This window comes from Thermostichus sp. MS-CIW-25 (assembly GCF_054060015.1).
Window position 1 is genome coordinate 1 of sequence record NZ_JBSSCS010000015.1, and the last position, 57,671, is coordinate 57,671.

Below are 57,671 nucleotides of genomic sequence, written 5' to 3' on the forward strand. Positions count from 1 at the left end.
TGATAGATGGTGTACCATTTGCCATATCCTTCTGGGAGGTAGCGCCAAGGAGCACCGGAACGGGCTATCCAAAGAACTGCTTCAATAAACTGTTTGCAGTTTGCTTCTTTCCCAATGTTAACTCTCTCTTCTGTCTGTAAAAAAGCCAATATCTTCTGCCATTTGTTTTCATCTAAAAAAAACCAACTTCATCCTCTTTCCTCTATAAATTATTCTCTCTATCCTAACATAAGATCAACACGACCTAGCCATTTTCGAACTATTGAATGACTTGTCTCATGTAATTTCCCCAAGTTTGAGCGGCTATGCTGCTGCTTCCTCGTGTTGGGCTAGAGTCATCATTGCCCAGCCAAATGCCGGTCACCAGGGGAGGGTTGGGCGTGTAGCCGATAAAGAGCAGATCCTTGTTGGCGGTGGTGGTGCCGGTTTTACCGGCTTCTCCAATGCCGAGCCGGGCAGTAGTACCGGTGCCGGAGCTGATCACCCCTTGCAGTACGGTTGTCATCTGTTGAGCGACGGTTTCTGGTAAGACAAGTCGCTGAGAACGGGGATCCTCCCGACCAGGGTAAATCTCACGGCAGGTGCGAAAGTCGTTGGGGTTGGCGCAATCGCTGCTATCCAAGATGCGGCGGATGGTGTGGGGCCTTGACCAAAGGCCACGATTGGCAAAAGGAGTGAAGGCTGCTGTCAACTCCAGCAAGTTCACCTCCATTGTGCCAATCACCATAGAAGGATAGGGTTGCAATGGCGATTGGATGCCCATTTGCCGCGCCATCGCCACCACTTGCTCTAGACCGACTTGTTGGGCCAACCGCAGGGCAATCACGTTTTCGGAGAGGATCAGGCCGCGGGCCAAATCCATAGAGGCCGCTCCCGAGCGACAGCCGCGAAAGGTGAGGTTGCCCCAGGTGAGGGGCTCGCAAGACAACACTTGGGAGAGAGGGATCCCCTGGGTGAGGGCAGCCGCATACGTGAACACTTTGAAGGTGGAGCCCGGCTGCCTTTGAGCTTGGGTAGCCCGGTTGAAGGGGCTGGCGTTGTAGTCGATCCCGCCCACCAAAGCCAGCACTTCACCGTTGCGGCTGTCGAGACTGACCAAAGCGCCTTGGCTGAAGCCCAAGCGGGATCCGGACTCGCGCACCGTTTGGGCCAGGACTTGCTCTGCCAAACGCTGGTAGGGCAAATGCACCGTGGTTTCGATGATGAAGTTGCCCTCTGCCGAGAGGTCTTGGCCCAAGAGCTGCCGCAGCTCCTGGAAGACGGCACTGTAAAAGTAGGGAGCAACTGTCGAGGTTTGGGAGCGCAAATGGGGGTTGAGGGTGAGGCGACTGCGCCGGGCCCGCCGAATCTCCTCTTCGGGGAAGACTTTCAGCTCGCTCAGGCGATCCAACACCCGATCCCGGCCCCGAACGGCGGCATCATAGTTGGCGACAGGGTTAAAGGCATTGGGCGCGGGCAAAATGGCCGCCAGAGTCGCAGCTTCGGAAAGGCTGAGCTGGCGGCTTGGGATCCCGAAATAGAACTGGGCGGCAGTCTCAAAGCCGTAGATGCCGTTGCCCAGGTAAACATTGTTGAGGTAGAGAGCGAGGATTTCGTCTTTGCTGTAGCGCTGTTCCAGCTTCAGGGCGGCGACGGCCTCCCGCAGCTTGCGCCCGAAGGTGTTGCCGGAGCCGGTGTAGTCCCGCAGCACGGTGCGGGCCAGTTGTTGGCTGATGGAGCTGCCCCCCTGCTGCACTTCCCCCGAGCGCAGGTTCACCCAAAAGGCGCGGGCAATGCCCAGCAGATCCACCCCAAAGTGGGAGTAAAAGCGGTGATCTTCGGCGGCGACCACCACCTTGGGCAGAATTGGGCCAAAAGCTTCTAGGTTGGGCAGCTCCCGGTAGGTGTCCCCCTGATGGCGGCGCAGCTCCGTCTGCTGATCCCCGGCCAGGACGATCAGGGGGTTGCGATCCGCGGAGAGGGGTGGCTCCACTGAGAACTTGCTCCACTCATGGCCGATCCAAATCCTTGCCCCCAGCCCCAAGACTACCATCAGGATGAGGCAGCCACGCACCCCATACACCTGTGGTGGGGGTGGATCCAGCACTTGAATCCAGACGCTCTCCGGATCCCGAGGCGGGCCAAGGCTCAGTTGCTGGCCATGCCGCAAGATCACCCGGCGCACCCGCTCGACACCACCGAAGGGTTTGAGGCGGAAAACGCCGTTGGTCGAGTCTTGATCTTCTAGCTGGTAGCGACCGGCATTCCACCCCAGCCAGTAGAGAATAGGGGGCAACGGGATCCGCCAACCCAGACCGGGCAGGCGCCAATCCGGGCGGGGACGGATGTGGGCGTGGAGATGGCTCACCGCGGGGGCAGGGATGCGAATGGTGGCCACTGTCTGGCTGCGACCGAGAATGTCGGATCCCTTCAGGGCAACCACCTGGGGGGGCTCTCCTGGGCAGGTAATCCGCAGGCGCACCGGGCGCTTGGGGGGAGGAGGTTCGGGGGGTTTGAGGAGAGCTGTAGGCCCGACAGGGAAAGGCCTCGCCAGAGTTTTGAAGAGGCGAGCGACGGTGCTCAACAGCGGCTTTTTGTCTTCAGAAGCAGACATGGCTCAGTTCCCCCGCAATTCGCGCGCACGGCGCAGCAGCTCCTGCATGGTCTGGCCGGGACGAGGGCCGCCTGCTGCTGAATTGAGGTTACGGGCCTTGGGAGGCCGGGCAACGGGGGCAGCCGGGGGTAGGGTGGGAGAGGAGGGGGAAGGTGGTGGAGCACCGCTGGGCAGCGTGGGATCCCAGAGGGCCATGTAAAGATGGCCTTGGGCGTTGCGTTCGATCCTGCCGGCCCAGGGGCCAACGCGGAATTGCACTCGCCCGGAACGTCCCTCGCGCACAGCCTGCAGTTCTCGCTGCAGTTGAGCAGGCAAGGGGGCTTGCAGCATATCCTCCAAGAGGCCTTCCACTTGCGGGGTGGGTACGCCATCGGTGACGGTGGCTTCGGTTTGCCGCAGGGCCAGACTGGATTCGTCGTAGGTGAGGCCCAAGTCCACCCCGCCAAGGCGATACAGGTCATACACGGTGTTGGGCCAAGCACCATGCCCCTGCTGGTTGGGGGATCCCAGGCTGGCTCGTACCGTCTCGCGGGAAGTCTCCAGGGGAAAGGCGCGAAACACCGGCTCGCTCCTGTTGTAGGGTTCCAGCTCCGGCGCGGGATCCCGCCGTCCGTTCTGCTCTGAAGCCAAAACAAGGGGCTCAGGGACAAGCTCCCCAGGCATAGGATGGGCATTCTCTGGGGCAATGGGATCTTCCAGTGCCGGACGAGATCCTGGCCCGGAAACACGGGGGGCCGAGGGGCGCTGCAGCAACTGTCCCCATTGCCAACTCACCAAAACCCAGCCCAGCAGCCCGCCCATCAGAAAGGGAATCAGGCGCACCCAAAGCAGGGATCCCCCGTTCTCGACCTCCGTGGCCGCCGTCAAGGGCCTGAGCCGCAGAGTACCTGATGCGGCCAAGGGCGGCGCAACAGCAGTGGGGTCTCCAGAAAGTGGGCCAGAGGCAACACTTCCAGAGGAGATCAGCGGAGATTGAAGGGCAACGGTCTCTGGAGATCCTTTTTGGGATCCCTGTGCTCTGGCTTGAATGTGCTCCAGCTCCGCCAACACATTGGCCACCGACTGCGGGCGGGCGGCAGGATCTTTGGCCAGGCAACCGAGGATCAAGTCAGACAAACCGGCGGGCAGCGGAAACTTCAGTCCCCAGTCTTCTAGAGGGATGGGCCGGTGCTTGTGGTGGGCCTGGTACCAGCCCGGGAAAGATTCGGTGGTGGGCTTGAGGGGCATCTGGCCAGACACCATCTGGTACAGCATGATCCCGAAGCTGTAGATGTCGGAACGGGCGTCCAGCGGCAACCCTTCCAGCTGTTCCGGGGAAGAATAGGCCAGCGTTCCCAGGTAGGCATGGGTAAAGCTCAAAGATTCATGGCTGTTGAGCAGCTTGGCAATGCCGAAATCCACCAGCTTCGCCAGTTCCCCAAAACTGCTATCAGGCACTACAATCACGTTGGCCGGCTTCAAATCGCGGTGGATCACCTGCACCCGTTGCCCTTCCATGAGGATCCCCTCGTGGGCTGCTTTCAACCCCAAGCCGATTTGACGGGCCAGCCGGAAGAAGCGCTCCAAAGGCAAAGCCCCTGCGGCCAGAATATCCTTGAGGGTTTGGCCGTTCAGGTATTCCATCACATAGAAAGGCACCTCATCGGGGGTAAGGCCATAGTCATTGACTTTGACAATGTGCAGGCTTTTTTGGCCCAAAGCCGCGCAGGCTTTCGCTTCCCGTTCAAAGCGCAGGCGGGTGCGCTGATCCATTGCCGGCTGGGAGAGCAGCTTGACAGCCACTTCCACCCCACCAAAGAGCAAATCTTGAGCCAAATAGACTCGCCCCATGCCCCCCTGTCCCAGCAGATGTACGAGTCGATAACGCTGAGCCAAGAGGCGACCCAAAAAGGGATCCGACGCAGTAAACATAGGGAATCGCGGCGGTACAGAGAACAGGTTTGCAAGCCTCGCGAAGGGATCCGGCAGGAGCGGGCTACCTCTACCATAAGCACTGGAGCCGTTATAGGCCATGCTCACCGCCGTCAATTCGATTGCCCTTGATGTCTTTGCCAATTGTTTACCACCCCGACTACAGTGCCCCCCTGCCGCCGGGCCATCGCTTTCCCATGCCGAAATTTCGCCTCTTGCAAGAGCTGCTGCTGCGGGAAGGGGTGATCCGCCCCCAGCAAGTGCACCACCCTGAGCTGCCCCCTCTCGCCTGGATTGAGTCGGTACATACCCCTGAGTACGTCAGGGCCTACTGTGAGGGATCCCTGGAAGCCAAATTGCAGCGGCGTATCGGCCTGCCCTGGAGCCCAGAGCTGGTGCAGCGCACCTGTCGAGCGGTGGGGGGTACCGTCTTGACCGCCCAATTGGCCCTGCGCCATGGCTTGGCCTGCAACACCGCCGGTGGCACCCACCATGCCTTTCCCGGCTACGGCTCTGGGTTTTGCATCTTCAACGACCTGGCCATTGCCGCCCAAGTCTTGCTGCAGCAAGGGCTAGTGCAAAGGCTCTTGATCGTGGATTTGGATGTCCACCAGGGAGACGGCACTGCTTGGATCTTCCGCTCCGAGCCGCGGGTGTTCACCTTTTCCGTGCACTGCGAGGCCAATTTCCCCGCCACCAAGCAGCAGAGCGACCTGGACGTGGCCCTGCCGGTAGGCATGGAAGATGAAGCCTATCTCCAGACCTTGGCCGACCACTTGCCCGATCTGTTGGCTCAGGTGCGCCCCGATCTGGTGTTCTACGATGCCGGTGTGGATCCCCACGAGGAAGATCTCCTGGGCAAGCTGGCCCTTAGCGACCAGGGCCTGTTTCGGCGAGACATGCAAGTGCTGAACACTTGTCTAAAGCAGGGCTATCCTGTCGCCTGCGTCATCGGCGGCGGCTACGGCAAAGACCTCAACCGCCTCGTGTATCGCCACTCCCTGCTGCACCGGGCTGCCAGCGAAGTGTACCGCCAATACCGTCTTTAGCCGGGGGCAAACTAGGCGTATTCGGCAATCACCACCGTGATGTTGTCTCGCCCGCCCCGCTCTTTGGCCGCCTCGATGAGCTTTAGGGGAAGTTGCTCCAAATCTTCCACCTGCAGGCAGTACTCGATGATCACTTCGTCGTCCAGCTCCTCAGTTAGGCCGTCGCTACACAACAACAGGCGATCCCCTGGGTAAACTGTAATCGGCTGCACAGAAGGTGGACCCGCATCGGGTCGGCCCAGGCAGCGCTCGAGAATATGTCGCCAAGGGTGAATCCGGGCCTGCTCATAGGTCAGCTCCCCCAGTCGAATGGAGCGAGCCACTAAGGTGTGATCCTCGGTCATTTGCTGCATTTCGGATCCCCGTAGGCGATAGAGGCGAGAATCGCCAATGTGAGCACTCCAGCAGTTGCCCTTGGGATCCACCATGGCCACCACCACCGTAGTGCCCATGTCTGCCCGCTCTGGATTTTCCCGCTGATCCTTGAGGATGGCACTGTTGGCCGCTTCTACGGCTTCGCTGAGCAACCGGGGCGCCGGCACGTTTTTCCAGCCTCGATCCAGATATTCCCGGATGGTCTCGACGGCCAACAGGCTGGCTGTAGCCCCAGCAGCATGTCCTCCCATACCATCGGCAACAATAAAGTAGCGTCCCTCCGGATCGCAGTAGTAGGCATCCTGATTGCTGCTGCGGAGCTTGCCGGGATCCGTAGCGCAGGCATATCGTCGCATCACATCAATCGCTCTGACCGATTCAACCTTAAGAGTACTCTGAGTAAAGCAAGAGCAGCGAGGGCAGCCAAAACCAAAGCGATAACCGTTAAGGTAGCATGTCCGGCCAAAAAGAGCTGAGTTGCGCTCAAAAAAAAGGCCGCAAACAACACCCCGTAAATGACTCCCAGCCCGGTGTTGTTCAGCTTGCGCAGCAAGCGCTCCGTCTCGCTCGAACGCACCCGCAGGCGCAGCTCCCCTTGTTCCAACTTGCTCAAGGTCAATTCGATCCGGCGGGGCAAACTGAGACTGCTGCTGGTGAACTCAGCCGCTTGACGGCCAACCTGGGCCAAGAGGGTCTCGGTCTCGCTTCCGTTCAAACTCATCAGCTCCTCCGCAAAGGGTTTGGCCACTTCCATAAAGTCGAACTCCGGATCCAGCCCCTTCCCCAGCCCCTCCAACGTGGTCAGGGCCCGCATCACAAAGGTGAAGGTAGCCGGAAAGCGAAACGGCTGATCGTAGGCCAGCTCGTAGAGGTCTTCGCTGATGGCCGCCACCGAGATTTCTCCTGAGTTGCCGGAAAAGGGTTTGTCCATAAAGTGATCCAGCATGTACTGCACCGAGCGGCGCACGGGAGCCAGATCGGCGGTGGGCACCAGCACCCCCAGTTCCACCAGCGAGGCCACCACCTGATCGGCATTTTTGGAGACCACACCTGCCAGCGTGCCCATCAGCTTTTCTTTCACATCGGAGGGCAGGCGGCCCATCATGCCGAAGTCGTAGAAGATCAGCGTGCCATCGGGCTTCACGGCAATGTTGCCAGGGTGGGGATCGGCGTGAAAAAAGCCATCCTTGAGCAGTTGCCGCAGATAAGCCTCTGCCCCCAGACGAGCCAAAACCTTGCGATCCAGCCCCGCCGCGCTCAGGGCTTCGTAATCGCTGATTTTGATCCCCGGCAGGTATTCCAACGTCAACAGGCGAGGAGAGGTGTAACGCCAATACACTTTGGGGACGGCAATTTGCGGCATATCCCGAAAGTTGCGGCGGAAGGTATCGGCATTGCGGCCCTCATTGAGGTAATTCACCTCTTCCCAGAGGGTGCGCCGACACTCTTCATAGATGCCGATCCAGTCCCGGCTTGGCCCACCCCAAGGGGTGCGATACTGAAAGAACTCGGCGATCCCGCGGCAGATCTCCAGATCGATGGTGAACAAGCGGGTCAGCCCCGGACGCTGCACCTTCACCACCACCTCTTCCCCGGTTTTCAGCTTGGCGCGATGCACCTGCCCTAAGCTGGCAGCGGCCAAAGGGGTGGGATCAAAATAGCTGTAGATTTGGGTGATCGGCCTGCCCAGTTCCTGCTGCACGATTGCCGCCACCTGTTCGTAGCTGAAAGCAGGCACCCGATCCTGCAGCTTGGAGAGCTCCTCGACATATTCCGGGGGGAAGAGATCGGCGCGGGTGGAGAAAAACTGCCCCACTTTAATAAAAGTAGGGCCCAAGTTGAGCAGCGTCTCGCGGATCCAAACGGCTCTGGCACGGCGGCGCTTGGCCTTTCGCTCAGGCGTGGGTTGCCCCCCATAGCTCCAAGCCTGCTGATCCAGCCAAAGGTAAAACAGCCAGGTGAGCACAAATCGCCAAATGTCCAACAGGCGGCCTCGGCGAGTGTAGTTCTCCCGGGCCCAACGGTAGGCGGTATAGGGCTTGACGGGTTGTGATCCCAAAGAAGTCCGGGATCCCAAAAGGCTCGCGTTCAAGCGTTTCGACTCCGGTACTTCTGCAACTCGGAGCGCAGCTGCGCCACTTCCGCCCGCAAGTCGTCCAGAGTTGCCTGCAAATCTTCTGTCTGGAAAGGAGGCGGCACCCTTTCCTGGGCGGCCACGGATGCTTCTGCCTCAGCTCGGGTCATGACATCCTGGGCAAAGGTTTGCCAGCCCTCCTGCAGCTCGGCCCACACCTTGCCCACTTCTCCGGCAATATCGGTGAGGGCGCTTTCCAAACGCTCCCGTAGGACATCCGCCACAGCCTTGCCGACAAAAAAAGCCCGCACAACCGGATTCTTCATGCGACCCAAGTGTTAAGAAGCATCACCAGGATTATAACGAATCTTGCCCCAGGCACAGCGGCAGGCCGACCCATCCGAACAGCCTCGGATCGATCGGCCCGGCAGAGCCCGCAAAGGGTTGTCCCCGGAAGCTTGCCCAGTCCTAGCGGCGGCTGGTGGTCATGTCCGGGATCTTCAGATCGAAGACGCTGATGTTTTGCCGTGCAGCCGGCTTGGGATTGAGCATGCGGGCCATGTTGAGGAAGTTTTCTGGATCCCCGGCTTTGGGAGGACGGGTGAGACGATAGGTGCGCACCACTTCCCGCGTCGAGCGCTTCACGCCGGAGACATCGCGCCAACGAGCTCCATAGCGGGGGGTTACCAGGTTGGCGGGCTTTTCCGACAGGCGACGGCGCTGGTAGGGCACCACATCGTCCCCAAAGGCGGCATTGTACTCTTCGCTATCCACCACAGCGTCGATGAAGCCATCTAGCCCCTTGGTGGCAACGATGATGGAGTACTTGATGCGCTCCTGTTGGCTGTAGGTGGGCCGACCCAAAAAGCGCTGGAAGGTGACCTCGATGAAGCGGTAGTTGTCGTTGGGAACCATGACCAGATCCCGGTACACCTCCGACTTGCCCAGGCCGCGCACAAACTCTTTGACCGAGATTGCCCCGTTGCGCAATTGGGACTCCAGAGCTTTTTGCCGATAACTCTCCAGCATCAGATGCTCGCTGAAGATCTGGCGATAGGCGGCGCGAATGATGTTGTCAATTCCTGTCGGGTCGTCAGGACGGTAGACCGGCGGGGTTTCGTCGCTGGGCACAAAGTAGCGAGGCACCCGCTCATTTTGGGTGGTGGGGCGATCGGCAAGCAACGGAAGAGACATAGGTGGTGCTCCTGAAAAAACGAGAAAAACCGAGAAAGACACACTAGAGCAGAGAAGCTAAGGCTCGGCAGCCAACTCCTGCCGGCTCATCTGGACGCGGAGAGGGATCAGAGGATCCGCATCTTCCAAGGCCATCTGGAGCGCAGCCTCGGCTGAGGGTCGCAGGGACTGTTCACCCTGGCGAGCCAAGTCCGTCAGGGATCCAACGGCGGCGTAGCGGACTCCCCAATCGGCATCGGCAAGACATTGCCGCAACAGTTGCAAGGCTCGCTCTTGATCGAGCAAGGGCCGCTTGGCCGCCACTCGTCCTAGCCCACGGGTCGCCGCCCGCCGTACACTGGGGGCAAAGTCTGCCACAATGGCTTCTGCCAAAAGGGGGTAGGCATCCCCATGGCCAATGCGAGCCAAAGCCCGCACCGAATAGGCCCGCGCCCCGTAATCGAAACCGTCAATATGGCTCAGCAAGGGCTGCACCGCCGCCTCCCCAAAGCGCAGCACCTCCTCCAGAGCAGCCTCCCCAACTGCAGGGCGATTAAACCCAAAGGCGCGAATTAAGATGGGGATCCCTTCCACTTGGCCCAGAGCCCCCAGCGCCCTCACCACCCGCAGCAAGTCCTCAGGCGACGTGGCCTGCTCCAACTCTGCCGCCAGTTGAGCCACAGCAGTGGGAAGCGCTTGAGCAGCCGAGGTGGAGGACATAAGCAACGAGTAGTCAAAGGTACAGTTGAAGCATCTGAAATGATCTAAATCAAAGGCACTGAGCGCCCCAAAATCCTAAAAGAGCCTCTCCAGTTGCGGAAGGATCGCTGCCGCCACCTGAGCCGGCGGTACCCGCCCCAACTGAAGCGCCACATCGAACAGCCGCTTCAGAGCATTGATGCGCAGGTTGAGCGCTACGTCGGCTGTTGCCAACAGCGGTGCCCCCGCCACCCATCCCGATTCGGCCAGGTCGAACAAAGCGGCCTGTCGCAAGCTGGAGTTGGAGTGGGCCAGGAGCGCCACTAGGATTTGGGTCAGCTCCTCGGCTTGCGTAAAGCGGTAGAGCACCCAAGCCGCTGCCGAACGCACCCGTTCGGAGGGATGGCTCAAAAAGGGTCGGATTGCTGCCTCAGCCTCGGTGGCCTGAAGCTGGCCCAGTGCCTCGATAAGGGCTTCCCAGGGCTGATCCTGTTCGCGAGACTGCAACAGTGCCAGCAAGGGATCCACTGCTCGCTTGTCCCCCAATTGAGCCAAGGCATAGGCAGCCTCTTCCCGCACGTGGAAGTCAGTACAGGTGAGGGCCTCGATCAAACCGGGCACGGCCCGCACGTCCCCGATTTGCCCCAGGGCCTTGGCAGCATTGCGGCGCAGAGGATAGCCCCCCAAGGCGGTGCGATCCCGTTCATCCTGCAACGCCAAAAGCAGTGGCTCTACCCCACGTGGATCCCGAACTGTGCCCAAGTACCAGGCGGCATAGTAGCGATCTTGCAAGTCATCCCCTTGCAGCCGGGCTATCGCCTGCTCCCAGCTAAGCTGCTGTGGCAGCACCGCCGTGTTGGATGCCATACGAACCGTTGCAGAGCTGTTCATGACACCTGGGCAACCTTGCCGGTAACTTCAGTTAGCCGTCGAGCATCCCTTACTCAGCAGCACCGTTGTCCTGAGCAGGAGAGGCATTGGCTCCCGACAAGGCAGTGACCTGCACGATTTTGCCACCCATCCGCAGAATGCGCTGCATCTCGGCAGACAACCGACTGTAGGGGACGGTGGCGCTCAGGGTGCTGCGGCGAACTTTGGCAGAGGTGGCCAGAGCATCGGGAGGGTTGAGCAGGCCGGTGTACTCAACTCGGTAAACCCGGCTGCCGGCTTCTGTCAGAGCTTCAGGGCTGGTGGTGCTTTGACCGAACATCGCTTTCCCCAATTATTATCAGATTTCGTTTAGAGGACTGTCAGGGGCAACCAAGCGCCGGACAAGCTGTACCGGCTACTTTCGCGGGCCAGCCGCGTTGCCACCAGGCAATGTCTAGAACCCAGAGGTTAACTCCCCCAGACTAGAGAGCAGGCGACTAACCCAACTGGCTCAAAGGGAGCCGAGGCGCTAAGCCAACCTAGAAACAGGTGGAATAGACCTCTCTGGAGCCGCCGCCTGCTCTGGAGAGATACACACTTGGAAGACGAAGAAAGAGATCGTCCCCTCCCAACAAGCGGGGATCTTTGCCCTGGGATCCCTTAGCTGAGGGCGTTGATGGCGTAATCGAAGTAGATGGCAGCTTCGTTGGCCGCTTGGCCGCTCAGCATGCCCAGAGCGCGGCTCTTCATGTACTGCAGAGCCACGATGTACCAGCTCGGAGAGAGGTTAAAGGAGCGGTTCACTTCCCGCAGCCCGGCTACCAAGTATTCATCGAGGGGGCCGGTGCCACCCGCAACCAGGGAATAGGTGATGAAGCGGAGGTAGTAGCCGATGTCGCGGGCACACTTGGCCTGAAACACATCGCCGTGGCCCATTTCACCCGGCTGGGTCAAGTAAGGGAACCTCTTGAACACTTCCTGCACCGCTTCCCGCACCAGGGTTTGCTGATTGTTGGTTAGGACACGGGCCGCTTCCAGAGAAGCAGCAGCACGCTGGTAACGACCATTCACGGCCTGCAGCTCGCTGGCATTCAGAAAACGCCCTTGATTGTCAGCGGCAGCAATCGCTTCAGTGATGACGGTTTTCACCTTGCAACTCCTAAATTCATCAATTGTGTTGTTAACGAACATTCTGTAGGAAAGGCGGACTGGATCTCCACCTGCCTATCAGAAATGAAGGGATCTAACCGATCTAAAAAGGGACGACTAAGCCAGCTTCGACCCAAAGCTCAAACGATGGCGGCAGCAGCCTTATCGAAGTAGCTGGCCACTTCGCTTTGCAGCGCAGAGCAGTCGCCAGGGGTGATGCCTTTCGGATCCATGATTTTGGCCAGGGCTTCTTTCTTCATGGCAGCAATGCCGTTGGCCACAGAAGTGGTGGGCACCCCCAGAGCAATGTAGGTTTCCCGCAGGCCGTTTAGGCAGCGATCTTCCAGCACAGAGCTATCCCCGGCCAAAGTGGCATAGGTGATGTAGCGCAAGATGATCTCCATGTCCCGTAGGCAGGCGGCCATGCGACGGTTGGTGTAGGCATTGCCACCGGGAGCGATCAGATCCGGCTCTTGAGCAAACAAAGACCGAGCTGCGTTGGTTACGATTTGGGCGGCGTTGCTGGTCATGCGGTTGACGGCATCCAGGCGCTTGTTGCCCTCTGCCACCAAAGCCGCCAGACGGTCAAAGTCTTGGTCACTTAAAAAGGCACCGCGTGCATCTGCCTGAGCGATCACCCGGGTAAAGGCGTCTTGCATGATGGATCTCCTTCTGGTCTTTCCAAAAAGCGATGAGCGACTGGCTGAACCTCCCAAAAGCCAAATCCCAAGCTTTTTTGCGGGATCCTCTTTGACCTCCAAAAACTGGGGATTCCGTGGCAGCAGGCTGCTCAAAACTACCCCCACCGAACCCCCCAATTTTTAGATAGGTCAAGAACCTCTGCGACTTTCAGACAGCCGAGCATCCAGCCTAATTTTATATCGCGGGAGGGATGAGTGTTTTGTGAAGATTTACAAACCCATCGATACCAAAATGTCTGCTTAGCCTGGGATCCCCCGACTGTGGGGCGCAGCAGGGGGGAAATGGGTCTACAGGCTGGCTTACGGAATGTAAACATTTGTTTTGAGATGGAAGCAACCTGAGTTGGCGCCCTCCTGAACAGAACTGACGTTCTCCCCACGGCTAAAGCCGGGGGATTTTTCCGCCGCTCCACGCTCCTCGCGCTTCGGTCAGCGCTCTGGAGTGGTCACCTCTTGCAGAGCCGCTTTGAGAGCTCGACAAAAGTGAGCTATTTGTTGCAGTCCTTCTTCAGGCGTGGGGGCTTTGGCCAGCCGTTGCACAAATGCGCTGCCCACAATCGCCGCATCTGCTCCCCAGAGAGCGATCTGGCGGGCCTGGTCGGGAGTGGAGATGCCGAAGCCCACCCCAATCGGCAGGGGGGTTTGTTGGCGCAGTTGCTGCAGCAAAGCCGGGATCCGCTTTTCCAGGGTGGCCCGTTCGCCGGTAACGCCGGTGGTGCTGACCAAGTAGACAAAGCCACTGGACTGCTGGGCAATGCGGCGCATGCGCTCCGGGGGGCTGGTGGGGGCCACCAGCAGGATGAGGTCGATCTCTTCGGCCTGGGCTGCTTGTCGCAGGGATCCCGCCTCTTCCAGAGGCAGATCGGGGACGACCAAGCCGGCACAGCCGGCCTGCCGCAGTTGATGCAGAAAGTTGGGGATGCCGAGCTGGTGGATGGGGTTGTAGTAGGTGAACAGGATCAGGGGGGCCTGCAGCGAGAGACAGCGCAAGCCTTGTAGAATGGCGCCCAAAGTGACTCCCCGACTGAGGGCGCGGGTGGCTGCTGCTTGGATCACCGGCCCATCCGCCAAGGGATCCGAGTAGGGTACCCCCAGCTCGATAAGATCGGCGCCGCTCTGATCCAGAACCTGCAAAGCCTCAAAGGTGGTTTCCAAGTTGGGATCCCCAGCGGTGAGGTAGGGGATGAGGGCTTTTTCACCACGGCTGCGCAGCGCCTGAAAGCAGGCTGTGATCCGAGTGGGCATGGGATCCATTCGATTCTGAGGAGATTGAGAGCATCCCCCACTGTAGCGTCTGCCGGGATCCCTAGGGGAGAGGCACAAAATCGTAGCCGGTACCGGAGCGGTTGCCGGGCTCAACCCGCACCAGCACATGGGGAGCATTGCGGTCGCCGGAGGGCAAGAAGCGCACTTCTCCGGAAGCGCCGTCCGGCAAGCGGAAGTTCGGGTCGCCCAGGGCGGCGAGAACAGCGCTGCGGCTGGGGGATCCCTGCTGGATGGCTCGCAAAAAAGCCCGGGTGGCGTCGTAGGCCAGAGCGGTGCGCCAGCTCACCTGCCCTCCCCAGAGCTGGGCTGCCTTCTGGGCAAACTCGCGGTTGCGCGGCACCTGGGGATGCCAGGGTACCGCCACCACCAAGCCCTCTACCGCTGCTCCCCCTTCTTGCAATGTGGTGAGGCTGAAGAGCACATCGCCGCCCAGAAGAGCAAGGGGCTTACCAGCTACAGCGTTCTCGCGGGCTACGGCCAGCGCTTTTTCGGCTACGGAAGCCGTGGGAGCTAAAAAAGCTACCTGGGCTCCTTGGCCGACGGCCCTTTGCAGGCTGGCCTGGGGGTTGAAGTCCGACGCCGATAAGTCGAACTCCGCCAGCACGATGCCCCCTTCGCTGGTCAGGGTGGAGGCAAAGGCGTCCCGCAGGCTGGTACTGTAAGCGCTGTTGGGGTTGTAGAAGATGGCCACCCTTTGCAGCCGCAACGTGCTGAGAGCATAACGGGCCAGTTGTGTGCCGGCCACTTGATCCGAGGGCACGGTGCGAAAAATGGCATCCCCCAGCATGCTGATGCGAGTGCTGGTGGAGGTGGAGGAGATCATCGCCAAGCCGGCAGGCTGATAAACCTCGGCTGCAGCCAGGGTGGCATCGCTGGTGTTATGGCCAATCACCCCCAAGATCTCAGGCTGCGCCACCAGGGCTTTGGCCACCGCTGCTGCTCGCTCAGGGTTATCGCCATCGTCGGCAATCACTACCCGCAGCAGCCGTCCTCCGATTCCCCCCTGTTGGAAAAGCTCCTCCTGAGCTTGCGCCACCCCGCGCAGGGTCTCTTTGGCGCGGTTGGGGTTGCTGGAGATGGGCACCACCACCGCCAGGCTCAAGGGACTGCCCTGCTGCTGGGCACGGGCATTGTTCAAGAAAATGCGAGCTTCCGGGTCGTTGCGGTTGCTTTGCAGCCCCATCTCCAACACCGGGATGGCTGCGCTGAGGTTACCTTGGCGCAACAGCTCTGCAGCGGCAACGGCAGCGGGACTGCTATCGGCAAACAAGGTGCGCTCGCCGCTGGTCAGGAGCAGATCTTGTGCTCCACCCCCCAACCCTGGCAGCGATACTGGCGGTAGAGAAATGCCTTCCGGCCAGCGAACATAGCCCGCCTGCCAAGCGCGATGACCGCCCCAGAGTAGCAATAGCCCCAAGGCAATGTAGACAATGGGTGGTGGAGACTTGGCAACCATATATAGAGAGAGAAAACGCTAGCTTTTGGCCAGCAAAGACACTGCTTGTATCCTCAGGAATCCTCAAAAGTCATCTTTCCAAGGATCTCTAAGGATCTCCGACTATGCATCAGCATGAGTGCGGGAGTATGTCACGGATCGGGACGGTAGGAAGGGTATTGTACAACTGCGTAGGTATAGCGGACCATGTCCGAGTGCGGGAGTATGTCACGGATCGGGACGGTAGGAAGGGCTGTTGCGGTATTGGCGCTCTAGCTGCTCCACAATGGAAATGGGAACGGATGAGGTCTCGGAGGGCTCTTCTGGCGAGGTGCCAATCTGCGTCTCGGTCTCCACATTGAACTGCCGAGATGTTGCCCAAACCACTGCTGCAATCAGCAAAAGGACGATAGCGGCACCGTAAAGAAAGGCGACGATGGCCATCGGGTCAATGGTTTAGCTTTCCCCTTCCATGATAAAGGCTGTCGAGAATTACCCACTTCAGGATCCCTTAGAGCAAGCCCTATGGGACTGGCACCGAGGAGAGGCCAAGGGATCCCTGCTCTTGCATGCCTACGGCCTGGAGGGGATCCCGTTGGCGGAAGAGCCCCAGGTGGTCTCCCCAGAGGTGTTCTTCACCCAGGAGCTGCCGGAGGTGGAAGCCTTGGCCTTGGAACTCTGCCGCGGTCGGGTGCTAGACATCGGCGCCGGTACGGGCCGCCACAGCCTGCTGCTGCAGGAAGAAGGATTTGCCGTGGCCGCTTTGGATCGCTCCCCTGTGGCTTTGCAGATTATGGCAGAGCGGGGGGTGCGCTGCCGCATTGCCGCCGATCTTTTCCACTGGGCGGGGCCAGGAGAGCCCTTCGATACCCTACTCCTGCTGATGAACGGCGTCGGCTTGGCGGGATCCCTGTCGGGCTTGGAGCGTTTTTTGCGCCTGGCTCGCCACTGGGTTCAGCCCACTGGCCAGTTGCTCCTGGATTCCACCGATTTGAGCGATGCCAGCGACCTCGCAGATCTGCGGAATCTGCCGGCAGAAGAGGGAGGGCGTTTAGAAAACTTGGAAGATCCCTCTGGCAAGCTGGCCGCTCCTGCCCACCTCGAAGCAGGTGGCTCAGAAGATTGGCAGGAAGGGAGCGAGGCAAAAGCCAAGGTAGTGAACTTTGTAGCCGAGTACAACGGCCAGCGGGGGGATCCCTTTCCCTGGCTATTTGTAGATCCGGAAACCCTGCTGCAGTGTGCCCACGCCAACGGCTGGCAGGGGCAGATTGTCTATCAAGAGCCGGAGGGGGCTTTTCTGGCACGCCTCACCCCCTTCTGAAGGACTCGCTAGTGGGAAAGGATCTGGGATAAAAACAGGCGGGAGCGCTCTTCTTTCGGATTGCTGAAAAACTCTTGGGGGGTGTTTTCCTCCACGATCTTGCCGCGGTCGAAGAAGATAATCCGATCCGCCACCTCGCGGGCAAAGCCCATCTCGTGGGTTACACACACCATGGTCATCCCCGAGCGGGCCAACTCCCGCATCACGTCCAGCACCTCCTTGATCATCTCTGGATCCAAGGCCGAGGTGGGCTCATCGAAGAGCATCACCGCCGGATTCATGGCCAAGGCGCGGGCAATCGCCACCCGCTGCTGCTGCCCCCCCGAAAGTTGCCCCGGGTATTTTTCTGCTTGCTCGGCGATCCCCACGCGGCTTAGCAGTTCCATAGCCCGCTCTATCGCCTCACTTTTTTTCATCTTTTTCACGTGGATTGGGCCAAGGGTTACATTTTGCAAAACCGTGAGATGGGGAAACAGGTTGAACTGTTGAAAAACCATGCCCACCTCGCGGCGAATGGCATCGATGTTGCGCAGGTCGCTGGTTAGCTCAATGCCATCTACCACAATGCGCCCTCTCTGGTGTTCTTCTAAGCGGTTCAACGTGCGAATAAACGTTGACTTGCCCGAACCTGAAGGCCCACAGACCACCACCACCTCTCCGCGGCGGATGCGGGTGGTAATGCCCTTGAGGACGTGGAACTCGCCGTACCACTTGTGAACATCTTCGCATTGGATAATGTCAGCGCTGGCTGCACTTTGCGGAGAGAGTGAAGACCTTATGTGCGGGGATCCTTGCATGGGTGGGTGACTCCCTAAGTTTCACCAAAGCAGGCATGGGTACCATGGCAGAACTGGCCGAGCCACAACCGTAGCCTCTGCAACATTTCCATATGCCCTGACATGTAAGGCTTTGAGAAAACCGTAGGCGCCTATGGCAAACCATTCTATGGGGTGTGGCAGGAGTGTAACCCAATGGCACGGTATCTCGGTTGAAGTGCCGTGTATGAACGACTGTTGACGACGAAGATCTTGAGGATTGACATGGGGTAATTTTATGAACTGGATAAAGCATTTGAACGGATTGGCTCCCTTGGCCGGGGCACTGGCGTTGTCTATGGGCCTGCAGTCCCTTCCCGCTTGGGCGCAGCTGGGGCCGCTCACCGACCGCATCAAGGCTCGGGGCGAGTTGATCTGTGGGGTAAACAACCAACTGCCCGGATTCGGCAACCTGGATGACCAAGGCAAGTATGTGGGTTTTGATATCGACATCTGCCGGGCGGTAGCTGCCGCTCTCTTTGGAGATCCGGACAAGGTTCGATACGTCTACCTGACGGCGGCCAATCGCCAGTCTGCGATTCAGTCGGGCGAGGTCGATATGATTAGCCGCAACACCACCTGGACCCTCACTCGGGATCGCGAGTGGGCGGTGACCTTCGGCCCCACCACCTACTACGACGGCCAAGGATTTATGGTGCGGAAGTCGCTGGGGGTGGAAAAGCTGGAAGACCTGAACGGGGCCACCATCTGTGTGATTGCCGGCACCACCACCGAGCTGAACTTGGCGGATACCTTCCGCGCCCGTGGCATTGCCTTTACGCCAGTAACCTTCGACGGCGATGATTCCTCTTTCAACGCCTACGAAGAGGGCCGTTGCGATGCCATCACCAGCGACCAAAGCGCCCTCATCTCCCGCCGGGCCAGCTTGGCTTCTCCCGACGACCACGTGATCTTGCCGGAGGTGATCTCCAAAGAGCCCTTGGGGCCGCTGGTTCCCCACGGAGATGAGAGTTTCTCCGACATTATGAACTGGACGGTCTACGCCCTCTTCTATGCAGAAGAAAAGGGGATCACCAGCGCCAATGTGGACGAGTTCCTCAAGTCCGAGGATCCCGACATTCGCCGCTTCTTGGGCCAGGAAGGCAACCTGGGAGAGCTGCTGGGCCTGAAGCCGGATTGGGTGGTCAATGTCATCAAGGCGGTGGGCAACTACGGCGAGATCTTCAACCGCCACCTGACCCCCTTGGGCGTGCCGCGGGGCTTGAACCAGCCCTACACCAAAGGTGGGATCCAGTACGCGCCGCCTTTCCGCTGATCGGCTGATTCGGAATCCGGGCCTAGGGATCCCGGTTGGTCAGTACCGGCCAGGGATCCCCTATTCTCTGCTGTGCTCTGAATTTTTGCTTGCCCCGCATGACTTCTCTGTCCGACCAGTCCCACCTTCGCCCCCCCTGGTGGCGGAATGAGCGCATCCTAAAAGTTCTGCTGCAGGTGGCCTTTGTCGTGGCCGTGCTGCTGGTGTTCGGGATCCTCGCCCAAAATCTCCTCGCCAGCCTGCGCCGCCTGGGCATCAGCTTGGGATTCCGCTTTTTGGGCAACTCTGCCAACTTTGGGATCACCGAGGGGCTGATCCCCTACGACCCTTCCGAGAGCTACCTGAAGGCTCTGGCGGTGGGAGCGGTGAACACCCTCTGGCTGTCGGCAGTCAGCATTGTGTTGGCGACGGCGATGGGCTTTGTCCTGGGGATGGCTCGCCTCTCCAGCAACTGGCTGGCCCGCCAATTGGCTACCGTCATCACCGAGATCTTTCGCAATGTCCCGGTGCTGCTGATCGTGATCTTCTGGTACCAGGGGGTGATCCTCACTCTGCCAGGGGTGCGCAACAGTCTCTCCATCGGCGGGCTTGTCTTTATCAACCAGCGGGGAGTGAAGCTGCCCGGGTTGGATCCCAGCGGCTGGCTGGTTCCCGCGCTGGCCATTGTAATCGCGGCTGGGTGGGGGATCCGCAAGCTGCTCCTAGTCTGCCGACCCGAGCTGGGATCCCGGCAGCGGAACCTGTGGGTGGCTGCGGGGGTGGCGCTGCTGGCGGTGGCCTGCTGGGTGCTCTTCCCAGAGCCGCCGGTGCGGCTGGATGTCCCGGTACTGGAGCGCTTTAACTTCCGGGGTGGGATCCAGCTTTCGGCGGAGTTTACCGCCATGATGCTGGGCTTGGTGACCTACACCGGCTGCTATATCGCCGAAGTGGTGCGGGGATCCTTTTTGGCGGTGCCGCGGGGGCAGTGGGAGGCAGCCCGGGCCATCGGCCTGTCGGAGCTGCAAACCTTTCGCTTGGTGATTGTGCCCCAGGCCCTGCGGATCATGATCCCCTCCTTGAACACTCAGTATCTCACCCTGATCAAAAACTCCAGCTTGGCCATTGCCGTTGGCTTCTCCGATCTGTTCAACATCAGCAGCACCATCATCAACCAGTCGGGACGCTCGGTGGAGATGTTCGCCATCCTCATGGCCACCTATCTGACCTTCAACCTGGTGGTTTCCTACGGCATGAACTGGCTCAATGCCCGCGTCAAATTGGTGGAGCGCTAACCCATGCCCAGCAGTCTCTCCTCTCCCCTTGTAGAAGAAAAGGTACTCCCCCCCAGGGAGAAACAAAGTCCTCTGGCTTGGGTGCGCCGCAACCTGTTCGACTCCTGGCTGAGCACCTTGCTCACCTTGGTCTCTGCCTTGGTGTTGGCCTGGGCAATTTCCCTGTTCTGGAACTGGGCGTTCACCCAAGCCCGCTGGGAGGTGATCCCGGCCAACCTGAAAATCTTTGCCAGCGGCACCTACCCCAGCAGCCAACTGTGGCGGGTGTGGGCGGTGTTGGGAATTGTGCTGGCCACCTTGGGGGTAGCGGGGGGGGCTTGGGGCGGTGTGCTGCTGCACTACCTCATTCTCTTGGGAGCTGCTATGGGCTTAGCCGCGTTCCTGCCTTTGGGAACCCAGTCGCAGGGGTGGCTGGCGGTTTGCTCTGGCGTCACTTTTGCCGCTATTGCCCTCAGTCGGGGACGGGAATCCTGGCGGCTGGCTTCCATCTGGGTTTGGGCCTTGATCTTGCCCCTCTGTCTGCAGCTGCTGCTGGGCGACCTGGGCCCCAATTGGCCGGCAGTGCGGGCTGAGCAACTGTCTGGACTGCTGCTGACCTTGATCTTGGCGGCAGCCGCCATGATCATCGGCTTCCCCATTGGGGTGTTGCTGGCGTTGGGCCGGGCCAATCGGGCGTTGCCGGTAATCCGGATCTTCTGCACGCTGGTGATCGAGCTGGTGCGGGGGGTGCCTCTGACCACCATTCTGTTTGCCGCCTGGCTGTTGGTGCCCTTCTTTCTGGGGGGGATCAGCGTCAACCTGATCATCAGGGCGGAGGTGGCCTTCATCTTGTTTACAGCCGTGTACGTGGCCGAGGACGTGCGGGGCGGCCTGCAGTCGATCCCGCTGGGCCAGCTAGAAGCGGCACGGGCGCTGGGCTTGAACCCCTTTCAAGTGACCGCTTTGGTGATTTTGCCCCAGGCACTGCGGGCAGCCGTTCCGGCGCTGGTGAACGAGTTCCTCACCCTCTTCAAAGACACGTCACTGGTGTTCATTGTCGGCCTCATCGACCTGCTGCAGGCGGGGCGGGTGGTGTTCACCAACCCCAACTGGCTGGGCACCCAGCGGGAAGTGCTGTTTTTTATCGGCCTGATCTACTTTATCTGCTGCTTTGCCATGGCTTACGCCGCCCAGCAGGTGGAAAAGGCGCTGGGCTTGGGCAAGCGCTAAAAACTGCAACCGCTCCCCTTCCCAGTTTCATCTGCTCAGGCCCCGGGATCCCCTTAACAGGCCAGGGCTACATCCCCCTATAGCGGCTCGACAAGTGCTTTTCCCTGGAGAGGGGGCAGCGCTAAGATAGCGGGGAACGTTTCGTTACACCTTGGCCCATGACCCTTGCCTCTGAGACCGAGTCCCCGAAGCAAGCCGCGGCGGCCCCTGAGCCTGGTCGGGTGCGGGATCCGGAGTTTCCCTACGAGGTCGAAATGACCTTGATGGAGCACTTGGAAGAGCTGCGCAGCCGCCTGTTGGCCAGCGTGATCGCGGTGGCGATCTGCATCATCGCCTGCTTTGCCGTGGTGAATCGCATTGTCGCCCTGCTGGAGGTGCCCGCTCGGGGGGTTACCTTTTTGCAACTGGCGCCGGGGGAGTATTTTTTCGTTTCTGTGAAGGTGGCGGCCTACTCGGGGCTATTGCTGGCCACACCCTTTTTGCTCTACCAAATTGCCCGCTTCGTCTTGCCGGGGCTGAGCGTGAAGGAGCGCAAGCTGCTGGGGCCGGTGGTGCTGGGATCGAGCCTTCTCTTTGTGGCCGGCTTGGTCTTTGCCTACTATCTCCTCATTCCGGCGGCGCTTAACTTTTTCATTCGCTATGGCGAAGGGGTGGTGGATCAGGCTTGGTCCATTGACCGCTACTTTGAGTTTGTGCTGCTGCTGTTGTTCAGTACCGGCCTGGCCTTTCAGGTGCCGATTTTGCAGGCGCTGCTGGGGGCGCTGGGGCTGGTGACTGCCGAGCAGATGTTCAAGGGCTGGCGCTACGTGGTTCTGGGCGCGGTGGTGGCGGGGGCCATTCTCACCCCTTCGACGGATCCCCTCACCCAGAGCCTTTTGGCCGGGGCTGTGACGTTTCTATATTTGTTTGGCATTCTGCTGGTGAAGCTCCTTGGCAAATGAGCCGAAGCTGCATGCGCTGATCTTGGCGGCTGGGTTTTCCACGCGGATGGGAGAGCCGAAAGCCTTTCTGCCCTGGAAAGACGGGCAAACCCTGCTCTCTTACCAGATTTTTCAGTGGCGACAGGCGGGGTTTCAACCCTGGGTGGTGCTGGGATCCCAGCATTTGGCGGCAGCCCAACCCCACTTGGCAGGGGCAGAGGTGCTGGTCAATCCGGCTCCTGAGCTGGGCAAGACCCACTCCATTCGGGTAGGGGTGGAAGGGATCCCTGCCGATTTTCAGGTGCTGGCCATTTCGGCGGTGGATCAGCCCCGCCCGGCGTGGATCTACCACAGCTTGCTGGAGTACCATCTGCGCCACCGCGCTTGGGCTACTGTGCCGGTGCATCGAGGACGACGGGGGCACCCTACCCTGATCGACAGGCGCTTGCGGGAAAAGCTGTTGGATCTCCGAGAAGAAACCCTGGGCCTGCGCCGGTTGTTGCAGGATCTGGGCAGGCGGGTACAGGAGGTGGAGCTCTACACTCCTGAGATCTTCCTGGACTGCAATACCCCTGCCGATATGGAGGCCGCTGCTGCCGGTTGCGACAGCGTTGCCCAGGAGTGAGGGGATCCCCTTCAGCACTTGTCCTGCGACCGGTCGCCTCAGCGGTACCGAGCACTTCGGCGTTGCCCAGCAAGATGTTCTTCCCATTGCTCGTATGAGAAAGGGCCTTTATCCTGCCAGCACCTACGATCCTGCCTGCCCGGTCGGCAGCTACTGGGACAGCACGATAGCAGATCCCGGTTGGCGGCATCCGGCACCTTTGCAAGCGCAGGTGGGCGCGGAGGTGGTCATTGTGGGGGGAGGATTGACGGGGCTATCGACGGCCTTGCACCTGGCCCGCGACCACGGCATCCATGCTTATCTGCTGGAGGCGGGATCCCTGGGTTGGGGGGCCTCGGGACGCAACGGTGGCTTTTGCGGGGTGGGGTCGAGCCACCTCACCCACACCCAGATGGTGCGGCGGGTGGGCCTGGCAGAGACAGAGCGCTACTACCGGGATCAATGGCAGGCAGTGGAAACCGTTCAGGAGCTGGCGGCCAGCGAGGGCTTCTCCCTAGAGGCTCAGGGACAGGGCTGCTATGCAGTGGCCCATCGTCCACAGGCATGGTCGGAGTTAGAGGCCGAGTACCAGATCTGTACTCAGGTGGCGGGCTACCCGGCCCAGCTCCTCAACCCCAAAGAGCTGCGGGAACGCGGCTTCAACAGCCAAGAGAACCACGGCGCTTTGCACATCGGGGTGGGGTTTGGCCTCAACCCCCTCAAGCTCACCCAAGGACTGGCCCAAGCGGCCCACCGGTGGGGGGCGAAGCTGTACAGCGGCAGTCCGGTCACGGCCTGGGAAAAGGTGGGATCCCACCACTGCTGCCACACGCCGGGAGGAACGGTGCGCGCTCGGCACTTGGTCATTGCCACCAATGGCTACACCCCAGAGGCCCTGTATCCCCAACTGGCGGGATCCCTGTTGCCGGCACTGTCCAACATCCTGGTCACCCGACCTCTGACGCCTCAGGAGCAGAAAGCGCAGGGGTGGTGGGATCCGACGCCACTCTACGACATGCGGCGGCTGCTGTTCTATTACCGTCTGCTGCCGGATGGGCGCCTGCTGTTTGGGGGACGGGGTGGCACCCGCGATACCCCGACGGAGCGACAGCAGTTGCGCACTTGGATGACTCGACAGCTCTATCGTCTTTTCCCTGCTTGGGAAGGGGTGGAGATCGAGTACGCCTGGAATGGACTGGTCTGCCTTTCTCGGCAGTTTCACCCCCATATTGGCCCTTCGCCGGCGGATCCCAGCCTATGGTATGGCCTGGCCTATCACGGCAGCGGTGTAGCCACGGCGGTGTGGGCGGGCAAAATGCTGGCCCAGGAGATTGCCGGGATCCCTTCTCAGATGAGCGCTCTGTTTCGCCAGCCGCCCCGCTCTTTCCCTTTGCCCTGGCTACGGCTTCACTACCTGCGGCTGGGGTATCTTTGGTGGCAGTTGACGGATGGATAGCCTCTCCAAGTGTGCGGGGGATCCCTCTGTTCGGCAGAGAAGTCCTGCCCTAGTCTGGTCGTAGTTGGGTGGAAACCATCGCTTGTCGTTGCTCCTGAGGTATCCAGTGCTGCTCACGTCTTGCCATCGGCCCAGTCCAGATCCGTCTCCTCTCCAAACCCAATCGGCAACCTGTCGCCGCCAACGGCTTTCGCAAGCGGGGCAGCGGCTGGGGTTTGCTCTGCTGCTCAGCCTACCCACCATGTTTTGGCCTTGGCCCGGATTTGCCCAAATTGCCGGATCCCTTCTCAGCCCCTTGGTGGCCGCTTGGATCCGTTCGGAGGTGCAGAGGGTCGATAACCTGCAAGTGCAAATTGCCGGCTCCGACGCCCAGATTTTGAACGGGCAGATCCCTCAGGCCCAGGTGTCGGGAGACAACCTCAGCTATCAAGGCTTTCAGGTCAGCCATCTGCGGCTGCGGGGCCAGGATATTCGCCTCAATGTGGGCGAAGCCATCCAGGGACGGAGCCCGCTGCGGCTATTGGCCCCTGTGCCGGTGCAGGTGAGCTTGCGCCTTACCGAGGAAGACCTGAACCGCACCCTCCAGGCTCCCCTCATCCAAGCCCAACTGGCTCAGGCCCAGGTGCAGTTGCCTGTTGGGGGCCAAGTGGTGCCCTTTCTCATCCGCCAGCCTCAGGTCACGCTGGAACAGGGTCGGCTGCGCATCCAGGCTAACCTGACCACTCCGGAAGGGGTGGAAGCGCCGGTGACGGTGCTGACCGGCCTAGAAGCCCAAGGCCCCAACCGGTTGCGGCTGGTCAATCCCCTTTGGGTGAGCGAAGGCCAAGAGATCCCCATCCCCGGCCTGGCCGATTTCCCCATTCAGTTGGATCCGGGCGTGCGCATTGACCGCCTGGAGTTGCAGCCCGGCCAAATCCTCTACGAAGGGATCCTGACCATTTACCCAGAAGTCGCAACCGTGCCGCAGGGATAGTTCGCCTGGGCAGGACGGAGACCTTTCCCGTTCAGCAACGGGTGTGATCGGGATCAATCTCAAAGGGTGTGCCTCTGGGCGAGGATCCCTCTAGCAACCGGAGGGAAAGGGATCTTGCTGGCCGTTTGCGTTGGTGCCCCGTCGGGAACCGCACCGTCCACAAGACGAGAGCGGCATCGACTCCCTTCGGTAGCCGGGCAGGAGTGGTGTATTGAGGTGAGATCATGATCCAGCCATCCAACTGCAAACTCGACCCCTGGGTCGCGGTAGCGGTGCGGAGCACTTGCGGCTGGGCGCTGCTGCTGATTTTGTCGGTTGGTTTTTTGGGGGGATGTGCTGGCGACCCGGTTTCTACAGTCCCTCTGGATGGCGCTGCTGTCGGCACGCGGACGGCCACTCCCGAAGGCCGATCCTTTTCCGATATTCAGCCTGGTCGGGAGCCCCGTCTGAAACACCTTTGGGCCAGTTTTGTCATCACTGCTGAGCAACTGCAATCCGCCCGCGAGGCTCCCGTTTCGCTCCATCCGCAGGCCATTCTCCCCTGCACCGACTGCGAGAGCCTCCGATGGCAGCCGGGATCCCCGCCCCCCACTCCCCCTTCCCGCGCTCTGGGCACCTATCGCCCTGATCAGCTCACCTTCTCCTTTCGAGTGCAGCCCCATGAGATTTCCAGCCGTCCAGGACTCCGTGCTGCTATCACGCTCAGCGGCAGCTTTCATCTGGATACCACCACGCCCCTGATTCACCCCGGCGAAGGGGTGCGCCTAAAGGTTCAGCGGGCGCTTTTGGGGGAAGAGGCCCTAGAACCGCTGCCGCCTCCTCAGGACTTCCACACCCAGCAGATCAGCAGAGGCCAGTTCCAGGAGCGCAGTTGGATCCTTCCTGTCTCGCTGCCGGATCCCGATGCCGGTGAAGTTTTGCCGCCGCTGCGGCTGGAGGTTGTCCTTACCTCGCCGATCCCACCTGACTCTGCCCCCTTTCAACGGGGTAGGCCGCTGCCGCCGCCTCCGGGTCGGCTGTATCACGGGGTCGCTTGGCCGGGCATTCCCACTTGGGATCAACTCCTCGCCTATCGCCAGGCCATCGGTCAACCCCCCGCCTGGGCAGCCGTGGATCACCTCTGGGATCCCCGCCAGGACTTTCCACAGCAGTTGGCCAGTCGCCTGCGGGAAAGCGGCTCAGTCCCCTACCTGCGCCTGCGGCTAGATCCAGCCCAACTTTCTGCCTTGGCCAATGGGGATCACGATGAGACCTTGCGCTCTTGGGCCCGCGGGATCCAGCGCTTTGCCACCCCCATCATCCTGGCCGTCGTTGTTGGCGACGGGGATCCCGAACGCGCTCGCGGTAGCGGTGGGGAGCCCTTTGGTGGGACGGAGTCCTCGCTGCAACAACGGGCTTACCAACACCTGATGCAAACCCTGCGCTCTGTTCGCGTTAGCGGGACGGAGTCCCCGGCCAATTTGCTCTGGGTGGTGGAGCTGGACGGAGAAGATGCAGAGGCCGTGTCCGCCTGGGCTAACTTCCCTGGGATGGACTGGCTGAGCCTAGCAGGGGATCCCGCCACCTTTGCATCGGTGTATCGTCGCCTCGAAGCCCTCAACCCGAAAGTGCCTGTGGTGATCCGCGGGCCGGCTCCGGGCTCAGCAACCTCTCAACCGCTGCTGGAAGGTCTGGAGGCGCAGCGCTGGCCTCAGGTGATCGGCTGGAGCTGGGCCTTGAGCGGGGACGGGATCCCTCCTGCAGCAGCACAGGATTGGCGGCAGCATCTGCAACAGGGGGATCCCCAGATATGGCTGGGGGAAATGCGGGTGCAGCCCCCGCCCAGCCCCCTTCCCTCGCCCAAGCCTTGAGAAAGGACGACCTGTCTGGAAAAACCTCCTGGAAAAGTCGATAATAGGCCAGCCCGTTTTACCCTTTCTGCCGAAATTGTGGCCCTGATCCCCTCATCACCTCCCCTGTCCCGCTTCGCCCAGGCCATCCAGCAGGGGGAATTTCTGCTCACCGCCGAGATTACCCCCCCCAAGGGATCCGACACCAGCACCCTGCTGTCTTTGGCCCAGCAGCTCAAGGGGCGGGTGCATGCCATCAACATCACGGACTCCAACCGAGCCATGGCCCGCATGAGCCCGTTGGCAGCTTCGCTGCTGTTGCATCAGGCAGGCGTTGAACCGATCCTGCAGTTGGCCTGTCGGGATCGCAACCGCCTGGCCCTCCAGGGGGATCTGTTGGGGGCCTCAGCTCTCGGCCTGCGCAATGTGTTGGCCCTCACCGGGGATCCCATCCACATCGGCGATTGCCCCGATGCCCGCCCCGTATTCGATCTGGAGTCGGTGCGCCTGCTGCAGCTTATCCAACGGCTGAACAATGGCCTCGATTGCAACGGCAAACCTCTCCCGGATGGGGGCACGCATCTGTTGCCGGGGGCAGCAGTAGAACCCCAATCGGGCAGCTTTTCCGGCCTGGAGCGGCGCTTCCACCGCAAGCTGGAAAACGGAGCCCAATTTTTCCAGAGCCAGATGGTTACTGACTTCGAGCAGCTGGAGCGCTTCATGGATAAGTTGGGCCGTCCCGCCGGCAAGCCCATCCTGGCTGGCATCTTTTTGCTCAAGTCGGCCAAAAATGCCGAGTTTATCAACCGCAACCTGCCAGGAGTGAAGATCCCAGACGGGATTATCCAGCGGCTGGCCAACGCCGCCCACCCCCTCGAAGAAGGGATCCGCATTGCCGCCGAACAGGTGCGTCAGGCCCGCCAGATCTGCCATGGGGTGCATCTGATGGCCGTCAAAGCCGAGCACCTCATCCCCCGCATTCTGGATGAGGCCGGGATCCCTCCCCTGACCGGCTAGCTCAACACTTGCTCCAGCCCGTAGACCAAACCTTTGAGCTGCAGCACCTTGCGGATCCCCAGGATCACTCCCGGCATAAAAGCTATCCGATCCGTGGTGTCGTGTCTCAACGTGAGGGTTTGCCCCATCCCACCAAAGATGACCTCCTGGTGGGCAATCAACCCCGGCAGACGAACGCTGTGAATGGGGATGTTGGGGCCGGGGATCCCTCCCCGCGCACCGGGGATCAGCTCTTTTTCTTCCACTGAGGACTCCGTCCCGCTGTCGCGAACGGGCGGGTTAAAGGCCTTGCCCAATTGCCCCAGCCGTTGGGCCGTCTGCAGAGCCGTGCCGCTGGGGGCATCCGCTTTGCGGTTGTGGTGCAGCTCGATGATCTCGACATGGTCAAAATACTGGGCCGCCTGCAGGGCCATCTGCTGCAGCAAAATCATGCCGATGGCAAAATTGGGCGCGATCAAACAGCCCACACCGGACTTATCCGCCAGATCCCGCAGCCGCTCCACCTGCTCCGGCGTCAGGCCCGTCGTCCCCACCACCGGGCGTACGCCAAAGGCAATGGCCGAGCGAACATGTTCAAAGGCCGACCGAGGATGGGTAAAGTCCACCATTACGCCGCGGCTGCTGCGCTGCGACAACCTCAGCAACTGCCCCGGCAGGTCGTCGGTAATCTCCACCCCCAGGGATCCCAGGCCCAGCACCTCGCCAATATCCGAGCCCAGTTGAGAGCGGGCCACCGCCCCCACTAGGGTCATGTCGGGCGTCTGGGCAACGGCTCGCACCACCTCTCGCCCCATTTTGCCCAGGGCCCCCACCACCAAAACCGGAATGGGGGATTGGGCCGCTCCTGGAGTTGCCAACCCCTGAGAGGGGTCTGCACCACTATCGCGATCGACCGGATCAACCGATGTTGTCACCCGCTGCTGCCCTCATCCAAGCTCTACGAAATGACTGCGAAAGCGGGGGATCCCTGCAGATCCATCACAGCTTCACCTCGATATCTACCCCTGCCGGCAGATCCAGCTTCATGAGAGCATCGATGGTTTTGGAAGAGGGGGAATAGATGTCGATAATGCGCCGGTGGGTGCGGGTTTCAAAATGTTCCCGCGAGTCCTTGTCGGTGTGGGGGGAACGCAGCACACAGTAGATTCTGCGCCGCGTAGGCAAAGGGATCGGGCCGACAGGTACGGCGTCGGTACGACGAGCCGTATCCACAATTTTGTCGCAGGAAGTATCCAGCAGCCGATGATCGTAAGCCTTCAGGCGGATGCGAATTTTCTGTTGGGTCAAAGTAGGCATGGCCGGAGAGCAATCCAGAGAACGGTGGACTCGAAAAGGTCAGCAGGGAAAGTGCTCCGCACCACTGTTGCGACCGAGTTGGTCTGGGGCCGTCGGCACTCAATCCCTGCCAGGAAAAAGCAGCTTACTTCAGGATCTTGGAGACAACACCCGCTCCGACAGTACGGCCACCCTCGCGAATGGCAAAGCGCATCCCCTGCTCAATGGCGATGGGCTGGATCAGCTCCACCGTCATCTTAACGCGGTCACCAGGCATCACCATCTCTGGCTGGGATCCGTCATCAGCCGTGAAGGAAGAGATGGTGCCGGTTACATCGGTGGTGCGCACGTAGAATTGGGGACGATAGCCGGCGAAGAACGGCGTGTGGCGACCTCCTTCCTCTTTCTTGAGGACATACACCTCAGACTCGAAGCTGGTGTGAGGAGTAATGGTCTTGGGCTTGGCCAGCACCATGCCGCGCTCCACTTCGTTCTTCTGAATGCCCCGCAACAGCACACCAACGTTGTCGCCGGCAATCCCTTCGTCGAGGGTTTTCTGGAACATCTCCAGGCCGGTAACGGTGGTAGAGCGAGTTTCTCGCAGGCCCACCAGTTCCACCGTTTCGCCCACCTTGATGCGACCCCGCTCGATCCGGCCCGTGGCCACCGTACCCCGACCGGTAATCGAGAAGACATCCTCCACGGCCATCAGGAAGGGCTTGTCCACATCCCGCTCCGGCGTGGGAATGTAGGAGTCTACCGCATCCATCAGCTCATAGATTTTGTCCACCCAAGGATCTTCGCCCCGCTGGGTTTTGGGGTTGGCAGTCATCCGTTCCAGAGCTTTCAGCGCCGATCCTCTAATGATGGGGATGTCGTCGCCGGGGAAGTCGTATTTGGAGAGGAGCTCCCGCACTTCCAGCTCCACCAACTCCAGCAGCTCTGGATCGTCCACCATGTCTGCCTTGTTCAGAAAGACCACCAAGCTGGGCACCCCTACCTGACGGGCCAACAGGATGTGCTCCCGTGTTTGGGGCATGGGACCATCAGCTGCAGACACCACCAAGATGGCCCCATCCATCTGAGCCGCGCCTGTGATCATGTTCTTCACGTAGTCGGCGTGGCCGGGACAATCCACGTGGGCGTAGTGACGGTTGGCAGTCTGATACTCGACGTGGGCGGTGTTGATGGTAATGCCGCGAGCTTTTTCCTCTGGCGCTGCGTCGATCTCATCGTACCTTTTGGCTGTGGCCTGACCCAAAGCAGCCAAGGTGGTGGTGATGGCAGCCGTCAGGGTGGTCTTGCCGTGGTCAACATGGCCGATGGTGCCAACGTTGACATGGGGTTTGGTGCGTTCAAACTTAGCGCGTGCCATGAATCATCACTTCCTTTTTGGTTTCAGTCAGCTACTCATTTCCTTTGTTTTTGGCAATGATGGCTTCGGCGATACTGCGAGGAACTTCCTCGTAGTGGCTGAACTCCATCGTGAAGGTGCCTCGACCCTGGGTCTTGGAGCGAATGTCGGTGGCATAGCCAAACATCTCCGCCAAGGGAACTTTGGCATTGACTTTGGTAATGCCGCCTTCTGTATTCATCCCCTCCATCTGGCCGCGGCGGGCGTTGATGTCCCCGATGACATCCCCCACAAAGGCTTCAGGGACTTCCACCTCGACCTTCATCATCGGCTCCAGCAGGGTAGGGCTTGCCCTGCGAGCGGCCTCCTTCAGAGCCATCGAACCGGCGATCTTGAAGGCCATTTCGCTGGAGTCCACCTCGTGGTAGGAGCCATCCACCAGGGTGGCGCGGATGTCAATCAGGGGATAGCCCGCCAGCACACCGGATTCGCAGGCTTCTCGGATCCCTTGCTCGGCTGGCCCAATGTATTCTTTGGGCACAACGCCACCCACAATCTTGGAAACGAACTCAAATCCTGTACCCGGCTCCGCCGGCTCTAGGTCGATCACCACATGGCCGTACTGGCCACGGCCACCGCTCTGGCGAACAAACTTGCCTTCCACGCGGCTGACCGGCTTGCGAATGGTTTCGCGGTAGGCCACCTGTGGGTTGCCAACATTGGCTTCTACGTTGAACTCCCGCAGCATCCGATCCACCAAGATCTCCAGGTGCAGCTCGCCCATCCCAGAGATAATGGTTTGATTGGTCTCGGGATCCACAGACACGCGGAAGGTGGGATCCTCCTTGGCCAGGGCCTGCAGGGCCTTGGAGAGCTTATCGATATCGGCTTTGGTTTTGGGTTCTACCGCTACTGAGATCACCGGCTCTGGGATGAACAGTGACTCTAGGATCACCGGCGCATTTTCGTCGCAGAGGGTGTCTCCGGTGGTGGTGTCCTTGAGGCCCACCACAGCTCCCAGATCTCCTGCCCGCAGCTCATCCACGTCCAAGCGTTCATCGGCCTTCAGCACCACCAACCGCGAAATTCGCTCCTTCTTGTTCTTGGTGGAGTTGAGCACATAAGTACCTTTGGTCAACACCCCCGAGTAGACGCGAATAAAGGTGAGATCCCCGTACTTATCACTCATCAACTTGAAGGCCAGGGCAGAGAAGGGCTCATCGTCGCTGGCACGGCGGGACACTTCTGAGCCATCCGGCAGCACCCCCTTGATGGCCGGAATATCCACAGGCGAGGGCAGGTAATCCACCACCGCATCCAGCAGCATCTGGACTCCCTTGTTCTTGAAGGCAGAGCCACACAGCATGGGCACAATTTGGCCGCTGATCGTGCCTTTGCGCAGACCCGCCATCAAGTCGGCTTCGCTCAGATCTTCTTCGGCGAAGTACTTTTCCATCAGAGCTTCGTCCGTCTCGGCCACTGCTTCCACCAGCTTGGCCCGATACTCTGCCACGAGATCTTTCATCTCCTCAGGGATGGGGGCCGGACGAATGTCTTTGCCGATCTCATCCATATAAATGCGGGCTTGCATCCGCACCAAGTCAACAATGCCGCAAAACCCGTCTTCGGCACCGATGGGCAGTTGGATGGGCACAGCATTGGCCTTGAGGCGCTCCCGGATCTGGTTGTAAACCTTGAGGAAATTGGCCCCCATGCGATCCATTTTGTTGACGAAGGCAATGCGGGGCACATTGTAACGATTGGCTTGCCGCCAGACGGTCTCAGACTGAGGCTGCACGCCGCCCACCGAGTCAAAGACGGCGATCACCCCATCCAGCACCCGCATGGAGCGCTCAACTTCAATGGTGAAATCGACGTGCCCAGGAGTATCGATGATGTTGATGGTGTACTCCGGTGCGCCGGAGAGGGGCTGGGAAGGATTTGCGGGATCCCGCTTAGTCCAACGGGTGGTGATGGCCGCAGCGGTGATGGTGATGCCCCGCTCCCGCTCCTGGGCCATCCAATCGGTGACCGCAGTTCCGTCGTGAACTTCGCCAATTTTGTGCACCAGACCGGAGTAGAAGAGAATCCGCTCTGTGGTCGTGGTCTTGCCAGCATCGATGTGAGCCGCGATGCCGATGTTTCGGACTCGTTCTAGGGGAACTGTGCGTGCCACGTCAACCTCCCAATCCTCGTCGCCCTGCAACTTGGGCAAACTAAAAAATCCTTTACAATTCTAATCTTTTTTGCCGATTTTTCTCCACCTCGCTGGAACTCGGGCTGGGCAGAACAGGGATCCCAAAAGTCTCCACTGCTCCGCCAGGCTAGTTCAGTAGCGGTAGTGGGCAAAGGCTTTGTTGGCCTCGGCCATGCGATGCACCTCTTCTCGCCGCCGAATGGCGCTGCCGGTTTCGTTGGCTGCATCGATCAGCTCATTGGCCAACTTGGCGGCCATGGTGCGACCTGGACGAGTGCGCGAAAAGGTCACCAACCAGCGCAGCGCTAGGGAAGTGCCCCGTTCTCCTCTCACCTCCACAGGCACCTGATAAGTGGCTCCGCCCACCCGGCGGGCTTTCACCTCCACCAGTGGGGTGGCGTTGCGAACAGCATTTTCCAGCAAGGGCAGTGGGTCTTGGCCAGTGCGCTCCCGCACAATGTCCAGAGCTTCATAGAGGATCCTGGCAGCCAGGGATGCCTTACCCCTCATCATCAACTTGCGGATCAGCATGGTAACCAGACGGCTCCCATACTTGGGATCCGGGGGCACATCACGACGAGGGGCACGGTTGCGGCGAGACATAGGAGCTGGGTTGCTTGTTCAGATGGGGATGGCAGAAAGAAAGATGACGAGTGGGATATGGAGGGTTGAGGGTGAGGGCAAAGCTATTTTTTCTTGCCAGCGGCGGCTGGAGCTTGGCCCGGCTTGGGCCGTTTCGCCCCGTATTTGGAGCGGCCTTGTTTGCGGTCTTTGACCCCTGCAGCGTCGAGGGTGCCCCGGATAATGTGGTAACGCACGCCGGGCAGATCCTTAACCCGCCCACCGCGAATCATGACCACAGAGTGCTCCTGCAGGTTGTGGCCGATGCCAGGAATGTAGGCAGTGACCTCAAAGCCGGAAGTGAGGCGAACGCGAGCCACTTTTCTCAGGGCCGAGTTGGGCTTTTTGGGCGTTGTCGTGTACACTCGGGTGCAAACCCCCCGCCGCTGTGGACAAGCCTTCAGGGCAGGGGACTTGGTTTTGCGAGCGGCAACGCTGCGCTCCTCACGGATCAGTTGCTGAATGGTGGGCATGGGCTGGCAGAGAAGGTCACGGCTTAAATTTTAAATTATCCGGTTGAATTATCCGGCGATATTGAATCCTAGCAAGGCGGGATCCCAGCGTCAACTTGGGGATGGACTGCTGGGCTGTTAGCCTGGCCGAGTCTGAATTTCGGCCTCGTTCCCCCCTTGCCTCAGCTTTTTAGGAGACTCTGCACACCAGAAAGGATCCCTAGCAGACGATGGGCTGGTTAGATTGGTGGATTGTGCCTCCATGTCCGCTTTGCCGGCGCCCTGCCAAGGCCGTGTTCTGTCAAGACTGTCAAAGGCGGTTGCAGGCGGAGCGCCTTGCCACTTGGCCAGTCACCACCTCGCCTTGGCCACTTTACGCCTGGGGGATCCACCGGGGGGCGCTGCGCAGGGCCATCTATTGCCTGAAGTACGAAGGACAACGGCGCATTGGCTCGGTTTTGGGAGAATGGCTGGGATCCCGCTGGGTGGAAAGCCGACAGCCGTCTTCAGGCTCCCGTAGGGCCTATGGCTTGGACTATACGGTGGTGCCCATCCCGCTTCATGCGGAGCGCCTGCGGCAACGGGGCTACAACCAAGCCGCCTTGATCAGCCAAGCCTTTTGCCAGCGGACAGGTCTGAGACATTGGCCTGAGGCTCTGGTGCGGGTGCGGGCCACAGCGGCTCAACATGAGCTCAACCCGCTGCAACGACAGCACAACTTGGCCGGGGCCTTTGCCCTGAAACAAGTTCCGGCCACACCGGTGTTGCTGGTGGATGACATCTACACCACCGGCTCTACCGTTCAAGCCGCCCAGCAGGTGTTGGCCGCTGCCGGGATCCGTGTAGCCGGGGTAATCGTTGCCGCTCAAACCCCAAAAGCCGCCTCTCCAGACTGGCCCGGCCCTCCAGACCCTATCCCGCCTCCACCAAATTAAAGGCGGTGACAAACATAAAGTCACAAAACTCGCGCACCAAGTTCGGATCCCGCCAGCCCTTGCGGGTTTCCTCCCGCAGCACTTCCAGGGCCTGTTCGGCGGTCAGGGCCGGTTTGTAGGGGCGAGAGGAGATCAGAGCGTCGAAAATGTCGATCACCTGAAAGACGCGGGCCAACAGAGGGATCTCTTCGCCTGCCAGCCCATCCGGGTAGCCGCTGCCATCCCAACGCTCGTGGTGGTGGCGGATGATCGGCAGCACATCCTGCATGGTGCGCAAGCCCCGACAAATGTCTTCGCCGATCAACACATGGGATTTCATGATCTCCCATTCTTCCGGGGTATGCTTGCCCTGCTTGCACAAAATCGCATCCGGGATCCCGACTTTGCCGATGTCGTGCAGGTAGCCGCCCCAGCGCAGGGCCTTGATCTGTTGACGAGACAGCCCCAAGTAACGGCCAAACTGTTCCCCCATGGCCACCAAGCGTTCGCAATGGTCACCCGTGATGGGATCCCGGCTCTCCACAGCGCGGGCAATGGCAAACAACACCCTGGCAGCGTGATCCAGGTCTTCGTTCAAGCGCTTTTGGTGGATGGATGAGCGTACCCGCGCCAGCAGCTCCACGTGATCGAAGGGCTTGGTCAAAATGTCGTCGGCCCCCACCTGCATCCCCATCAGGCGATTGGAGCGGTCGGTCAGGGCAGTGATCAGCACAACGGGGATCAGGCGGGTCAGCTCATTGGCCTTCAGTTGCCGGCAGACATCGAACCCGCTCATGTTCGGCATCAGCACATCCAACAGCACCAAGTCTGGCCGAAGCCGCTCCACAGCCTCCAAAGCCTCTTCGCCGTTGGTGGCCTCGCTCACGCGGAAGTGGGCCGACCGCAACAGCTCACCGATGTAGAGGCGGCTGCTGGCCTGATCGTCCACCACCAAAACATGATCCGCCTCCGCCAGCTTCGGGTTTAGACGGGGAAAGGGGGTGTGGATCAGGTGGGAGTTCATGGTGGTAAAACCTAGCCTTGCATCGAGTACGAGCTTTCCCCCTTAGCCGGATTCGGCGCAACCCCACAGGGGATCCCAGTCCAAACACTTGGCGGTAGGATGCCAACAAACTCAAACGGCATCCCTCAGCCCTCGTATCTAGACACACTCTACACCCAGGTTTTTAAGACTGTACTCCGCAACTTCGCTGAACCTACTGCCCTCTTTGCAGGGCTGCCTGATGGGGATCCACATTGAGAAACACGGTGGCATCTCCCTCGACGCGGATGATGCGCAAACGGGGCAGCGAGCCCGTCGGGTTTTGGATGCGCTCTTGCAGCTTCTCGTAGAACAGCAGATCCGCCAGTTGCGCGTTCTGCGCTGCCGCTTGTCCTTTCAGCTCAATGGCCCGCTGGTTGGCCGCCGCCAAGATCAGCAGCCGCTCGGTCTCTTTTTCCTGAATTTGCGCCCGCACTGCCGCCGTTTGTGCTGTAATCGAGGCCACCTGTTTGCGTTCAATCGAGTCTCTTAAGGCTTGTGGGAAATTGGGGTTGCCCAGAAACAGGCCCTCCACCTGCACCAGAGGCAGGGTTTGGCCATCGCGGTTGACAGTAGGCATCTCTTGGCGAATCAAGTCCAGCGCTCGTTGTTCGATGGCAGCCCGCTGGCTTTTCCGGTAAAAGTCTTCCGAATTGAAAGAGGCGGAGATATCCCGGATTTTGGAGCGCACCACCGGCACCACCACCGTGGAAAGATAGTTCTCGCCGATGCTGGCGTGCAGCTCGTCCAAAGTGGCGAGGTTGGGCTTGAGGGCAATGGCCACATCGATGGCAAAGGCTTGCCCATCGGCGGTGTTCACGGTGATGGCGTTGCTGATGGCATTGGCCGAGGCGGGGTCGTTGGTAAACTCCCAAACGCGGGTGAGCACGGTGTAGGTGATCGGCGTTTCGATCCCTGGAATCCGGAAGATGACCCCCGGCAATTCTACCCGCCCCTTTTGCAGCCCGGAAAAGGTATTGAACACTACAGTGGCATGTCCGGGCAAAGTGACGTACAGGCAAGAGCGGAACATCCCCAGAGCTGCCAAGAGGGCGATCCCTCCCGCGGTCAGCCAACCGGCTCTGCTGTGGGGTGCTTCTCCTGTTGGATACATGGCGGCTGCTCCCGTTTTAGGGTCGGTGAGAAGAGCTGAGGAAATTGGGGACAGGCTAAAAGGATTGATTTCCTGTTGAGTTATTTGGTGATCAAAGTTTCCAGACGGGATCCCAGTACCGCGGCTTTGACCACCTCTAGGTACTGCGGATTTTGGGTGAGGGCCTGTGCTTTGGCTCTCAATTGACCGGCTTCCGCCTCAGCTTGAGAAATGATGGCGCGGGCATCTTGGCGGGCCTGCTCGATCTCAAATTGCTTTTGCGCCAGTTGATTTTCAGCAATGGTTTTTGCCTCAATGGCCGCTACGAAATCAGGATCGAAATCCACATCCCGCAGCAGAAAATCCAAAACCTCGATGCCGTATTCCTTCAGCAGAAGAGCCACCTGTTCCCGAATTTGTCCTTGCAGCAGCGGGCGCTCCGTGGAATACAGAGCCTGGGCGGAAAAGCCGCTGGTCTCGTTCAGGATGACCGACCGAACAATGGGAGCGATGCGATCCAGGTAATTTTCCCCCAGTTGCGTATAGACCTTGGGGGCGTCCACAATGCGAAACTGCAGCGTCGCCTCAGCCGCAATCTGCTGCCCATCCTGAGAAAGAGCCACCAGCCGCGGCGCGTAGGCAGTCGGGTCGTTGTCCTTCCAGGTGAGGGCCTGCGTTTTTACATCGAAGGTAACCGTGCGCGAGACAAAAGGCGGCACCCAATGCAGACCTGGCTGCAAAGCCATCGGGCTCACCCCCCCTCCCCAGGTGAACACCACCATATTTTCTCCATTGCCCACCAGTCGCAGCGGCCTGCCCATCGCCACTAGGATCAATACGGCTCCGGCAAGGGTGGCCTTGGGCAACCAGCGACCAACTCGCCTTTCCCAACCTTCTGCTCGCATCTCCCCATCTCCTGCGCATGCAGCTATTCTCGCAGCTGTGAGAAGTTGGGGCCGAGAAATTTCCGCTATCTTTTAAGCCTTCTACAGGGATCCCTGTCTTTCTCTCCCACTATTCGCAACGATGTCGAGTTCTCTACAAAGTTCACAAAAGATCACTTCATACTTTGCAAAGACCCGTGACGGACAGGCGAAAAGGGAAGAAGATTAAGACATAATAAAGATTTGGGTTGCCGTTCATGCTGTCCATTCCCGATTACGAGCGGCGGGACATCCAAGTGCCACTCTCGTGCATCCCCGTTGCCGCCCGGGCCTTGATCCGGCAGGGGGTATCCGTCTGCTGGCGGGAAGAAAGCCTGTCTGCCTTGATTCGTCTGGGATCCAAAGGAGCCGCCGACCGAGCCGCCATTCTGCTGGTGGAAATGAGCCTCATGGGCCAACCTGAGGAGCTAAAAAGCTGGCTGGAGATGTGCTGGCAACTGCCCGCTTGTCCCAGGGAACCGCTGCAGGTGTAGGGGTATAAGAATCCCTGTTGCGGGCGAAGATGGGGTTGGTCTTTGTCTCCATCCGGTTGTGCGCTCTCGGGAACTTTTGCAGTATTATCGTCGCTTGCGTCACCAGACCCTGACGGTTGTGGACGTGGAAACCACGGGATCCTGTGTGCCTGGGCAACGGGTCATCGAAATTTCACTGCTCAAGGCCAGTCTAGAGCAAGGTATTCTCGACCACAGGGCTTGGTTGTTGGATCCCGGCATTCCCATCCCCCCCTCAATTGTGCGATTGACAGGCATTACGCCCGAGATGGTGGCCCAGGGATCTGACCCGGCGGTAATTTGGCCAGAAATTCAAGCCGATCTGGAGTCAGGAACGCTGACGGCCCACAATCTCGCCTTCGACTACGGCTTTTTGCAAATGGAATACGGGCGGCTAGGGATCCCATTTGTCCGACCGAAACCAGATCAGTTCTGCACCCTACAGTTGGCACGGCTGTTATTGCCGGATTTGCCCTCCCGCAGTTTGCCCGCTTTGGTGGAACATTTTCAGTTGCAGTTGGGTGAGCCGCTGGTGGCGGGGGGAAAATACTCCCACCGAGCCGCAGCCGATGCCTTGGCCTGTTGGCTGCTGGCAGAGCGGCTATTGCAGCAGGTGTATTGTGAACCGGAAGAACAAATATTGGCCCGTTTTGGGCGGCAGTGGATCCCAGTTAGCGAAGCAGCACAAATCTTGGGCTGTTCTACTCGCGAAGCCCGTGCACAGATGGAAACTGCGGGGCTAATGGCACGCGCTAGCCGCAGCGGAGCCTATCTGTATCGCCGTGACGAGGTGGAAGCCTTGGCGGAAAGAAGTGTTGCGGCTGAGGCAGCGGATTGAGGGCTAATGGTCTGGCAACGATCCTACGAATGGGGCCCTCCAAACCCACACCTTGGCCACACAATTTGGTATAATCCTATACTAACTATGAACCCGAACTTTGGGCTACATCTGCCAAGGAAGAGTTTAGCTGACGAAGCCAGGAGCCAGAGTTGAGGTCAGATCAGGCAAGCTCTCCAGGATTCCGTATTCCATCATGAGTTCCGCTGCTTTCTTCCAAACAGTGGGATCGATTTCGCCCAACCGGCCCCCTGCAGTGACATAGGGCTCGAGAAGCTCAAGAGTACGGGTTTGATAGGCAACATCCTTGTAGGGGGATCCCTCAGGGACAAACCTTTCTACGATCATGGCTGCCGTCTTGGGTTTATCGGCTAGAGCCCGTTTCCAACCCTCGAAAGTTGCTGCCATAGCGGCACGAACAAGCTCAGGTTTATCGGCCAGCGTCGCCTCCGAGGCTACGATGGTCTGTGCTGTCGAGAGGAGGCCGTGATCCGAAAGTTTGAGAACCTTTGGTTCAACGCCGAACTGCTTCGCAACCCCAATGGGCTCGTCGATCACGTAGCACTGTACAGCGGCAAACTCACCCGATAGAACACGTTCGTACTTGTTGCTGTAGGGGATCTCCACCACCTCGATATCTTCGATGCCGTTCACCCCCTTGACCAGCGCCATGATCTTCAGCCCATCCAGATGTACACCAACTCGCTTGCCTCGCAGATCGGCCAGGCTAGAAAGTGACTGGTTCGGGGTGGTCATCAGGCCATAGGGTGAGGCCTTAAACATCGTCGCAATCGCCTTGACAGAGGCACCATCAGCCTGAGCCGCAAGAATGAGATTCTGTTCGGCACAGGCAAAGTCAGCCTTGCCCATAGCTACCTCGGCAACCACATTAACCCCATCCGACCAGGGCCGAGGCTCAAGTGCGATACCCTTCTCTGCGTACAAACCGGCATCGATCCCCACAAACACGCCCGCGAACTGGGCGTTAAACTTCCAATCAAACTGAAAGGACATGGAGGTTGCCGCCTCTACGCGACGAACCTGCTGCACCGGCAGAGCAAGCGTGGCAGAACAAGCTGCTCCGTATTTCAAGAGATCGCGACGTTTCATCATTCTGGGCTTCTGGATGGATTGAGAAAAGAACAATCGATTGTTGCTTTCTGCAACCCATCGAGTCTGTATTTCAGGCTACAGCACGGCTCAGTCCAATTGCGCTCTCAGGGTTTGCACACCCCGTCGCGACCAGCTCACCGCTCCAGAACGATCGGCTACGTAGAGAGGTCGTTGTTTCTGCCGGAACCAGGTGACCACCGTCTCGCCGACAGAGCCAGAGCTAATGCCCGCCTGCACCTGAAAGCGCTCCAGGAGATCCAAAATCAGGGATCCTCCGTCCCACCATAGCCAGTCGATCTGGGCCGGCATCAGCGGGGATCCGGTTAGCTCGGCTTGCACATGGGTGCCGGCAGAGCCCAGCAGCAGCCAATGGGATCCCTCTGTTTCTAAAGTCAACACCAGGGGGTTGGTGTGGATGGCCTGTAGGCTCAACCGCTGCGACACCGGGATCCGGTCGGCAGGCTGCAACACTCGATAGGGGATCCCGGCAGCTTGCACAGCACTGAGGGAGCGCAGGTAACTTTCGGAAGCCGCATTGGCCCCTCCCCCATCCCAAAATTGCCCAATCGCGCTGGCGGGACGCAGTCCTTTGGAGAAAGCCGACAGCAGGATCTCCCAGCCGCCATTGGCAGAGCCGGCGGAGGTCATGGCCACCGCTCCATCCAGACGGCGCAAGCCCTGCTGCCGCAAAAAGGGCACTACTGTGCGTTCTGCCAGGCGGGGATCCCCGCTGTTGAGCAAGAGGTGGCGTCCTTCCGCTTGAATGGCCAGGATGGGGATTCGCCCACTGGCCAGGGCGGTGATCTGAACGGCTGGCCCCGGCCACAACCCCGGCCCCAACAGGATCCCGACCAGGATCAAGGCAGTGCCCTGCCAGCGGAAAGCCCGTTGCCACCGTGGCCAAAAGGTCACGGCCACCAGCGCGCCGTAGAGGAGCAAGCACTGGAGCAGAGAAACTCCGCCGGTGTAGTAGGAGCTGAAGGGCCAACCGGCTATCCAGCTCACCCAGTTGATCAAAGGCGTGAGAAGCAGCCCTAGGGGCCTTGCCAGCAGGGATCCCAGCCCCGGCCAGAGCAAAGCCCCAAACGCCACCCCGAACCCCGCCACCAGCAGCGGCACTAGCAGAATCAGCAGCAGCGGGTTGGCCAGCAGTGAATAGGTGGGGATGCGGCCAAAGATGGCCACCTGCAGCGGCAAAGTCCAGATCTGGGCGGCCAGAGGAACGGCCAAGGCGGTGGCCACAGCCGGAGGCAAAAAGTCCAGCCGGGAAACAATTGGGGCTGTTCCGACCAGCAGGCCCAGGGTGGCGGCAAAGCTGAGCTGAAACTCCAGGCCTGTAATCCACAGCGGCTCGTAGATTAAGAGCAAAACTGCCGCCACCAGTAGCGTCCCCAGGGGATTGAGCTTCACCTTTCCTTCCAGGCGCGGCTCCGTCAGCACCACCATGGCTGCTGCCCCCATCAGTGCTGCCCGCAACACCGAAGGGCTGAACCCCGTCAGGGCAATGTAAAGCCCCAGCACTGCCAGAATGATCCCCTGCTGCAGGCGCACCGCCAACCGCCGTGTTAGGACAAACACCACCCCCACCAACAGCGACACATGAAACCCAGAGGCGGCCAGCGCATGGGCCATGCCGATTTCCCGGAAGGCATCCTGCAAGTCGAAATCCAATTGGGCGGCCCGGGATCCCAGCACCAAGGAAGCCAACAGATTCCCCTGCCGCTCCCCCAATCCAGCAACGAACGCCTCTCGCACCCGCCGCCGCAACACCCAGCCCCCCCAACCTCTTCCCCCCGGCTGCAGGATCACCTCACGGGCGCTGAAGCCGGCAAAAGCCCCCTGGCGCTGCAGGTAGGCTTGAAAATCAAAGCTGCCCGGGTTCAAGGCCGGACTGGGAAGGTACAGGGATCCCGTCAGGCGCACCCGTTGGTTGGGGTGGAGATCCTTGTCCTGGAGGGCCTCAGGGCCGGTGGTGACGTAGAGCTTGCCGCTGACCTGGCGGGCCGTGGAGTCGGCGTTGAGCACCTGCTCTGCTCTCAGCCAAAATTGCCGCCGTTCGCTGCGGGTGGGACGGGGTTCCGAGAGGACGGTGCCCACCAAGTTCATCTGCTGCTGGGGGGCCAACAGGCTGATATCCGTCGGGCCGGGAAAAGGCTGCCGCCAACCCAGGTAATTCCAAGCCAGACACCCCACCAGCCCCATCGCCAGCCAAGTGCGGGCCAGACGCAGTCGCCGCCGGCACAGCAGGGATCCCGCCAGCCCCAATCCCAGCAGGATCCCCCAGCCCCACCCGGCAGCCTGGGGCCAAGCCCGCACCAGCAGGCCCAAGATCCAGCCCAACCCCAGCAGATAGGTTCTTTCCATGTGCCGCAGACCCGTCTGCCCCCCACTGTACCGATGTGGTCAAGCGGGATCCATTGCGTTGTCTTAACCTTGCTCGCCTGCCGAAAGAATTGTATTAAAGGATACTCTTTCTCGACCTTGGCAAAGGGAGTGTAGATTAGGGCTGGTCGCGCCAGCGGGATGTAGTCCTTGGCAGTTTCCTGCGCCGGCATCCTGAAAACGACCCTAAAACGACCCTAAGTTATCTGTCCCCTTCCCCGCTGTTTCCCCTAGACCCTATGCGCATCCGATCCATCCGCGTTCTCAGTGGCCCCAACTACTGGAGCATCCGTCGTCATAAGCTGATTCAAATGCGGCTTGATCTGGAAGACTTGCAGGAGCGACCCACCAACACCATCCCAGGTTTCAAGGAAAGGTTGGAGGCCCTGTTGCCGGGACTGTGGGAACACCAGTGCTCCCGCGGCTGCTATGGGGGATTCTTGCAACGGGTGGAAGAGGGCACCCTCATGGGCCATGTGGTGGAGCATGTGGCCTTGGAGCTGCAGACCCTGGCCGGCATGAAAGTGGATTTTGGCCGCACCCGCGAAACCTCCACCCCCGGCACCTACAACGTGGTGTTCGAGTATCAGGAGGCAGAGGCCGGGCGCTTTGCGGCCAAAGCTGCAGTCTACCTCTGTCAGGCTTTGGTGGACGGAGAAGACTACCGCCGCGACCTAGAACTGGACATTCAAGAGTTGCGAGAGATCCGAGAGAACGTCCGCTTCGGCCCCAGCACCCAAGCTTTGCTGGACGAGGCCGCCCTGCGCGGGATCCCCTATCTGCGCCTCAACAAGGGATCCCTGGTGCAACTGGGGTACGGCGTCTACCAAAAGCGCATCGAAGCCACCACCACTGAAAAAACCAGCATCATTGCTACCGACCTGGCCGCCGACAAGCAGGCCACCAAAGAACTGCTGCAGGACATGGGGATCCCGGTGCCCAAGGGCTATACGGTGCGTCGCCGCAGCGAGTTGGCAGCCACCATCGAGGATGTCGGGGGCTTTCCGGTGGTGATCAAGCCCCTTAACGCCAACCACGGCAAGGGCATCACCGTCAACATCACCAGCCTGGAAGCCGCCGAGATCGCCTACGATGCCGCCAGCCAATACTCCGATGTGGTGTTGGTGGAAAAGCACCTGGTGGGGGATGACTACCGACTGCTGGTGATCAACAACAAGCTGGTGGCTGTGGCCAAGCGGATCCCAGCCTATGTGGTGGGAGATGGCCGCTCCACCATTCAAGAGCTGATCGACGAAGTCAACAGGGATCCGCGGCGGGGGTTTGGCCACGAAAACGTGCTGACCCAAATTAGCGTTGATGACATGACCCTGCGTATCCTCGAAAGCAAAGGCTACACCCTGGATACGGTGCTGCCCAAAGGAGAACATTGCACCCTCAAATCCACCGCCAACCTGAGCACCGGAGGCATCGCCGTCGATTGCACCGATATCATCCATCCCTACAACGCCTTCATTGCCGAACGGGCAGCTCAGATCATCGGCCTGGATGTGGCGGGCATCGACCTCATCTGCCCGGACATTGCCCAGCCCGTCAACGAAACCGGTGGCGGCATTGTCGAGGTGAACGCTTCTCCGGGTTTGCGCATGCACCTGGCCCCCAGCGAAGGGATCCCGCGCAATGTGGCCGAGCCCATCATCGACATGCTCTTCCCCCCCGGCAGCCACACCCGCATCCCCATCCTGGCCGTCACCGGCACCAACGGCAAAACCACCACCACCCGCCTGATCGCCCACATCCTCAAAGGCATCGGCAAGCGGGTCGGCTTCACCACCACCGACGGCGTTTACATCCAAAACCATCAAATTGCCAAGGGAGACATGACCGGCCCCCACAGCGCCCGCCTGGTGCTCAGGGATCCCACCGTAGAAGTGGCGGTGCTGGAAACGGCGCGAGGCGGCATTTTGCGAGAGGGGCTGGGGTTTCCGGAATGCGATATTGGCGTGGTGCTCAACGTAACCTCAGATCACCTGGGGTTGGGGGATATCGAAACCCTAGAAGACATGGCCCGCGTCAAATCCGTCTTGGTGGAAGCGGTACACGAGCGGGGCTACGCTGTCTTGAATGCCGATGATGGTCTGGTGGCCGCCATGGCCGCCAATGTCAAGGCGACAGTGGCCTATTTCAGCATGAACCCGGAAAATCCCCTCATTCAAAAGCACATTGCTTCCGGGGGCACGGCGGCTGTTTATGAAGAGGGCCACATCTCCATTTTGAAACGGGGCTGGAAACTGCGCATAGAAGATGTAACCAAAATTCCCCTCACCCTCTCTGGCAAGGCCAGCTTCATGATCCAAAATGTGCTGGCCGCTACTTTGGCAGCCTTCCTGCACGGGGTTTCCATCGACGACATCCGCATGGCGCTGGGCACCTTCACCAGTTCTGTAGCCCAGACCCCCGGTCGCCTCAACTTGTTTGATGTAGGGGGCTACCAGGTGTTGGTGGACTATGCCCACAACCCAGCAGGTTACGAAGCCATTCAAAGTACCCTGGAGCGCTGGGATTGCCAACGAAAAATTGGGGTTATCGGCGGGCCTGGGGATCGGCGCAACAGCGACCTACGAGAGCTGGGAGTCTTGGCAGCGCGCATGTTCGACCGAGCCATTGTCAAAGAAGATGATGACCGGCGAGGACGGGAACCAGGCGAGGTGGCCGCCCTAATCCGGCAGGGTTGGGAACAGGAAAAGGCAGGGGATCGTCTGCAGGAAATCTTGGATGAGGCAACTGCTATCGAAACCGCTCTGGAGAAAGCCGAACCCGGAGACCTGGTGGTGATCTTTCCGGCGGATGTACAGCGCACCATCCAGATCATCACCCGCTTTCAAGACAAGCTCAATCCCAAACCCAGTTACCGTGGCTCCTCCTACAGCATCGGCCCAGATTTGATCTCCCCCAGCCCTGACGTCAAACTGTCTTAGGCTGGCTGCCGACAACTCCAGAGTGCTCTATGGCCTCCATTCCTGGACAGACATCTGGACAGACATCGAGAATTGAGTGGGCGGAGGTGACCCATAAGTCCTCGGCGGCGATATCCTAAGTTTAGGCTGGCGGGTGACTTGTCTTTTGGGAAGCAGCAGGTGTTCGGCTCAGGGGATCCTCGGCTTTTCAGAAGCCTTAACCGTTCTAAAAAAGTCTGAGGGATGGCAGACAGAACTTTGGGGATCCCAAAAGGTCTAAAGACTCCGTCCCGCCGACGCGATGGGAATGTCGTTAGGGTAGTTGTGAATTTGGCAAGGAAAACAGCTCATGGACAGCGCTCTGCTTCAAGCGGCTCGCCAGATTTATCAATTTCATCTGCAGTATCGACCGGAAGTGCTGGAGCAACCTCCGCGGGGGGTAGTTATTCACCGCCGTACCCTGCGAGGGGATCTGATCTTTTCCGAGTTCCCCATCCTGCTGCCCCAGGAAACTTTTATTCCGCTGCAGCAATTGGAGCCGCTGCGGTGAGGCACAAGGAGCTACGCTGACAGAGCAGATCCTTCCTTTTTCTGCCTTTAGGGACTCCGTCCTGCCGACGCGATGGGAATGGCTGCCATGCTCGAGATTCTCCCCTACTGCACAACGCTCACATGATGTGGCTGAGCATGATGTGGCTGAGCAGCGCCGACGCCAACAGAATCTGGGAGCTGCGCCTGTTGGCCTGGGTGCTGGTACTGGTGCTGGGGGCCTGTGTGGGCAGCTTCTTGAACGTGGTGGTCTATCGCCTGCCGCAGGGTCTTTCTCTGCTCCATCCCGGATCCCATTGTCCAAGCTGCAAGACGCCGCTGGGCCCCACGGAGAACATTCCCATCCTGGGCTGGTTGTTGCTGCGCGGTCGCTGCCGCCATTGCGGGGTGCAGATTAGCTGGCGCTACCCTGCCGTTGAGGCGTTGACGATGGGGCTGTTTGCCCTCAGCATCGGCGCTTTGGGGTTTTCTGCCCAAGGGATCCTCACCTGCATCTTGTTGAGCTGGCTGTTGGCCCTGGCGCTCATCGATCTGGATACCTTTTTGCTGCCGGAGGAGCTGACCCGTTCAGGCCTGGTGGTGGGGCTTTTGGCCCGCCTGGCTCTGCCGTGGCTCCAGGGATCCGGATCCCTGGCCGCTACAGGCCTGTCACTGGTGGAAGGGATTGCAGGAGCTGTGCTGGGCCTCTGGCTGCTGGAGGGCATTGGCCTCTTGGCCCATTGGGTCTTGGGGCGGGAGGCTATGGGCGGGGGAGATGGCAAGCTGTTGGCCCTGATCGGCATGTGGTTGGGCTGGCAGGGGGTGGTGGTGGCCCTTCTTTTGGGTTCCGGGTTTGGCCTGCTGGCTAGCTTGCTGGCCATGACCAAGGGGCGGGCCCGCCTGGGAAAGCCCATCCCCTTCGGCCCCTACTTGGCTATGGGCGGAGGGGTAGCCGCTCTAGCCGGATCCCAACTGGTGGAGGGCTACCTGCGCTGGCTTGACCTGGTGGGGTAGAGGGAACGTCCATTCAACATTGGATACTTCATGTTTCGGGATCTATGACTTCAAACTGATCGGGAAAAAGAATGAGATTAAAATATCGAAAACCTCCTACCAAGCTCAAATCCGGAACCGCTAAATCAACCGCATAGCCTTCAGTGGGATCTGAGTAACATTCCACAATGGATCCCTGAGTTCCAGCAGGAATAGTGGTCTCGCTGAAATACTCCTTGACATCTGCCACAGTTTTGACTCTACTGTATGGCTTGATTCTAGAAGTGGTTTTACTCATCATTGTGTACCTCTAGCCAATTGGTGACCAAACGAGGGATTAAACTTTCCTTATCAACCTGCCACACGGTCACTAAAGTGCCTTTTTTCTGATTGAGGCCCAAAATTTCAATCTTGACTCGATAGCGGCTTCCATAGGGTGTTGGAAACGGATCCCCGGCTAAGGCGCAAGGCAGAGCAGCAGTAACCTGTTGCAGAATGTGAGCAAATCCCACCCTTCTTCCCTCTGGTGTACTGACATCATAGCCAAGCTCTGCAAAGGCAATCCACTTGCCTTGATTTCCAGGATTAGCTGGATTCATAGAGTAATCAACGAACTTGGCAGGATCCACTGCTGCTTCAGAAGCCCTGGGCAAGGATCCGGCCATGGTTGCAGCTTTTGCCGACTTCACGTAAGGTCTAAGGACTCCGTCCCGCTGGCGCGAACAGTAGCCCAGACGTCTCACGCTAACCTGAAACAACCATATTAATTACTCCACCCCTTCGATTCTGTCCTCGATCTCCTGATACAGCTCCTGCAGGCGCTCGATATTGGCCTGGGAAGTCTGCCAGTAGCCACGCCCATGCACCTCCAGCAGGGATCCGACAATGCGCCGGAAGGAGTGGGGGTTGAGGTTCATCAAGCGCTGCCGCATGGCCTCATCCTTGATGAAGGTCTCGTTGGTTTCCTCGTAGATCCAGTTGTCCACCGCGCCTGCCGTAGCTGACCAGCCGGAGGTGTTGACCAGCCGCTTGGCGATCTCCCGTACCCCTTCGTAGCCGTGCTTGAGCATCCCCTCATACCACTTGGGGTTGAGGAGCTTGGTGCGGGCGTCCAGACGGATGGTTTCGCTCAGGGTGCGGATCTGGGCGTTGGGGGTGGTGGTATCTGCCATGTAGGCCGAGGGGGCCTTGCCGTCGGGGCGCAGGCTTTGCACCAGCTTGGTGGGATCCGCGTCGAAGTAGTGGCTGACATCGGTCAGGCTGATCTCCGAGGAGTCCAGGTTCTGGAAGGTCACATCCACCGTTTTCAGGCTGGCCTCGAAGAGCTGTCGCATCTGCTGGTTAGGCAGATTCGAGCCGAAGGCAAAGGACTTGCGGGATAGGTACATCTCCCGCAGCTCGCTTTCATCTTCCCAAGAGCTGTTTTCCACCGCCAGGTTGATGTTGGCCGAGTAGGAGCCAGACGCATTGGAAAAGACCCGCGTCGCCGCCTGTTCCAGGGTCAGCCCCAGCTCTTCTGCCTGCTGCAAGGCGTGCTTGCGCACGAAGTTCAGCTCTAGGGGCTCGTTGGCCGTGGCCGCCAGCTTCACCGCCCGGTCGATCAGATCCATCTGGTTAACAAACAGATCCCGGAACACCCCCGAGCAGTTCACCACCACATCAATGCGGGGCCGGCCCAGTTCCTCCAAGGGGATCAGCTCCACCTTGTTCACCCGCCCCAGGGCATCGGGTTTGGGTCGCACCCCCAGCAAACACAGCACCTGCGCCAGCGACTCCCCGTAGGTCTTGATGTTGTCGGTGCCCCAGAGCACCACCGAGATGGTTTCCGGGTACCGGCCACCGTTACTGCTCATCTCGCGAGCCAGCAGCCGTTCCACCACGATCTCCGCCGACTTAATCGCGGCTGCCGTGGGGATGGACTGGGGATCCAAAGCGTGGATGTTGCGCCCTGTCGGCAACACATTGGGGTTGCGGATGGGATCCCCTCCTGGCCCCGGCAAAATGTACTCCCCTTCCAAGGCCCGCAGCAGGGATCCCAGCTCATAATCTGCCGTAATTTGCTTGAGGCACTCCTCCAGGAACTCAAACAAAGGCTTCAAAAGATCCGGATCCACCTGGGGGTAGCCCGCTTCTTTTAGGACTGCCAACCAGGGGGCTTGCCGGCCCATGTTGAAAAAGTTGAGCTTGGCCACCCGCGCGACCCGGCCCTGGGCGTCGGTCTGCTCCTGCACCAGCGCCGCCACCGCCTTCTGGCAGGCCTTGTTGATGCGATCCAGCAGCTCCGTATCCGCCAGGTGTCCCCGATCCCGGTTGCGGTAGATCTCATCGATATCCCGGCCCAGGCTTTGGGCGAGAATGCGGGGCAGGCCGAGGATCCCTTCTTCGGGGCGGTCAATGCTGGCAATGCTCACCAGGGTGGCAATCGCCTCTTCGGCGGTGGGGGGCGCCCCGATCACGTGCAGGCCACAGGGCAGCAGCCGCGACTCGATCTCCATGAGCTTGGCGTAGAGCTTGCCCACCACCCTGTCCCGCTCTTCCAAGCTCAACTGGGCGGCGTCCCCCTGGGGCAACTCCACATCCTTGTCCAGGTTCACCAGCCGCGCCTTGTCGCAGATGGCGTTGACGATAGCGATGCCCCGCGCCCCCTCCCGCAGGGTTTGGTAGGAGCCGATCAGCTCCCGCAGCTCCTGCAGCCCTTTGTAGAGGCCGGCGTTTTCTGCCGGCGGCGTCAGGTAGCTGATGGTGCAGGCGTAGCCCCGCCGCTTGGCAATAGTGGCCTCACTGGGGTTGTTGGCGGCGTAGTAGTACAGGTTGGGCAGGGATCCAATTAGATTATCCGGATAGCACTCGCCCGACATGCCGATCTGCTTGCCCGGCATAAACTCCAGGGATCCATGGGTGCCAAAGTGCAACACCGCATCCGCCCCCCACACTTTCTCCAGGTAGGTGTAGTAGGCAGCAAAGCCGTGGTGGGGGCTGGCTGACCTGGAAAAAAGCAGCCGCATGGGATCCCCTTCATAGCCGAAGGTGGGCTGCACCCCGATGAACACATTGCCGAAGTGCTTGCCGTAGATGAGCAGGTTTTGCCCGTCGGTGTTCAGGTGCCCCGGCGCTGGCCCCCAGTATTGCTCGATGGCTTTCACGTAGGGTGTCAGCGCCTCGTATTCCCGCACCGACAGTTTGGCGGCCACATTCAGCTCCGGGCTGGCGTACTGGGCCTGGGGATCGTGCAGGATGGACTCCATCAGCTCCTGCGGGGTTTTGGGCAGCTCGGGGCCGAGGTCATAGCCGTTGTGGGCCAGGGCCTGCATCACCCGGTGAATAGAGGCAAATACATCCAAGTAGGCTGCTGTCCCCACATTGCCTTTGTCCGGTGGGAAGCTGAAGACGGTGATGGCGATCTTCTTCTCCAGCTTGGGCTTGCGCCGCAAATTGGCCCATTTAATGGCCCGCGCCGCGATCAGCTCGATCCGATCCTGCATGGCATGGGCTTTGCCGGTGGCCGCGTCCCGCCCTGAGAGGATGATGGGATCAATGGCCCCGTCCAGCTCGGGAATGGCAATCTGCAGAGCCACCTGCACCGGGTGCAGCCCCAGGTCGCTGGCAGCCCATTCCTCCGTCGATTGAAACACCAAGGGCAGCGCCACCATGTAGGGGCGATTCAGCCGTTGCAGCGCTTCCACCGCCTTGGGGTGATCCTGCCGCGCCGGCCCTCCCACCAGGGCAAACCCGGTTAGCGACACGACCACATCCACAATGGGCGCTGTCTTCTGCGCGTTCCAGAAAAACTCGTTCACTGGCTTGGAGAAATCTAGACCCCCGGCAAACACCGGCACCACCCGCGCCCCGCGCGACTCCAGCTCTTGCACCATGGCCACGTAGTGGGCATCATCCCCCGTCACCAGGTGGGTGCGCTGCAACACCAACCCCACGCAGGGAGCCAAGGGATCCTTCACGTCCTGCGGCAGATCCTCGCGGGCGTTGTACCAATCCAAATACTCCGCCAGACTGGCAAACATCTGCTGCGCCAAGGGGTGCCAGATGCCCATCTCCAAATAGGTGACCGGCTCGGCAAAGGAGAGCTGCCCCCGCATCCCCGGCAGGTAGCGATCCGCCAGCATCAGCAAAAAGTTCTCCAGGTTCTCGCGGGATCCCCCCAGCCAATACTGAAAGCTGAGCATGAAGTTGCGGGCATCCTGCGCCTTGTCGAAGGGCAGATACTTCAGCACCTTGGGCAGGGTCTGCAGCAGCTTCAACATCCCCTCCTGGAAGTTGGATCCCTGCTGGCGCTTGCGCATAAACTGGGCGATGGCGCTCTTGGACTGTCCCAGCTGCGCCATGGAAAAGGATCCCATCTTGTTCAGGCGCATCACCTCCGGCATGGAGGGAAACACCACCACCGCATCCAGCCGTTCCCGCAGGGGCTCTACCGCCTGCACCACCTTCTGGGCAATGTCTTCGATAAAAATCAGGGATCCGATAAAGACATTGGCCGTTTCCAGATCCCGCCGAAAAGCCTCATAGCCCGCGGGATCCCGCAGCTCCTCCACCAGATAGCCGGACAGCTCCACCGCCAGCTTGGAGTTGTGGGCGTTGATGTGCTGCACTGCTGCGGTCAGGGCACTCTGATATTGCGGCTCCAACACCACATACACCACCTTCATCAAGCGGCGATCCCCCACCTCGGCAGGGGTAACGTGGCGGGTGATGGGCTTAACCAGAGTAAACATGCGGTCGCTCTCCGTCGTGCAATGCAAAAGATGGGGTGAACTGGGGAAAGGACTCCGTCCCGCTGACGCGAAAGGACTCCGTCCCGCTGACGCGATAGGCAGGATCCCCTATTGTCTGTTTCCCGTTCTACCAGAGAAACGGATCCCTGCTGGGAGCATGGCGGCAAGGTCGTAACAATTCGCAATGATCGCTGAGGTACTGTAAAGGGAAAGAGGATCCTTTCCCCAGAGAGCGTCCCCTTCTAAGGATCCAATGGACTTCTCACCCCGCGCCCGCCTTTATTCAGCACATGGGTGTAAATCATGGTGGTTTTGACATCTTTGTGGCCCAACAATTCTTGGACGGTGCGGATGTCGTAGCCGTTTTGCAGGAGATGAGTGGCAAAACTATGGCGGAAGGTGTGGCAAGTAAACTACCCGACTCCGTACCGCTTTAGCGATACAGAGTAGGCTTTTAGTAGCCCTGGGCCTGCTCTGCTCTACCAGAGAACAAAACAGGCCCGAACCTCTAGGCTGGTTTACAGCAGCCCCAATCGACCGTTACCAGTGCCTTAAATAACCGTTTCTGGTGTCCGCACTATTATCATAACATAGAGCAAATAAAGTTGCACATTCCTCCCGACACTGACTTTATGAGTACAGTGTGCGGATCCTGCGATTTCTAGCTGACTTGCTCCAGGAGCTTTCTGGGTCTAGGTATGGGTGTGTTAATGCTCATTCAGCCAGATAAAAACCCTTTGGAGGTAATCATCGCTCAAAATGTTGACTATACAGACAAATTAGGGCAGCATTACACTAGGCGATGGAAAAGTCTGCTTCTTAGGTGATTATCAGTCATCTAGCTGCAGAAACACATGTTGGGGCGCTCAGTTGCCCAGCACGTTTCACCTTCACCCGTAACCAGAACAAGGAGAGGCTCCATGGCATGGCGAGTTATTGTTCGTTTTTCCCTCAACGCCGATCAAGGTTCGGTTGTTAGAAATAACATCGCAAGAATCCTCGACGCTAGCAATATCAAAAACACCGCAACGGGTACTTGGGAGTCTTCGGGGTTGACTGAAACGGCTGCGGCACAAACGCTTGCTGATGTGATGAAAGAACTTGCCAATGCACCAACGCTCAACCACGGCGCCTATCTTGACCATCTTTGGATTTACGTCGACCGTTCAATTAGCACGAGTGAAGCAAACTGATGGATCTCATTGTATGAAAGCTCAACCATTTAAGCTCGCACAGTTTTTTCTAATACTGTTATCGCTGCTCCTATTTGTGGGTTGTGGCAGTGGATCTCGGACTGCTTCGACTATTAACTCGGATCCATCACTGTCCATCATTGGGGTAGAACGGTCACAGCCAGGTGATCCCGTCGATTGCAGTACCTGTTGTCGTCGATGTGTGACGGGTAAAGCCTGTGGCAATAGCTGCATCAACGTCAACTTGGAGTGCCATCAACCGCCGGGATGTGCCTGCAATAAGGTAGAAGATAGCTGTTATCTGCCTGAAGGTAGAAGATAGCTGTTATCTGCCTGCCCCGGATCCCTGTGCCCCATCCGTAGAGCGATCCCTATCCTCAGCGGATCCAGCTTTCTACACCGCCAGTTGTCGGTCTGCCGACTGTGTTGCTAATAACAATTTGGGTGACATTGCTGATAGCTTCATTAGCAGATGCCGAAAAGCATCAATCAGACAAGAATTTCCAGGAGAGCTTTTGAACGAAACACTTGGCAACATAAAGGCGGGAAATGCCGCAAACTACAAGAAAGCGTGGAAGCTGTTAAATGATCGCGGATTTTTGAAATAGTTGGAGAATCAGAATGGATCGTCAAGACATAAACGTTTATATCGCTGTGTTAGTTTATGAATCTTCATCATCATCGCCAGACTATAAAACTCTTTTTGAAGAGAGTTTTACGCTAATAAAGGCTAGTTCTCTAGAAGAAGCAAATCAGAAAGCCCAGGAATATGCAAACGCTCATACATGTACATTTAATAATGAAGTAGGTGACTCAATAACGTGGAAGTTAAAGCATATTGTTGATGTGAATCAAGTTTTGTATGATGTCGATCTTGATGGAGCAGAAATTTACGCTCGACATTTTCGTAATTATCAAGCATATAAAGAGTTTGAACCACTTTTGTCAGGTGAAGAACTATAGTTTGGCTTTCCTATGCTCAATTCTAATGGTCTCAATTCAATGTACTCAATACAATAAGCAAAAAAAATGGATCCCTCAACCAAGCTCAGAAATCTCGATATAGCGCGAGCCTCATCCCAAATCATTGTCATTATGTTGCCAGCCTTGGTAGAAAGTCAGTGATTGGTTAGGGATCCCTGGGGGCTGGTCACTGAGGATCCTGATGCTTTTGGGGCTGATGGGTTACCCATTGTACATCGACCGCACTGAGTCTCTTTGTTAAGGTTGAAATGTCATCTGCGTCGGAGACGTTATGTTGTCAGCCCCAGTCAAGTTTTGGTGATTAGGACATAGGGATCCCTGGGGGCTGGTCGCTGGGGATCCTGATGCTTTTGGGGCTGATGGGTTACCCAACATAACAAGTCACTGCACCCGACCTTGAGGTAGATTACTGATTGGGATCCTTGGTTTGGGGTGGCGGGTGAGTTCAGCCGTTAGCCAGCGCGACTTAATCTCAAGTGTAATAATATCCAACATCGAGGAGTTGGAAAGATGAACACAGTGATTACCATTCCTCTGGATGCAGATACAGCGAGACTTTACAGTCAAATTCCTGCTGACCTGCCAAGAAAGTTTCAGTTGTTACTTAACCTTTGGCTGCGCGACCTCATCGTACCACCGCGTCCCCTCCAGGTTGTCATAGATGAAATCAGCCAAAAAGCACAGGAGCGTGGCTTAACTCCTGAGATACTGGAATCTCTGCTGAATGTCGAATGAACCATGCTTTGTTTTTGATACCAATGTTGTTATCAGTGCGCTCCTGTTGAGATGTTCTGTCACTCGTCAAGTCTTTGACAGGGCAACACAGAGAGGCAAATTGCTTATCTCACGTGTGACCGTTGAAGAATTGAGCGATGTCCTGCGGCGCAAAGGATTTGAAAGGTATATAACCGAGGAAGAACGGATGGAGTTCTTGAGCACTTTTGTTAGAGATGGCGTCTTGGTGGAGATTGTAGAGCGCGTGGCGACGTGTCGTGATCCCAAAGACGACAAGTTTCTTGAACTGGCTGTTAATGGCAAGGCAAGATGTGCGTGCCGTTAGATGTACCCAGAGACAAGATGATGAGCAAGCTCAAATGCCCTCATTGCGGGAACCCAGGGATCCCTGTCCTCTGCAAGGTGTGCCTCGGCTCAACTGTGCCTGCGACCTGCAAAGCGTTATGAATCTTTGTTTGAGTCGTAATTGAGAGGAAATAGGTGAGCTATAATTCCTAATGGACTTTTCTTTTCATTGCAGGTTGGGTAATGCAAAAACAGGAAGTCCTTACATTACTGGCAAATCACCAGAACACTCTGAAGGACTTTGGCGTAAAGTCTCTAATGCTCTTTGGTTCAGTAGCAAGGGATGAAGCGCAAACAGACAGTGATATCGATCTGCTAGTAGAGTTTGACCGTCCAGTTGGATTGTTCACTTTTGTACGCTTGAAACGATATCTAGAGGAAATTTTAGAGAGTCCGGTTGATCTAGGTACGCCTGACTCCCTCAAGCCCTATCTGCAAGAATCCGTTCTCCGGGAGGTGGTTCGTGCCTTCTAGAGATTGGCAGAACAGAGTAAGATCGGAAATAGAGGCAATTAAGTTAGATGAGGATCCCTCTGGGCCAGGATATATGGTTGTTTCAGACTGCAGGAAAGCAACTTGGGGATCCCAGGTTCCCCTAGTCTGCTTTGGGAGACAGATAAGGGGTATGTTTGTGTTGGCCGGTTAGAGATCGAAGGCAGGGCAAATGTCCCAGACTTATTCGGAATGACTATACCTCTACAGGGGCTGAAGTCGGTGTTGCCAGGGAAAGTCGTATCATTGCTAGATTGAAGTCATGGGATCCCTGACTCTACCCGGTAGAACTGAACTTTATGACTGTCCCTCTGATTCACAACCGTGACGTTCTAGAGAGCCGTCTCAAGGAGATTCCTGCTGAACCCGGCGTATATTTGATGCGAGATGCCACAGATCAGATTCTCTATGTGGGCAAGTCCAAGAAGTTGCGCTCTCGCGTGCGATCTTATTTCCGCTTTACCGGCGACCTGCCTCCTCGCATTCAGCGCATGGTAGCTCAGGTTTGCGAGATCGAGTTTATCGTTACCGATAATGAAAGTGAAGCTTTAGCCCTAGAAGATAATCTGATTAAAACCCATCAGCCCCCCTACAATGTTCTTCTCAAGGATGACAAAAAGTATCCCTATTTGTGCATTACCTGGTCAGAGCCTTATCCCCAGCTTTACATCACCCGCCATCGTCGCCTTGATCGGAATCAAGATAAATATTACGGCCCCTACACGGATGTTGGTCTATTGCGCCACACCCTTGGACTGGTCAAACGGATTTTTCCCTTGCGCCAACGGCCCAAACCTCTGTACAAAGATCGCACCTGTTTGAACTACGACATTGGGCGCTGCCCCGGAGTATGCCAAGGCTTGATCAGCCCAGAAGAGTATCGCAAGACGCTGGCTCAAGTGGCCATGATCTTCCAAGGCCAGACAGATGAGCTGATCCGAGAGCTGCAGGAGAAGATGATCCAGGCCGCCGAACAGGAAAATTATGAGGCAGCCGCACGATATCGGGATCAAATTCGTGGTCTGGAACAATTGGGAGAATCCCAGAAGGTTTCTTTGCCCAATTCTACCGCCAGCCGTGATGCTCTGGCCTTAGCCATGAACGATTCGCGAGCTTGCATTCAGTTGTTTCAGGTGCGAGCGGGCAAGTTGGTGGGGCGACTGGGGTTTGTGGCCGAAAACCGCGGTGACGACCCAGGCCTTATCTTGCAGCGGGCTTTACAAGAGCATTATCAATACTGCGATCCGGTGGAAATTCCCTCTGAGATTTTGACCCAGTATGAATTGCCCGATCACGATTTTCTGGAGTCTTGGCTGAGCCAGAAAAAAGGCCGCAAGGTCAGCCTCATTGCCCCCCAACGGCAGAGCAAAGCTGAGTTGATCGAGTTGGTCGAGCGGAATGCCGAACTGGAGCTAACCCGCGCCCAGCGCCTGGCGGATCGGGATGCCGCGGCCTTGGAGCGCTTGGCAGAGGTCTTGGATTTGCCGGATGTGCCCCGTCGCCTAGAAGCCTACGATATTTCCCACATTCAGGGATCCGATGCTGTGGCCAGTCAGGTGGTGTTTATCGATGGCCTGCCTGCCAAACAGCACTACCGCCGCTACAAGATTCGCAACCCTGAGGTGCGCCCCGGTCACTCCGATGATTTTGCCAGCCATGCAGAAGTGGCCCGGCGTCGCTTCAGCAAAATGACCCCTGAGGATCAGCCGGATTTGGTGCTCATCGACGGGGGCAAGGGGCAGTTGTCGGCAGTCATGGCCGTCTTGGCGGATTTGGGGCTGGATCACCTGCCGGTAATTGCCTTGGCCAAGCGAGAAGAAGAGATCTTTCTGCCGGGGGATCCTGTGCCCTTGCGGTTGCCGGCCCAAGATCCGGCTCGCTTGTTGTTGCAACGCCTGCGAGATGAAGCCCACCGATTTGCTCTCGCCTTTCATCGCCAGCAACGGAAAGCGCGTCAACATGCCTCTACGCTGGACGAGATCCCCGGCTTGGGCAAGTATCGGCAAAAGCTGCTGATGGAAGAATTTCGGTCGATTGCCCGCATTCAGGTGGCC

At 58.9% G+C, this 57,671-nt stretch carries 51 protein-coding genes and 2 pseudogenes (1 of these 53 running past the window's edge); 23 read left to right on the top strand and 30 right to left on the bottom strand.

Translation table 11 applies throughout. The features are described from left to right. From ACVWZ1_RS07100 to ACVWZ1_RS07110, 3 genes and pseudogenes are all read right to left on the bottom strand, one after another. A pseudogene (locus ACVWZ1_RS07100) lies at positions 1-179 on the bottom strand (transposase); the annotation flags it as partial. Between the two features lie 80 nt (positions 180-259). Continuing rightward, positions 260-2,593, bottom strand: a complete 2,334-nt coding sequence (locus ACVWZ1_RS07105) for a transglycosylase domain-containing protein (RefSeq protein ID WP_457502954.1) — start codon at positions 2,591-2,593, stop codon at positions 260-262. A gap of 3 nt (positions 2,594-2,596) precedes the next feature. Continuing rightward, positions 2,597-4,504, bottom strand: a complete 1,908-nt coding sequence (locus ACVWZ1_RS07110; RefSeq protein WP_457502955.1) for a serine/threonine-protein kinase — start codon at positions 4,502-4,504, stop codon at positions 2,597-2,599. Between the two features lie 131 nt (positions 4,505-4,635). Here ACVWZ1_RS07110 and ACVWZ1_RS07115 point away from each other — a divergent pair, with 131 nt between their 5' ends. Beyond that, on the top strand, positions 4,636-5,553 hold the full coding sequence (locus ACVWZ1_RS07115; RefSeq protein WP_457502956.1) for a histone deacetylase family protein: 918 nt from the start codon (positions 4,636-4,638) through the stop codon (positions 5,551-5,553). An 11-nt stretch (positions 5,554-5,564) separates the two neighbouring features. Here the strand turns inward: ACVWZ1_RS07115 and ACVWZ1_RS07120 are convergent, their stop codons facing one another. The 12 genes from ACVWZ1_RS07120 to ACVWZ1_RS07175 form a co-directional block, all read right to left on the bottom strand. Beyond that, positions 5,565-6,284 carry a PP2C family protein-serine/threonine phosphatase gene (locus tag ACVWZ1_RS07120; protein ID WP_414406386.1) on the bottom strand — a complete coding sequence of 240 codons (720 nt, stop codon included), beginning with the start codon at positions 6,282-6,284 and terminating at the stop codon, positions 5,565-5,567. After that, the gene (locus ACVWZ1_RS07125; RefSeq protein WP_457502957.1) at positions 6,284-8,020 is read right to left on the bottom strand and encodes an ABC1 kinase family protein; all 1,737 of its coding nucleotides are present in this window, start codon (positions 8,018-8,020) and stop codon (positions 6,284-6,286) included. The genes ACVWZ1_RS07120 and ACVWZ1_RS07125 overlap by 1 nt, the downstream gene beginning before the upstream one ends. Continuing rightward, complete coding sequence (locus tag ACVWZ1_RS07130) at positions 8,017-8,328, bottom strand: DUF6825 family protein (protein ID WP_414329408.1); 312 nt, start codon at positions 8,326-8,328, stop codon at positions 8,017-8,019. Before ACVWZ1_RS07130 ends, ACVWZ1_RS07125 begins: the two co-directional genes overlap by 4 nt. A 142-nt stretch (positions 8,329-8,470) precedes the next feature. Beyond that, a complete protein-coding gene (locus ACVWZ1_RS07135; RefSeq protein ID WP_414408339.1) occupies positions 8,471-9,196 on the bottom strand; it encodes a phycobilisome rod-core linker polypeptide in 726 nt (241 codons plus the stop codon). Between the two features lie 57 nt (positions 9,197-9,253). After that, the gene (locus tag ACVWZ1_RS07140; protein ID WP_457502958.1) at positions 9,254-9,895 is read right to left on the bottom strand and encodes a HEAT repeat domain-containing protein; all 642 of its coding nucleotides are present in this window, start codon (positions 9,893-9,895) and stop codon (positions 9,254-9,256) included. Between the two features lie 75 nt (positions 9,896-9,970). After that, on the bottom strand, positions 9,971-10,741 hold the full coding sequence (locus tag ACVWZ1_RS07145) for a HEAT repeat domain-containing protein (RefSeq protein WP_457467280.1): 771 nt from the start codon (positions 10,739-10,741) through the stop codon (positions 9,971-9,973). Positions 10,742-10,814: 73 nt separating this feature from the next. Next, a complete protein-coding gene (locus tag ACVWZ1_RS07150; RefSeq protein ID WP_414349914.1) occupies positions 10,815-11,084 on the bottom strand; it encodes a phycobilisome linker polypeptide in 270 nt (89 codons plus the stop codon). Between the two features lie 320 nt (positions 11,085-11,404). After that, positions 11,405-11,893: a globin family protein gene (locus tag ACVWZ1_RS07155; protein WP_011432574.1), complete on the bottom strand. Its 489-nt coding sequence runs from the start codon at positions 11,891-11,893 to the stop codon at positions 11,405-11,407. Between the two features lie 140 nt (positions 11,894-12,033). Beyond that, the gene (locus ACVWZ1_RS07160; RefSeq protein WP_011432573.1) at positions 12,034-12,552 is read right to left on the bottom strand and encodes a phycocyanin subunit beta; all 519 of its coding nucleotides are present in this window, start codon (positions 12,550-12,552) and stop codon (positions 12,034-12,036) included. Between the two features lie 471 nt (positions 12,553-13,023). Further along, a complete protein-coding gene (gene trpA / locus ACVWZ1_RS07165; protein ID WP_457502959.1) occupies positions 13,024-13,839 on the bottom strand; it encodes a tryptophan synthase subunit alpha in 816 nt (271 codons plus the stop codon). Between the two features lie 61 nt (positions 13,840-13,900). Continuing rightward, positions 13,901-15,316 (bottom strand): ABC transporter substrate-binding protein, encoded by a 1,416-nt coding sequence (locus ACVWZ1_RS07170; protein WP_457502960.1) that lies wholly within the window; start codon positions 15,314-15,316, stop codon positions 13,901-13,903. Positions 15,317-15,523: 207 nt separating this feature from the next. Next, complete coding sequence (locus ACVWZ1_RS07175; protein ID WP_011430147.1) at positions 15,524-15,739, bottom strand: hypothetical protein; 216 nt, start codon at positions 15,737-15,739, stop codon at positions 15,524-15,526. 28 nt (positions 15,740-15,767) lie between these two features. Here ACVWZ1_RS07175 and ACVWZ1_RS07180 point away from each other — a divergent pair, with 28 nt between their 5' ends. Further along, positions 15,768-16,616 (top strand): class I SAM-dependent methyltransferase, encoded by an 849-nt coding sequence (locus tag ACVWZ1_RS07180; RefSeq protein ID WP_457502961.1) that lies wholly within the window; start codon positions 15,768-15,770, stop codon positions 16,614-16,616. 8 nt (positions 16,617-16,624) lie between these two features. On the opposite strand, the gene ACVWZ1_RS07185 is transcribed toward ACVWZ1_RS07180, so the two are convergent. Beyond that, on the bottom strand, positions 16,625-17,413 hold the full coding sequence (locus ACVWZ1_RS07185; protein WP_457502962.1) for an amino acid ABC transporter ATP-binding protein: 789 nt from the start codon (positions 17,411-17,413) through the stop codon (positions 16,625-16,627). A gap of 256 nt (positions 17,414-17,669) precedes the next feature. Between ACVWZ1_RS07185 and ACVWZ1_RS07190 the strand changes: the two genes are divergently transcribed. The 9 genes from ACVWZ1_RS07190 (at position 17,670) to ACVWZ1_RS07230 (ending at position 27,986) form a co-directional block, all read left to right on the top strand. After that, positions 17,670-18,707, top strand: coding sequence for an amino acid ABC transporter substrate-binding protein (locus ACVWZ1_RS07190; RefSeq protein ID WP_011430144.1), 1,038 nt, complete (start codon positions 17,670-17,672; stop codon positions 18,705-18,707). A 35-nt stretch (positions 18,708-18,742) separates the two neighbouring features. Next, on the top strand, positions 18,743-19,978 hold the full coding sequence (locus ACVWZ1_RS07195; protein WP_457502964.1) for an amino acid ABC transporter permease: 1,236 nt from the start codon (positions 18,743-18,745) through the stop codon (positions 19,976-19,978). Between the two features lie 3 nt (positions 19,979-19,981). Continuing rightward, the gene (locus tag ACVWZ1_RS07200; protein WP_457502966.1) at positions 19,982-21,187 is read left to right on the top strand and encodes an amino acid ABC transporter permease; all 1,206 of its coding nucleotides are present in this window, start codon (positions 19,982-19,984) and stop codon (positions 21,185-21,187) included. Between the two features lie 158 nt (positions 21,188-21,345). Next, a complete protein-coding gene (tatC, locus tag ACVWZ1_RS07205) occupies positions 21,346-22,128 on the top strand; it encodes a twin-arginine translocase subunit TatC (protein WP_457502968.1) in 783 nt (260 codons plus the stop codon). Next, positions 22,118-22,732 (top strand): nucleotidyltransferase family protein, encoded by a 615-nt coding sequence (locus ACVWZ1_RS07210; RefSeq protein WP_414343123.1) that lies wholly within the window; start codon positions 22,118-22,120, stop codon positions 22,730-22,732. The genes tatC and ACVWZ1_RS07210 overlap by 11 nt, the downstream gene beginning before the upstream one ends. Further along, a complete protein-coding gene (locus tag ACVWZ1_RS07215) occupies positions 22,719-24,167 on the top strand; it encodes an NAD(P)/FAD-dependent oxidoreductase (protein WP_457502969.1) in 1,449 nt (482 codons plus the stop codon). The genes ACVWZ1_RS07210 and ACVWZ1_RS07215 overlap by 14 nt, the downstream gene beginning before the upstream one ends. A 106-nt stretch (positions 24,168-24,273) precedes the next feature. Next, a complete protein-coding gene (locus ACVWZ1_RS07220; protein WP_457502971.1) occupies positions 24,274-25,140 on the top strand; it encodes an LmeA family phospholipid-binding protein in 867 nt (288 codons plus the stop codon). 224 nt (positions 25,141-25,364) lie between these two features. After that, positions 25,365-26,990, top strand: coding sequence for a hypothetical protein (locus ACVWZ1_RS07225; RefSeq protein ID WP_457502972.1), 1,626 nt, complete (start codon positions 25,365-25,367; stop codon positions 26,988-26,990). A gap of 78 nt (positions 26,991-27,068) precedes the next feature. Then, positions 27,069-27,986, top strand: coding sequence for a methylenetetrahydrofolate reductase (locus ACVWZ1_RS07230; protein ID WP_457502973.1), 918 nt, complete (start codon positions 27,069-27,071; stop codon positions 27,984-27,986). Here the strand turns inward: ACVWZ1_RS07230 and dapB are convergent. The 6 genes from dapB to rpsL all read right to left on the bottom strand — a co-directional run bounded on the left by dapB (position 27,983) and on the right by rpsL (position 33,906). Then, positions 27,983-28,843, bottom strand: a complete 861-nt coding sequence (gene dapB, locus ACVWZ1_RS07235; RefSeq protein ID WP_457502992.1) for a 4-hydroxy-tetrahydrodipicolinate reductase — start codon at positions 28,841-28,843, stop codon at positions 27,983-27,985. The genes ACVWZ1_RS07230 and dapB overlap by 4 nt on opposite strands. A gap of 121 nt (positions 28,844-28,964) precedes the next feature. Then, the gene (gene rpsJ, locus ACVWZ1_RS07240; protein ID WP_414328725.1) at positions 28,965-29,282 is read right to left on the bottom strand and encodes a 30S ribosomal protein S10; all 318 of its coding nucleotides are present in this window, start codon (positions 29,280-29,282) and stop codon (positions 28,965-28,967) included. A 124-nt stretch (positions 29,283-29,406) separates the two neighbouring features. Beyond that, entirely contained in the window at positions 29,407-30,636 is a 1,230-nt protein-coding gene (gene tuf / locus ACVWZ1_RS07245) for an elongation factor Tu (protein WP_457489388.1), read from the bottom strand. A 31-nt stretch (positions 30,637-30,667) separates the two neighbouring features. After that, positions 30,668-32,791, bottom strand: coding sequence for an elongation factor G (fusA, locus tag ACVWZ1_RS07250; RefSeq protein ID WP_011432555.1), 2,124 nt, complete (start codon positions 32,789-32,791; stop codon positions 30,668-30,670). A 153-nt stretch (positions 32,792-32,944) separates the two neighbouring features. Further along, positions 32,945-33,415, bottom strand: a complete 471-nt coding sequence (gene rpsG, locus ACVWZ1_RS07255) for a 30S ribosomal protein S7 (protein ID WP_011432554.1) — start codon at positions 33,413-33,415, stop codon at positions 32,945-32,947. Between the two features lie 83 nt (positions 33,416-33,498). Beyond that, a complete protein-coding gene (gene rpsL / locus ACVWZ1_RS07260) occupies positions 33,499-33,906 on the bottom strand; it encodes a 30S ribosomal protein S12 (protein ID WP_011432553.1) in 408 nt (135 codons plus the stop codon). Positions 33,907-34,115: 209 nt separating this feature from the next. Between rpsL and ACVWZ1_RS07265 the strand changes: the two genes are divergently transcribed. Next, positions 34,116-34,820, top strand: coding sequence for a ComF family protein (locus tag ACVWZ1_RS07265; RefSeq protein ID WP_414373186.1), 705 nt, complete (start codon positions 34,116-34,118; stop codon positions 34,818-34,820). Here ACVWZ1_RS07265 and ACVWZ1_RS07270 read toward each other — a convergent pair. The 3 genes from ACVWZ1_RS07270 to ACVWZ1_RS07280 all read right to left on the bottom strand — a co-directional run bounded on the left by ACVWZ1_RS07270 (position 34,798) and on the right by ACVWZ1_RS07280 (position 37,839). Then, positions 34,798-35,823: an HD-GYP domain-containing protein gene (locus ACVWZ1_RS07270; protein ID WP_457502974.1), complete on the bottom strand. Its 1,026-nt coding sequence runs from the start codon at positions 35,821-35,823 to the stop codon at positions 34,798-34,800. The two genes, ACVWZ1_RS07265 and ACVWZ1_RS07270, sit on opposite strands and share 23 nt — an antisense overlap. A 193-nt stretch (positions 35,824-36,016) precedes the next feature. Further along, positions 36,017-36,955, bottom strand: coding sequence for a prohibitin family protein (locus tag ACVWZ1_RS07275; protein WP_457502975.1), 939 nt, complete (start codon positions 36,953-36,955; stop codon positions 36,017-36,019). 80 nt (positions 36,956-37,035) lie between these two features. Beyond that, complete coding sequence (locus tag ACVWZ1_RS07280) at positions 37,036-37,839, bottom strand: prohibitin family protein (protein WP_457502976.1); 804 nt, start codon at positions 37,837-37,839, stop codon at positions 37,036-37,038. Positions 37,840-38,075: 236 nt separating this feature from the next. Between ACVWZ1_RS07280 and ACVWZ1_RS07285 the strand changes: the two genes are divergently transcribed. Together ACVWZ1_RS07285 and ACVWZ1_RS07290 are read left to right on the top strand one after the other, a co-directional pair. After that, positions 38,076-38,351 (top strand): hypothetical protein, encoded by a 276-nt coding sequence (locus tag ACVWZ1_RS07285; RefSeq protein ID WP_238376900.1) that lies wholly within the window; start codon positions 38,076-38,078, stop codon positions 38,349-38,351. A 58-nt stretch (positions 38,352-38,409) separates the two neighbouring features. Continuing rightward, positions 38,410-39,207 (top strand): exonuclease domain-containing protein, encoded by a 798-nt coding sequence (locus tag ACVWZ1_RS07290; RefSeq protein ID WP_457502977.1) that lies wholly within the window; start codon positions 38,410-38,412, stop codon positions 39,205-39,207. A 126-nt stretch (positions 39,208-39,333) separates the two neighbouring features. Here the strand turns inward: ACVWZ1_RS07290 and ACVWZ1_RS07295 are convergent, their stop codons facing one another. Then, complete coding sequence (locus tag ACVWZ1_RS07295; protein WP_457502979.1) at positions 39,334-40,353, bottom strand: ABC transporter substrate-binding protein; 1,020 nt, start codon at positions 40,351-40,353, stop codon at positions 39,334-39,336. A 54-nt stretch (positions 40,354-40,407) separates the two neighbouring features. Continuing rightward, a complete protein-coding gene (locus tag ACVWZ1_RS07300) occupies positions 40,408-42,684 on the bottom strand; it encodes a ComEC/Rec2 family competence protein (RefSeq protein ID WP_457502980.1) in 2,277 nt (758 codons plus the stop codon). A 257-nt stretch (positions 42,685-42,941) separates the two neighbouring features. Between ACVWZ1_RS07300 and cphA the strand changes: the two genes are divergently transcribed. From cphA to ACVWZ1_RS07315, 3 genes are all read left to right on the top strand, one after another. After that, positions 42,942-45,638: a cyanophycin synthetase gene (cphA, locus tag ACVWZ1_RS07305; RefSeq protein WP_457502982.1), complete on the top strand. Its 2,697-nt coding sequence runs from the start codon at positions 42,942-42,944 to the stop codon at positions 45,636-45,638. 328 nt (positions 45,639-45,966) lie between these two features. Next, positions 45,967-46,167, top strand: a complete 201-nt coding sequence (locus ACVWZ1_RS07310; RefSeq protein WP_011432545.1) for a hypothetical protein — start codon at positions 45,967-45,969, stop codon at positions 46,165-46,167. Positions 46,168-46,304: 137 nt separating this feature from the next. Continuing rightward, the gene (locus ACVWZ1_RS07315) at positions 46,305-47,159 is read left to right on the top strand and encodes a prepilin peptidase (RefSeq protein ID WP_457502983.1); all 855 of its coding nucleotides are present in this window, start codon (positions 46,305-46,307) and stop codon (positions 47,157-47,159) included. Positions 47,160-47,428: 269 nt separating this feature from the next. Here the strand turns inward: ACVWZ1_RS07315 and ACVWZ1_RS07320 are convergent, their stop codons facing one another. The 3 genes and pseudogenes from ACVWZ1_RS07320 to ACVWZ1_RS07330 all read right to left on the bottom strand — a co-directional run. Continuing rightward, positions 47,429-47,803: a DUF6883 domain-containing protein gene (locus ACVWZ1_RS07320; protein WP_414330567.1), complete on the bottom strand. Its 375-nt coding sequence runs from the start codon at positions 47,801-47,803 to the stop codon at positions 47,429-47,431. 102 nt (positions 47,804-47,905) lie between these two features. Then, positions 47,906-51,868 (bottom strand): magnesium chelatase subunit H, encoded by a 3,963-nt coding sequence (locus ACVWZ1_RS07325; RefSeq protein ID WP_457502984.1) that lies wholly within the window; start codon positions 51,866-51,868, stop codon positions 47,906-47,908. 242 nt (positions 51,869-52,110) lie between these two features. Beyond that, a pseudogene (locus ACVWZ1_RS07330) lies at positions 52,111-52,278 on the bottom strand (tyrosine-type recombinase/integrase); the annotation flags it as partial. A gap of 510 nt (positions 52,279-52,788) precedes the next feature. Between ACVWZ1_RS07330 and ACVWZ1_RS07335 the strand changes: the two are divergent. The 6 genes from ACVWZ1_RS07335 to uvrC form a co-directional block, all read left to right on the top strand. After that, positions 52,789-53,061 (top strand): hypothetical protein, encoded by a 273-nt coding sequence (locus tag ACVWZ1_RS07335; RefSeq protein ID WP_457502985.1) that lies wholly within the window; start codon positions 52,789-52,791, stop codon positions 53,059-53,061. 621 nt (positions 53,062-53,682) lie between these two features. Then, positions 53,683-54,024 (top strand): DUF4288 domain-containing protein, encoded by a 342-nt coding sequence (locus ACVWZ1_RS07340; protein WP_457502986.1) that lies wholly within the window; start codon positions 53,683-53,685, stop codon positions 54,022-54,024. A gap of 531 nt (positions 54,025-54,555) precedes the next feature. Further along, on the top strand, positions 54,556-54,780 hold the full coding sequence (locus ACVWZ1_RS07345; protein WP_457502987.1) for a hypothetical protein: 225 nt from the start codon (positions 54,556-54,558) through the stop codon (positions 54,778-54,780). Further along, on the top strand, positions 54,770-55,105 hold the full coding sequence (locus tag ACVWZ1_RS07350; RefSeq protein ID WP_414329508.1) for a putative toxin-antitoxin system toxin component, PIN family: 336 nt from the start codon (positions 54,770-54,772) through the stop codon (positions 55,103-55,105). The genes ACVWZ1_RS07345 and ACVWZ1_RS07350 overlap by 11 nt, the downstream gene beginning before the upstream one ends. Before the next feature lie 203 nt (positions 55,106-55,308). Beyond that, on the top strand, positions 55,309-55,599 hold the full coding sequence (locus ACVWZ1_RS07355; RefSeq protein ID WP_414329506.1) for a nucleotidyltransferase family protein: 291 nt from the start codon (positions 55,309-55,311) through the stop codon (positions 55,597-55,599). Between the two features lie 317 nt (positions 55,600-55,916). Beyond that, positions 55,917-57,671, top strand: the 5' portion of a protein-coding gene (gene uvrC, locus ACVWZ1_RS07360) for an excinuclease ABC subunit UvrC (protein WP_457502989.1). 117 nt of this gene lie beyond the right edge of the window; only the first 1,755 of its 1,872 coding nucleotides appear in the window; its start codon is at positions 55,917-55,919; its stop codon lies beyond the right edge, outside the window.

Coding starts and splice junctions, on each gene's coding strand:
- ACVWZ1_RS07185 (WP_457502962.1), bottom strand. CDS start 17,413: ATGCAAGGATCCCCGCACATAAGGTCTTCACTCTCTCCGCAAAGTGCA.
- ACVWZ1_RS07110 (WP_457502955.1), bottom strand. CDS start 4,504: ATGTTTACTGCGTCGGATCCCTTTTTGGGTCGCCTCTTGGCTCAGCGT.
- rpsG (WP_011432554.1), bottom strand. CDS start 33,415: ATGTCTCGCCGCAACCGTGCCCCTCGTCGTGATGTGCCCCCGGATCCC.
- ACVWZ1_RS07285 (WP_238376900.1), top strand. CDS start 38,076: ATGCTGTCCATTCCCGATTACGAGCGGCGGGACATCCAAGTGCCACTC.
- ACVWZ1_RS07170 (WP_457502960.1), bottom strand. CDS start 15,316: ATGGTTGCCAAGTCTCCACCACCCATTGTCTACATTGCCTTGGGGCTA.
- ACVWZ1_RS07325 (WP_457502984.1), bottom strand. CDS start 51,868: ATGTTTACTCTGGTTAAGCCCATCACCCGCCACGTTACCCCTGCCGAG.
- ACVWZ1_RS07270 (WP_457502974.1), bottom strand. CDS start 35,823: ATGAACTCCCACCTGATCCACACCCCCTTTCCCCGTCTAAACCCGAAG.
- ACVWZ1_RS07275 (WP_457502975.1), bottom strand. CDS start 36,955: ATGTATCCAACAGGAGAAGCACCCCACAGCAGAGCCGGTTGGCTGACC.
- ACVWZ1_RS07225 (WP_457502972.1), top strand. CDS start 25,365: ATGATCCAGCCATCCAACTGCAAACTCGACCCCTGGGTCGCGGTAGCG.
- ACVWZ1_RS07280 (WP_457502976.1), bottom strand. CDS start 37,839: ATGCGAGCAGAAGGTTGGGAAAGGCGAGTTGGTCGCTGGTTGCCCAAG.
- ACVWZ1_RS07105 (WP_457502954.1), bottom strand. CDS start 2,593: ATGTCTGCTTCTGAAGACAAAAAGCCGCTGTTGAGCACCGTCGCTCGC.
- ACVWZ1_RS07180 (WP_457502961.1), top strand. CDS start 15,768: ATGATAAAGGCTGTCGAGAATTACCCACTTCAGGATCCCTTAGAGCAA.
- tuf (WP_457489388.1), bottom strand. CDS start 30,636: ATGGCACGCGCTAAGTTTGAACGCACCAAACCCCATGTCAACGTTGGC.
- ACVWZ1_RS07130 (WP_414329408.1), bottom strand. CDS start 8,328: ATGAAGAATCCGGTTGTGCGGGCTTTTTTTGTCGGCAAGGCTGTGGCG.
- ACVWZ1_RS07135 (WP_414408339.1), bottom strand. CDS start 9,196: ATGTCTCTTCCGTTGCTTGCCGATCGCCCCACCACCCAAAATGAGCGG.
- ACVWZ1_RS07140 (WP_457502958.1), bottom strand. CDS start 9,895: ATGTCCTCCACCTCGGCTGCTCAAGCGCTTCCCACTGCTGTGGCTCAA.
- ACVWZ1_RS07310 (WP_011432545.1), top strand. CDS start 45,967: ATGGACAGCGCTCTGCTTCAAGCGGCTCGCCAGATTTATCAATTTCAT.
- ACVWZ1_RS07145 (WP_457467280.1), bottom strand. CDS start 10,741: ATGGCATCCAACACGGCGGTGCTGCCACAGCAGCTTAGCTGGGAGCAG.
- ACVWZ1_RS07120 (WP_414406386.1), bottom strand. CDS start 6,284: ATGCGACGATATGCCTGCGCTACGGATCCCGGCAAGCTCCGCAGCAGC.
- ACVWZ1_RS07345 (WP_457502987.1), top strand. CDS start 54,556: ATGAACACAGTGATTACCATTCCTCTGGATGCAGATACAGCGAGACTT.
- ACVWZ1_RS07320 (WP_414330567.1), bottom strand. CDS start 47,803: ATGGCCGGATCCTTGCCCAGGGCTTCTGAAGCAGCAGTGGATCCTGCC.
- ACVWZ1_RS07340 (WP_457502986.1), top strand. CDS start 53,683: ATGGATCGTCAAGACATAAACGTTTATATCGCTGTGTTAGTTTATGAA.
- ACVWZ1_RS07335 (WP_457502985.1), top strand. CDS start 52,789: ATGGCATGGCGAGTTATTGTTCGTTTTTCCCTCAACGCCGATCAAGGT.
- ACVWZ1_RS07190 (WP_011430144.1), top strand. CDS start 17,670: ATGAACTGGATAAAGCATTTGAACGGATTGGCTCCCTTGGCCGGGGCA.
- ACVWZ1_RS07150 (WP_414349914.1), bottom strand. CDS start 11,084: ATGTTCGGTCAAAGCACCACCAGCCCTGAAGCTCTGACAGAAGCCGGC.
- ACVWZ1_RS07115 (WP_457502956.1), top strand. CDS start 4,636: ATGTCTTTGCCAATTGTTTACCACCCCGACTACAGTGCCCCCCTGCCG.
- ACVWZ1_RS07300 (WP_457502980.1), bottom strand. CDS start 42,684: ATGGAAAGAACCTATCTGCTGGGGTTGGGCTGGATCTTGGGCCTGCTG.
- ACVWZ1_RS07350 (WP_414329508.1), top strand. CDS start 54,770: ATGTCGAATGAACCATGCTTTGTTTTTGATACCAATGTTGTTATCAGT.
- tatC (WP_457502968.1), top strand. CDS start 21,346: ATGACCCTTGCCTCTGAGACCGAGTCCCCGAAGCAAGCCGCGGCGGCC.
- rpsL (WP_011432553.1), bottom strand. CDS start 33,906: ATGCCCACCATTCAGCAACTGATCCGTGAGGAGCGCAGCGTTGCCGCT.
- ACVWZ1_RS07160 (WP_011432573.1), bottom strand. CDS start 12,552: ATGCAAGACGCCTTTACCCGGGTGATCGCTCAGGCAGATGCACGCGGT.
- rpsJ (WP_414328725.1), bottom strand. CDS start 29,282: ATGCCTACTTTGACCCAACAGAAAATTCGCATCCGCCTGAAGGCTTAC.
- ACVWZ1_RS07175 (WP_011430147.1), bottom strand. CDS start 15,739: ATGGCCATCGTCGCCTTTCTTTACGGTGCCGCTATCGTCCTTTTGCTG.
- ACVWZ1_RS07355 (WP_414329506.1), top strand. CDS start 55,309: ATGCAAAAACAGGAAGTCCTTACATTACTGGCAAATCACCAGAACACT.
- cphA (WP_457502982.1), top strand. CDS start 42,942: ATGCGCATCCGATCCATCCGCGTTCTCAGTGGCCCCAACTACTGGAGC.
- ACVWZ1_RS07265 (WP_414373186.1), top strand. CDS start 34,116: ATGGGCTGGTTAGATTGGTGGATTGTGCCTCCATGTCCGCTTTGCCGG.
- trpA (WP_457502959.1), bottom strand. CDS start 13,839: ATGCCCACTCGGATCACAGCCTGCTTTCAGGCGCTGCGCAGCCGTGGT.
- ACVWZ1_RS07200 (WP_457502966.1), top strand. CDS start 19,982: ATGCCCAGCAGTCTCTCCTCTCCCCTTGTAGAAGAAAAGGTACTCCCC.
- ACVWZ1_RS07315 (WP_457502983.1), top strand. CDS start 46,305: ATGATGTGGCTGAGCAGCGCCGACGCCAACAGAATCTGGGAGCTGCGC.